The sequence below is a fragment of the Rhodococcus sp. 14-2470-1a genome (genome assembly GCF_002259425.1).
In the GTDB taxonomy this organism is placed as follows: Bacteria; Actinomycetota; Actinomycetes; order Mycobacteriales; family Mycobacteriaceae; genus Rhodococcoides; species Rhodococcoides fascians_E.
This window is the reverse complement of sequence record NZ_NPFZ01000025.1, coordinates 111,471-159,234: the sequence shown is the minus strand read 5'-3', so window position 1 is coordinate 159,234 and position 47,764 is coordinate 111,471. Positions and strand designations below refer to the sequence as shown.

The window sequence follows — 47,764 nt, the reverse complement described above, 5'->3', positions numbered from 1 at the left end:
GAGACCACCAGCTTCGTTGGAGACCCGCCCTCGTTGGCGGTGCCACACGGGTGATGAATTTTTGTGAGCGTCACTGCTGAATTTCGATGAGCGCCGTCAACAAGGAGGTCTCCGGGACGGAACGTGCCCCGGACATGCCAGGGATCTTCTGCGCTGTCTTCGTCGCGAATTGCTGAAATCGCAGAAAGCCATGGACTGCCGACAACTAGGAACACTCGTTGTCCCACTTCGCGCTTCATCATCTGTCCAGCCTGCCAGCTCACCTGCGATCTGGCACAGGGTTCGTTTGTACATCTAAACTCGAATGATGAACCAACGGGACGAGGAAGGCTCGTGCACCGATCGGGACAGTCCTGCCCGCAAGCAACTCTCTGTCGACGAAATTCTCGCGCGGCAGGATGAATTCGAGGACCTGTTCATGACCTTCTGGGACCGCAACCCGACGCGGACGCTCTGACACTGCCCGCGTCGTACCGAAGAACACTGGCTCAATCGACGGCCAGCTATTCGGTGCCATGGTCGAAATTGCGTTGCCTGAGCCGGTAAAAGTCATCGCAGTTCATCGATGGTCTTTCACTGGATCGGTGGACTTTCGTTGTGATATTGCGTGTGAACAGTCGAAGGATGGGTGAGCACCCGATGAAGCGCACTCGAGACGAGTCCGTTCTCGAATGCGTCCAGCAAAGCGCCCTCGCTGAAGCGATCCGCTCGGATCATTACGGTGAGGTACTTCAGGGCATCGTCGGGTGTCGCCGAATGAATCTCGCGGACGTTCCCCTCCTGAACAGCTTCTTTCCCACGCCAACCGGGCCAGTCGAACTGGATGACGAGGTTCTTGGCGTACATGAACTCGAGAAACTCCTGAACAAGAGATCCGTAGTCCACGTAGCCGACGTGAGTACTGCCGTCTGCAAGCGGCTCTGGCAGTACCCACGATCCAATCGCGTCGGGGTTGGCGTCGAGTCGGTCTGCAAGACTGCGCAGGGCAGACCAGTCCTCTTCCGCGAGCTCAGCCAAGGGATCGTGTTCGGTCATTCCATGCCTTCCGTTCATCGCTTGCGTTGGGACGAATCCCTGCTCAATGGAAATGACTTCACAATCACTTTCTCTGTGAACGTGTACGTGGTTTTACGACGAGAACTCGGTCCCGAGCGACCAGAGGTCGATCGCTCGGCCCGCTGGGATGCTCGGCAATCCAGATGAGCTTGTGGACACCCAGCGATGGGAACCACTGCCGCCGCCAATGGCCGCGCACCAACCATTGGTGATCAAGTACGCGTTGCCCGACGTTCGTTTCCGAGAGGCCTGCTCTCGGCGAGATCGTCAGTACTTGAACCTCATCGCGATATTGAGCGCCATGAATGGGCTCCGGCGACGTAGTCGACGGTTCCGCAACGACCGCGTTTCTATCGATCATCTGTTGTTCGCGAAGAAGGTGGACGAAGGCGAGAAACACCGGCACGACGGATGACTCGGGGTCGTTGGTATTCGTGACAACGGGCGGTAGGTCGCTGCGATCTGCGCTGAGGTGCAGCGTCGCCGTTGCGGACTTGATCGCGTTGGGTTTCTTGCTGCCCAGGATCTTCTGAGCGAGATACCGCGCAGAGGTCAGCGCAATGTCGATATTCTCCCCGTGGCTCGCCCAACTCAACAGAAACTCCGGTTTGTCCTCGTCGTTCCATACGAGCGCCACGCCGTCTTGGGACGGGAGATCCGCAACTGCAACGGGTGCGCCGTACATGTCGTTTTCCGAGGCGGCTTCGAGCAGGCTCGCGGTCTCCGACGGCATGCTGTAGAAACGCCTGGTTCTCGCAACTTTCCGAATGATGTGAGCGGCCTCCACACAACCGCGCACCTCTCCGATTCCGAGCGCCAAGCCAGCAATGAAGTCATCCAGCGCAGAGCCGCGTGAGTAGATTCCATGTGCCTTGGCAGCCTGGGTGAGCAGTGGCGGCACGAGCCCAGTAGCGCGGAAGACATCGGCTTCCAGCCTCAGGTCGATAACAGGCCCGAGTATGTCGACCACGTGCCCGGCGCGGATCGCCAGGCCGTCGATGACCCGTGGCATTTTACGGGCGGTCAATGCCAGAGGGCCGAGGTGCGCGAGCTCCGGCAGCTCAGTCGCTTTGCCAGTCTTCAATTCCAAGGCACGGATGAGGCGGGTGTCGACGGTATGTTCGATGCCACGGTGAGCGGCGAATGCCAATTGGATGCGAATGATGTTCTTGCCCCGACGAAGACGGTCGAGGATAGTGCTGTCGCCGATGAGCCAGTTCAGTTTTTCGGGCGTGAATCGGATGCCGGGTACGGACATTGCTCCCCGGCACATCGCTGCGAAGTGAGCCTCATCCTTTGTGAGGCCGCCACGCAACCAAGCAATCCGGTCGTCGTCGGTGAAGCCGTACTTCTCCCAGCTGTCGTCAGGGCGGAGGATCGCTCTCTTCCTCCGCATCCCAAGCAAGGCATCAGGATGTAGTGAAGCCGGGAGATCACATCGGGCTTCGGTTCTGCTGTCGCTCAATGGTCCTCGCTGTACTCGATATCTGTCCACAAGTTGAGCATTGCGTCGATCTGGGGCTGGCGAAAGTACACCCGTTTGTAGTCGACGTAGTCGTTCACCGATGCAAGCGCGGCCTTGAGGTCGGCAAGCGTGTGCTCTTAATCGGAAAGCTTCGTGTGGATGTAGTAGTAGTACGTCCGCGTGAGTCGCCCGAGGTCTTCGGTTGAAGCTGTGAACAATTCGCCCTGGCTCGGTGAGCTTGGAAGTCGCGCGCATCTGGCCGCTTTTGGTTCCGTTGATGACGATGACGTGGGACCCCTCCGGGTACGTCCCTTCGCTCACGTATGTGGGATCAGGATCCTGGTCCCACCAGAACATCTTGATATCGAACCAGTACTGTTCTTCCTCCTCCAGACAGTCGTACTGCTCGGCCAGTTCTTCTTGCTTGTGCAATGCTTCCTCGGACGGGTCACCGGCTAGACCGATCGGAGCTATATACAGCGACGTTGCTCGCGGCCAGGGTGTTCCGATCTTTTCAGGATTTTCGTCATCGTCTGTCTCCAAGTCGCCTTCTGGTTCCTCGTTGCTGTTGTCGTCGACCTTGTACTGCTTGATGAACTCTTCCAACTGTTGATGGTCAGTGGGCTGCCCGCACGGGTTTTCCAGTCGATGAGAGCGGCGCGTGCCTCCTGCGTTAAGTAACAGCTTCGTCATCAGTCGCGCGCGGGCGTTCGACTTCAGGTATTCTTACGTCGGGTTAGTTGAGTACCCCAATGAAGAAATATCCCGACTTTGCCATTCGGTTTTAGCTGTCGATTAAGTCAAACACGAGTCTGACTTCCTGACCTGCCTCGCTAACTTGGAGTCGACCTGCGAAGAGTTCTTGTAGGACTAAGTCGCGAAGATCCGCCAACAGTGCGGACTCGGCTGTCAGAGAATGTACGTACTCGGTAATTCCCTGTGCAAGTTGACTGAACGACCTTGCTTGATCGAGGCCCGGCCAGGGAACTCTAAAGTGCTCCAGATCATCCCATTTAGCTCGCGGCATGCGAGTGCCTTCGCTTGTTGAGGTTGCATGCGCAATGACGAGATCATTAGATAGAGCAGCGAGTGCAAAACCTGCGAGGTCGTGATCCCGCGGACGAAGCACCAGTATGTCTGTAGAGCAGACTCCTTCAGCGCTTGTAGTCGCGACTTTATGAAAGTAAGGTCGCAACTTTCCGAACAAAATGTCGTTGGCACGAAATCCTAATTTCATGCTCGTTACTGACGAAGCCAATCCGGTTCTTGGAAGCCAAACGAGCCGACGAGGAAGGTGTTCCAGTCCAATATATAGAGATTCTTTTTTGAGATCGCGTGGATTCACCGCTTCTCGTATGTTCAATACGAGATCTCCCAGCGGCACTGTTGTATTATCCGTTTGCCCTGTGCACGTACGCTCGAATTCGAGCCGAATAAGCGAATCTGCTTTTTCCAAGAGGCTTGCGTTCAATTCGATTTTTTTGTCAAGCTGGCCAAGTATTGCTGCGATTGACTGTTGTTCAGTTAGTGGAGGACATGGAACCTTTAGATTCTTGAGATCAGATCCGCGAATACCGGCGGCCGCGACTTGTTGGATGATTGTTTCGATTGCCCTCCGACCGACAAGAGACCGGAAGTAGTAGAAATAGTACAGCGGTGATGCGATTTCTGAATTCAGACGTACTCGGATTAGGTGGCTCTCCCAAGTACGTTCGTACGTAGCTGGCCCGACAATGGCGCATCTCCCTGCACCTTCGAACGACAGTGATTGACGCGCGAATAACAGGTCGCCGACCGCAAGGAGCGAGGTCGACTTCTCGGCCGGCGTTAATGGGGCCAGTTCGTAGTCGTCCTCCGTGATTCTATCGTTGGAGAAGAATTCCCCCATGTTGACCATCGGTATACCGGACCCTCGAAGTCTGGAGGGATAGCTGACACCGTTCTTAAGGGGAGCGGCAAAAAGCTCCTCAAATCGCACCATGGAATTGGTCATTGGATGCGTTCCAATTGAATACGAACGAGATCTTGCAACCGGTTTGATTCCTCAAACTGCAGGTAGAGCTGATTCCGCAATATTTCTATTTTGTCTGAAAAAGGTTGCCCATCTGTTTCTATCGCGGCCGCACCTACATACCGCCCAGGGGTCAACGCATAGTCGGCAGACTTGATTTCTTCAAGCGAGGCCGAATAGCAGAATCCAGCGCGGTCAGTGTACTCACTATCGGCGGCAGACTCCGTCCCTCTCCATGCCTGAAAGGTGGTCGCAATCGTAGCGATATCCTCATTAGTCAACGCGCGCTCAGCGCGGTCGACCATGTACCCCATGTTCCGGGCGTCAATGAACAACACCTCGCCCTGTCGGTCAACGGAACCCTTGGGCCCGGCGGTCTTGTCTTTCGCGAAGAACCAGACACACACCGGAATTCCGGTACTGCGGAACAGCTGTGTCGGCAGAGCGATCATGCATGACACGAGATCCGCCTCGATTAGCTGTGCACGAATGTCTCCCTCTCCACCCGAGTTGGAGGACATCGAACCGTTTGCCATGACAACACCGGCGCTACCGCGTTCGGCGAGCTTCGAGATGATGTGCTGGATCCACGCATAGTTCGCATTGCCGGCAGGCGGTACGCCGAACTTCCAACGCTTGTCGTCCTCGCGCCTCGACCAGTCCTTGATGTTGAACGGCGGATTCGCAAGAACGAAGTCGGCCTTCAAATCCGGATGCTTGTCGTGCGCGAATGTGTCTTCCCAACGATCGCCGAGGTTGCCGGTGACACCGTGGATAGCGAGGTTCATCTTCGCCATCTGCCACGTGCGCTGGTTGGCTTCCTGCCCGTAGACCGCAGCGTCCGCGGTGTTGCCACCGTGATTCTCGATGAACTTCTCGGTCTGCACGAACATGCCGCCCGAACCGCAGCACGGGTCGTACACACGGCCGCTGTATGGCTCAAGGACCTCAACTAAGACGCGGACGACCCCTGCCGGCGTGTAGAACTCGCCGCCACGCTTACCTTCGGCACGTGCGAACTTCTCCAGGAAGTACTCGTACACCTCGCCGAGGAGGTCGCGTGCCTTCGTCGAACCGTGCCCAGTGAAGCGGGTATCAGTGAGCAGATCGATCAGTTCGCCCAGGCGGCGTTGATCGATGCTGTCGTTGTTGAACACGACAGGCAGGGTTCCGGTCAGTGTGGAGTTGGACGCCATGATGGACACCATCGCCGCGTTGATCAGCTCGCCAGTAGTCCTGCCAGTGGCCTTGACAGTCTCCTGAATGCCCTTGGCGTTCTCCGCAAGGTACTGCCAGCGGGCCGTCTCGGGAACCCAAAAGACGCTGTTGCCGAGGTATTCGTCCTCGTCGTCGATCAGGTCACCGATCTGGTCCTCGGTCATCCCATCGGCAACGAGCTCGGCACGGATCTGCTCACGACGTTCGTCGAAGGCGTCGGACACGTACTTGAGGAACACCAACCCGAGGATGACGTCCTTGTACTGCGACGCGTCCATCGAGCCGCGGAGTTTGTCCGCCGCCTTCCAGAGAGTGTCTTTGAGTTCCTTCATCGTCGACGGCGTGGTGACTGCCGCCGCCCGTTTCCTAGGAGGCATTGCGTGCCGGCCTTTCTTGTAGAAGCTCTGGAGCATCCCCAACGGCGAGGACACCATGCGCCAGGCCGTCGACGAGAGTGCTCGTTAATTGTTCTATTCGGGTCAGTAATTGCATGGCGGTGGCGCGCTGCCTGCGAAGCGCGTCGACAGCATCCATCGTCACCGTGGCTCGGTTCGGTGGGACGCGAGGAACTTCCCAACGTTTCCACGTCGCACTCGATCTGATCGCACCGGACGGGCGCGCATCGATGCCCGATGCATTCAGGTGACCCGCGATGACGTCGGGAATCAGACCTGACGAGACGGCGTCGGCGATCCTGATTATTCGCGCTGGAAAGACGACCACCGACGAACCTGCGTGATCGACCATCGCGTTGAAGCGGGCACCCGAACAAAACACGATGTCACCGGGCTCGGTGTATCGGGCGTGGGGATAGCCGGTGGTGAAGACCAAGCGATCGATGCCGCGTCGGCCGACTGGAATCTCACCGAGCACCTCTGCGATGCCGAGGACCTGAACTGCCCCATCGGTGACGATGTGTTCGGGGTCGATACGGTGTCCGCTGAGCACTTTGACCTCGCGCGAGGCCGCTAGCTGGCCGAGCGTAGGCAACAGGGAACCGTCTGCATCTCGATATTCGACTTGAATGCGCGGTTCGTGGCGGAGTTCGCGCTGAGTCCGCTCGATGGCGTCGGACTGCTGGAGAATGTCGGCAGCCAGTTCGGCACCGAAGCGTCGTGTGCGTGGTTGTTTGATTCTCGCGGGCGTAAGCCCGTGTTTGTCCGCAGCCAACAGAACCGACGTCTTGGTCAGCACACCGAACTGAAACGCATGGGCCCGAATGCTGTTCCAATCACCCATCGCAGCAACAACATCGGACACCAGGCCCTCGGATGCGGCAGCATCGAGTTCACGCGACCCCATATCCACGACAACCGACCAACGATCGATGGGCCTGACAGCGTCGGACGCTGGTCCGAGAACCCACAGTGCCAACGAAGTTCCGGGCCGGGACGGGAGCAGACCTTCGGGAAGGCGTATTGCTGCCCGCACACGGTCGGACCGAAGGATGTCCGATCGCAATCGGCCGGCGTCGGGATCGGATTGCGCGTCGAGCAGTGCCGACGCCGGCGCGAGAACGATCGCCAGATGATCGTCGGACATCTGCACTGCGATGTCGTCGATCTGGGACAGGATCTGCGCATCGGTGTGATCGCCGGCCGACGATGATGGATACTGCGCGACGAAGCATGAGGGGCCCGATAGTTCGAACCCTGGCGCGAAACCACTGTTCGGTGGAGTCCGTCGTGACCATCCGTGCACGGTGAGTCGTCGCCGAGCGAGACGCGCCGAACGCGAGCCTGTTTCGTTGTGAACGGATGTCGGTTCCGCGTATTCGGGCAGAGCCGACCGGAGTGCAACCATGAGGTCACTGGGTCCTTCACCAGGATCGACGTACACATGATGATCGGAGTCGGTGAGCGCGGAAACGATCGAAGCGCAGAGCGAGAGGCATTGCGGAGCAACGGTGTAGGGCGCAGGCTCGGTCCGAGCCCGACGCGCCAACAGTGCCTCGAACGCACGTTTCGGGCCGTATGCAGCGTCGACCATCTGGTCGGTGTACTGGGCGAACGTACCGAGACGATCCCCCAGGGCCTCCAACTCGGAGTACAGGTAAGCGTCGTCAGGGTCTTGTTCGTCCGCCTCGTCCAGAAGCTCAGCAGGCTCGTACTCGCTCAACTGGGCTCCGAGGTGCCACTTGAGGCACAGCAGCGCGCTGATTCCGTCGAACACAACGTCGGCATCTACCGCGCCGCCGAGATCGAGAGCGGCGTGCAGAGCCAGGCTCTCTTCCAGCGCCTCGTTGTTCCCCAGGTCGCGCGCCTTGATCCAACGGACTATCTCGTTGCCGTCGTACATGCGGTGAGGCGCCAAGTTCCGAATCGGGGCCGGGAATGGCCGGTCTTCCCCGGAATAACGGCGCGCCCACATCGATACGACCGGGCGTTGGACCTGGGCCAACGTCGCTATATCGCTCATCCCAAGAAGTGTGACCACATGATCAGCCATCGTGTCGCACCTCCTGGGTATGGTTGCTAGCGGACCAGTCGGGCCGTTCCCTTAAGTTACCGGACTGTCTCTTGGCTGTGGCATTGTTTTTTGATAACCCGGGTTATCAAGCTTCTACTCGCTCGTTGTAGGACGTCGGTTCAAGCTGTGTATACACCACAGCCAACCGAGGAGGCCCCGATGCTCGCTGTCCTGCATGTTCGCCAGAACGCTTTCGAACCCGATGCGGAAACGGAAGTCGCCTTGGCGTGGTCGACCGAGGAAAACGATTCGTGGTCAGAGGTATTCACGTCGGCAGGTGACAGGTACTCGGCGGCACTCGATGCATTCGAGTACTTCCTCTCCCTCGGTCGTGGCCCGAGCATTCTGTACGTCTCCGACCGCGCGTTCAGGCGAGAACTACAGGCTGCGGCTGCGTCGTTCCCAGATCTCACCTTCGTGGACACAGCGCGGGGGCGGTTGGTGGACGTGGTTTCCGTTGCAGTCGGCGCTCTCGACGACTATCACCGCTTCGCCCACAAGCGCGCGTGGAAAGCAGAACTGGAGCGCCGGGCAGCACTTCCCGAACTGGTTGTCGCAACCGATGCTTCCAAGGGCACCGGACGGCGGGGAGTCGGTGTCGCATGCGTCAGCGCAGAGGGCGGCTTCGCGAGCAAGGCCTACTCGGAGGTCGAGACTGTCCTTGCAGGGGAGCTTCTTGCGATTGCCCTGGCCGTCAAGACCTTTCCAGAGCGTCGACTGCATGTACTGACCGACAGCAAGCCGGCGCTTGCAAGCCTGACCATGCCCAGGGCCAAGTTGCTCGACAAGCGGACCAGCCAGATCGTCGAAATCGTCGACGTGATCGAGCGCAGAACCGCGGGACGCGACGTTCGGTACAGCTGGGTTCGTAGTCACGCGGGACACGAACTGAACGAGATCGCCGATCGTCTCGCCGTCGCTGCCCGCCGCAACAAGGAAGCCAGGGTCAGTGCGAGCGTCACGGATCAGATCAACCGAAACATTATGGGACAGATGAAGATCGCTGTCCAAGCTGCGTAGAATGGATGGAACAGTGGTGTCAAAGAAGAAACCTTCGCTCAGGTTCAATTGCTACCTGATCCGTGACGGGCTCAGCGACGTTGAAAGCGCGTTGCAAACCAAGTACCGCGCGGGTGCAACTGCCGCGCTGGATCGAATCGAAGGGTCCTCGTCGGCTCCTCCTGGCGCGGTCTCCTTCCTGGGCCAACCGACGGAGAAGACCCCCCGATGGGCGACGGACCTCGACGCGCAGTTCCCGGGGCTGGCGACGGTGACCAACCGATCCAACAGGCTGGTTGTTATCCTCCCGGTCAGCAACCGTAAGTTTGCGCTGTGTTTCGGTCAGGGGGCAGGTGTCCTGGAGTGGGATGCGATCGAGAGCAACTTCGGTCTGCGGGTCGCAGCACGCGCCCTCGGTCCGGACCATCTCACCGGATTGAGCAGCCGTAGGATCGACGCAACTGCCCGTAGCCAGTCGGTGCAGGTACCCGGTGGTTCGACGCTGAACGACCTCGGTGTTGTACTCGACGGCGAGTTCGTTCGTCGATTGTCGGGCAGAGCTGATGGAGCGCTGTTGGAGCTGGATGGTTCGGTTGTCGCCGGAGACTCGATCGCATTCAAAACGGATATCGATCTGCACAAGGTTCAATCCGTGCTGGGTGGGATGTTGGACATCGTCGCAGACACCGAACCGACACCTGCGTTCGAGTTCGTCGACTCGTTGGAGCCTCTACGTAAAGGCGAGCAACTCAGTAAACAGCTCGACGAGCGCCTTGCCGCCGAGATACTCGGTGGTAGCACCGACTCCTCAGACTCGGACGTGCACCTGCTCGAGTTCGCGCCACCGGATGACGTGTCGCTCGATTTTGTCGAAGAGATACGTGTCGTAGGTGGTAAGCGAGAAGCGGTAATGACGACGTTTTCCATCGACGAGCTTCGTAGAAAGATAGCCGAAGTCGGTGTTCGACGCGGATCCAGCTTTCTGCAGTCGGTCAAGCTGCTTGCGATCGGCCCGGACAGCGATCCAGTAAGCGGTCTCCTCCCCCTAAGGAATTGGTTGGTCTTCGAGGCGGGCACCAGCGATGCGCGTTTCATTCTCACCCTCGGCCGGTGGTTCAAACTCGAAGAATCCTATTCGGAGAGCCTGAATCGGGACCTGCTGACGATCGAGAACGTGACGGCAGCGATCGACCTCCCGCACACCTGGTCGTCGGAACACGAGGGCCCGTACAACGCCCGGGCGGGTGCAGGATCACCCGATCTGATCGTGATGGACATGGTCGAGATCAAGACCGCAGACCGCGGGAAGTTCGAAGCGTGCGATCTGCTGTCGCGAGACGGACGGCTGATCTGCGTCAAGCGCTACAACGGAAGTCAGACACTGAGCCATCTGTTCTCGCAAGGATCGGTGGCGGCAACATTGCTGGCAGCGGATGAAACGGCAAAGTCGGACTTTGTCGCAAAGGTTCGCGCACGCGAACCGTCGTTCGAGGCAGTGGCTCTCAAGGCGCCGCGTCGGGTGACGTACGCGATTTCGATCGCCGACCACTACGACCTTCCACTCGGATTACCAACCTTCAGCAAGGTCAACCTGCGCGACTTTGCCGGACGGCTCCGCCAGATGCGGGTGGAGCCGTCGATCGCAAAGATCTCTGTCCGCTGAGTGCGTCCGATTTGCTGCCAAAGGGTGGGACATCATCACGCGGAACACTGAATCATGCAATACAACAACAGGTTCAGCATCTTCTGAACCCAAGTTCTCCAGATTCGCCCGCCTCGGTCGAATCCATCGCACACAACCCGAAAGGTTTCATCATGCTCACAAGGCCCCGCCTCACCGCCGCGGTCCTCGCAGCAACAGCGTTCGTCGGCAACGGAATTGCCTCCGCGGCTCCCGCCACATCGTTCGGCAACGGAACGTGGGCTGTCGGCAGCGACATCGCCCCCGGCACCTACGTTTCGTCGGGATCGCTCGACGAGTACGGATGCTACTGGGAGCGCGCGTCGAGCTTCGATGGTGACTTCGACTCGATCATCACCAACGATTTCATCAGCCCCGAGTCCGGGCAGGCTGTCGTGACCATCAAATCAACTGATGTCGCCTTCATCTCGGAGTACTGCGGGACATGGACATTGAAGGCACCGGCACTGATGCCCGTTCCTGCGCCCGCCCCGGTCCCGGTCCCCGTGCCGCTGCCGTGGACTGGTTCGGCGGGTCTGTAAATACTGCGGCAGAACGTCCTCGAGGGGTGGGCGTTCTGCCGGTCCAGCTCGGTCGAGTTGTCGGGACCTCCCGTTATATTTCGGGAGGGGTAGTTCGTTCAACTGATAGGGGTGGGGTCGGATGTCGAAGAACACGCCACGAGAGTGGTCGTACTGGACGGTCAACAAGCTGCAGATTCTGGGCGACTACATGCCAGCGTTCAACAGGGCCGCGAGTAGCTCGCGTGAACGCCTCTACATCGATTTGATGGCAGGTCAAGCGGCGAACGTGGAGCGCTACACCGGAAAGGAGATCCTAGGGTCGCCGAGGCGGGCACTCGAGTCGAGTCCGAGCTTCACCCGGCATGTGTTCTGCGAGCTTCCGAAGAATGCCGCCGGGCTCGACATCGATCTACGTTCACGCTATCCAAGTGCCGAATTCGAGGTCATGCCCGGCGATTGCAATCAAACGATCGACGCTGTTCTCGCGGGCTTGAAACCGTACTCGTGGGCGCCGACCTTTGTTTTCGCAGATCAGCAGGCGGCAGAAATCGAGTGGCTGACAATCGAGAAGGTATCCCGCTTCAAGCCGGAACGCGCCAAAAGCAAGGCCGAGATCTGGATGTTGGTGTCGCCTGCAATGGTCATCAAAGGTGCCACCGGTAGCGGTCTTTTCGAACTGGAACTTCCGGAGCCAGCACTCAGCGGCGAGGTCTTGTGGCAACCCGAGCCTCACTGGGATCCGTCGACGCGTCCGTGGTGGTGACTAACCAGCGCGACGTGGCATCTCGTCCCAGAGGCGGCCGTCGAGCTCGCGTCCGAGTCGCTTCGGGGTCCGGCCGCCCCACTGCTTGAAGAAGAAGGGAACTCCCGCTTGGCGACAGTCGTCCCGCAGACCCCGTGCCCAGTTGATGTCCATGACACGGTAGTTCGGTCCGGATTCTCCGCCGGCGATAACCCAGCCGATGTCGCGTAGGTCGATCCCGTCAAGCGGACCTATCAACGGCTCGCAGGAAAGGAACCGCACTGCTGCGGGTACGGTTCGCAGATGGTCGACGCGTTCCAGGGCCGACGCGTCTTCTACCGATACACCCATCCACACGTTCGACGGCCACTCCAACTTGTCCGCCATGCGCGACAATCGAAGTGAGCGCTTGGTCAGGATCTGATAGGTGTGCTGCGGAGTCTCCCGCATGACGTCGAACACGTCGCGGACGAACGCGATGGGTACCTTCGCATGGAACAAGTCGCTCATCGAGTTGACGAAAACGACGCGGGGCGCGCGCCACCGACGAGGCTGATCCAACGCCCGCGGGTGTGTAGTGACTCCGAATCCAGGGCCGGAGGTGCGTGGATCGCCGTCGTTCTGGTACTTCTCGGCACCCATGGCCTTGAGCCGCTTCGACAGCGTCAGCGCATAACAGTTGTCACAACCAGTGGAAACGCGATCACAGCCGGTCACAGGATTCCACGTCGCTTCTGTCCACTCGATAGAAGACTTGTCTGCCACAACCCCACCTTTGTCGAACGTATGTACGAGTGAACCACAGAACCGAGTTTCTGCACCAGTTACTGGACCGGATCTTACGGCGAGCGCCGAACCAGTCGGGTTTCACTCGAGGAGTACTTTCCCGTGAGTTCGCACTTGTGCAGACGACACGCCGGTGAGGACCTGCATAAGTGCGAAGTCGACGGGTTCAGAACACCCAGTTCTGCAGGACGACGCAGGTGACGGTGCCGCCGAGGATGCTGAGGGCGATGTTGCGGCGCCAGAGGTGCAGGCCGATGGTGACGGTGACGCCGGCGAGGGGTGGGATGCCGTGGGCGGCGCCGGTGAGGTCGATGGAGGACAGGGCGTAGACAGCGAGAATGGCGACGGCGCCGAGGGGCATCCACTTACCGAGTGAGTCGAGGAGGGCGGATTCTCGCAGGGACGATCGGACGAGGAACGGAATTGCTCTCAGCGAGAATGTGATTCCGACGGCGACGGCCAGGGCTGCGGCGATGTACCAGTAGTCAACCACGCCGGTGCCTGATGATCAGGGCTGCGGTGAACACGCACATTGCCACGACCAGCATGGATCCAGGTGCGAGCACCCACCCGATAATCCCGGCGCCGACGGCCAACATCAGCGTCACCCGGTCGGGATTTTCGCGGTAGACGTCGAGGAACAGCACGACGAACAGTGCGGTGAGAACGAAGTCGAGTCCTTCGAGTCCGGCGAGCAGGGAGCTGCCCACACCGGCGCCGACGAGGGATCCGACCATCCACGACGAGTGCAGGCCGAACTGGGTCCACAGGATCTGTCGGCCTCGTAGTCGGGCGGATGCGAGGGCGAAGGCTTCGTCGCAGAGCGCGAAGATGCTGTACAGCTTGGCCATTCGGCCGTCGACGCGTTGCAGGGGAAAGGTGAGACCGTAGAACAGGTGCCGTGAGTTGACCAGCAGTGTGGTGATGGCGATCGCGGCGAGGGGCGCGGATGCGGCCAGGAGCCCGACCAGAATGAATTCGACGGAGCCGGCGAAGAGGACGCCGGAGATGATGGGCGCGAGCCACCACGGGAGATCGTGTGCGGTGACGATCACCCCGAAACCGATTCCCAGAACGAACAATCCGAGCCATACGACGCCCGCTGATCGGGTGGCGTCGCGGAACGGGGAGCGTAGCTGGGTGGGGGCGAGCGTGGTCATGCGGCAATGATAGGAAATCCGTCGCGCGATTTTGTTGCCGCTTCTTGTGTAAAGCCCGAGATTCGCGCAATATCAGAGACGTGGATGCCATCGATGAGCACATTTTGTTGCTGCTGCAGGAGAACGGCCGGTTGACCAATCAGGAGTTGGCTGCGCAGGTGGGGCTCACGCCTGCGCCGTGCCTGAGGCGCGTCCGCAAGTTGGAGGAGGACGGCGTCATCACCGGTTACTCCGCGATAGTCGACCGAACACGCATGGGGCGGGGGTTCGAAGTCATCATTCATGCCGACCTCGTCGCGAAGGACTTCCGGACGGTGGCCGCGTTCGAGGAACGCATGGCCGGGATGTCGGAGGTCGCGGAGTTGCGCAGGATGTTCGGCATCCCCGACTATTTCATTCGTGTTCGTGTGGCGGACCTTGCAGCGTTCGAAAAATGGCTCACGACACAACTTATGGGTGATCCGGCCATCGCGCGGGTGGACTCGCGCATCACCATGAAAATTCTCAAGACCGATGCTCCGTGAGTCTCGCTGACTTACCATCGTTCTCGTGAGAAAGCTGATTGCGTTGTGTGCGATCGTCGTTGCCGCACTGCTCGTCGGGAACGTTCCCGCGCACGCGCAACCACGTCCGTTGAGGGTGGCGATCGTCGGCGATTCCTTCAGCGCGGGCGTCGGCGCGAGCAGCGGCTACGGCGGCTACGCCACTCTGCTCGGGGCCAGGGGTTGCTGGGATCTGAATCTGGTGGCGCGGTCCGGCAGTGGGTACGCGGCAAGCACCGACCCGTTCGTCAGTGTCCCGCGGGTAGCGGCCGTCGCGACGTCGCTTCCGGACGTGATCATCGTGCAGGGCAGCGGAAATGACCGCGGCGACGGCAGGTTGTTCGCGGCGGCCACCGGCCTGTATCTCACTTACCGCGTGGTGGCGCCGCAAGCGCGGATCATCGTCGTCGGGCCGACCGGTGCCCCCAATGCCAAACACGGCAACATCGACGAGATCCGACGCCACCTCCGCGATGCGGCCGGGGTGGCAGGCGTGACGTTCCTGGATCCGAAGGCGGAGCGATGGTTGAACCCGGCCACCGACTACGCGCCCGACGGAATTCACCCGAACGACGGTGGTCACGCTCGATTGGCGGGCCGACTGTTCTCCGCGCTGTCCGGCCTCGGCGTCGGCGGTAGTTGCGGGTGATCGGTACGGCCGAGGTGTAGATCGCGCAGCCACACCAGCAGCGACAGACCGGCGAACACCACTCCGGTGACGCAGACTCCGGTCCAGCCGTAGTGCTTCCAGGCGAGCGTGCCGACGGCGGACCCCACCGAAGCTCCGACGAAGTACGTCGTCATGTAGATCGAGTTGATGCGCGCCCGTGCTTCGGGTTCCAAGGCGTAGACGACGTTCTGATTGCTGACGTGCACGCCTTGCAGTGCCAAATCGACCAGGACGAAGGCAAGCACGAACACGAGCCAGACGTGGCTTCCGATCATGAACAGCGGCCACACGGCGATCAGCAGTACGACGCCGATTCCGGTTCCCCACTGAACCAGTCCGCGGTCGGCCAGACGGCCGGCGACCGACGCCATCAGCGTACCGGCCACGCCGGCGAGCCCGATCAGCCCGATCTGAGCTGCGGAGAAGCCGAATTCGGTGGTGAGCAGCAACGTCATCGTGGCGAACACTGCGCTGACCGACGCGAAGGACAAGGCACCGAGGGCGGATCGAACACGTAACCGGGGGTACCGACGGACGAGCACGCCCATCGACGCCAGCGCGGGCAGGTAGGACACACCTGCTGTCCCCGAGTGTCGCGGCAGTACCCGCCACAAACCCGCTGCCGCGATCAACATCAGGACCGAGGCCAGCCGGTACACCCCCTGCCATCCGGTCACGTCGGACAGTAGGCCGGAGATGCTGCGGGCCAGCAGAATTCCCGTCAGCAAACCGCCCATGACGATTCCGACGACTCGGCCCGACTCCGACGGGTCGGCCATCGAGGCTGCGAACGGAACGATGACCTGCGCGGCAACGGAGAACAATCCGGCCATGGCGGTCCCGACGAGCAACCACGAGAGTCCGGGCGAGAAGCCGGCGAGCGCCTGCCCGACGGCAGCCAGCACCATCAGTCCGACGCTGAGCTTCCGTCGATCGACCACATCGCCGAGCGGAACGAGGAAGAGCAGACCGAGTGCGTAGGAGATCTGCGCGACGGTGACCGACACAGCGGCCGCGGACTGCGAGACTCCGAAGTGTTCGGCGATGAGGTCGAGCAGTGGCTGGTTGAGGTAGTTGCCGCCGGCGCTCAGTCCCGTTGCCACCGCCATGAGGGCGACGACGGGAGTCCCGATCCCGGTTTTGTTCGACGTTGTCGTGTTCACGGGTACAGCCTTCTCCTGATCGATCATGCTGTCCAATAGATCGATCAGCGCCATCGATCGCGTCAAGCGATAGATTGAGTGAGTGGAACTCCGTCATATCCAATACGCCGTCGCGGTGGCCGAGGAACAGCACTTCAGCCGAGCTGCCGCCCGCCTGCACGTCGCGCAATCCGCTCTGAGCAGTCAGATCCGCGACCTCGAGCGAGAGCTCGGCGTCGAGCTGTTCACTCGCACCAGCCGTAGCGTCACCGTCACCAAGGCGGGCCAGATCTTCCTCGAACGCGCCTACGGCGTGCTGGGTGCGGTGGCGCGCCTCGTCTCGGACGTCTCGCCGTCGAACACCGAAGTTCGACGCCTCCGCGTCGGGATGATCGTTCCTTTGACCCGGGTGGATGTGGTCGCGGCCGTCGCCGCGTTGGGAATCTCGCATCCCAACACGACGGTGTCGCTGTTGCCGAGGGGCAGCGCGGATACCGTCGCAGGTGTCGCCGACGGTTCCCTCGACCTGGGGATCATCGGCCTCGCGCCGGGCCGGACGCACGTCGGTCTGACGTCGACTGCGCTGTGGACGGAGAAGCTGTCGTTGTTCGTCTCCCCCCGTCACGAGTGGGCAGGCAGGGTGACGGTGCGCCTGGCCGAACTGGGCGGAGTGCCGATGATCGACCGGCCCGCGGGGAGCGAAGCCCGCATGCAGACCGATCACGCGTTCACGCAGTCGTCCGTCGAGCGGGGCCCGGTCATCGAAGCGGACTCGGCGGAACTCGTCACCGGGCTGGCGGAGGCGCAGCTGGGTGTCACACTGTTGCCGTCGTCACTGGCCGAGTTGTTTCCTCGGCTTCATCGGATCGACGTGGTCGACGCACCGACGCGCACCGTCTCGGTGATCACCCACCCCGAGCACATCACCTCGGTGACAACAGCGTTCACCGAGATCCTGCTGAATCAGGCGTCCTGAGTCCGGATCCGGGGGTAAGTGCCGTCGCCCAGGTTCGGGTCCGGCAGAACACCGTCGGGATCGATGAGCGCGACGTCCCGCCCGTCGAGCGCGATGCGTCGCATACCCTCGAGAGTCATTCGTCGGCCGACGTCGGAGAACCGGTTCACCCGGGAGACGTCGAAAACGATTGTGCCCGACGATGTGTCGTGGGACAAGGCGTCGAGCAGCATCTCCGCGCCACCGAACTGTACGACGCCCTGCAGCTCGACGGTCGACTCGCCGTCCTCGTCGCGGATGCTCCGCAGGACCGACGAACCGTAGGGCTCGACGTCCATCAGATGCATGCCCATGTCGTTGGACAGCCGCTCGAAGACCTTCACGCCGCGGACGCTGTTGCCGTGCGAGTCGAGTTTCGGTGACAGGACGCCGATACCCACCTGGCCCGGCAGCGAACCCAGAAGACCGCCCGCCACACCACTTTTCGCGGGAATACCCACCGACGTCAACCAGTGGCCGGCGGCGTCGTACATGCCCGCCCCTGCCATGACCGACAGGGTCTGCCGGGCGACCGCCCGGCTGACGACCTGTTCGCCGGACGTCGGGTGAACCCCGCCGGACGCCAGCGTGGCTCCCATCAGCGAGAGGTCTCGGACCGTGACGTTGATGGAGCACTGCGTCGTGTAGCCCTCGACGACTGCATGGGCCTCGTCGGGCAGAATGCCGTAGTTGCGCAGCATGTGTGCGATGGCGAGGTTTCTGTCCGCAGTGTCCAGCTCGGACCGGCAGACGGACTCGTCGACGGACAGCTGCCGTCCGGCGAGGGTCGAGAAGAAACTCAGTGCGCGAGAGTTTCTTTCGTCGACCGACGAACCCAGCAGAGAATGTGTGGCGATGGCTCCTGCGTTGATCATCGGATTCTTCGGCCGGCGAGTGTCACCTTCGAGGGACAGCTCGTTGAACGCCTCGCCCGACGGCTCCACCCCGACCGTGTCGAGCACGGCGTCGAAGCCCCGGTCGGTCAGCGCGGCCGCGTACGCGAACGGCTTGGAAATCGACTGGATCGAGAACTCGGTCTCGTCGTCGCCGACGGAATGAGTCCGTCCGTCGACCGTCGTCACCGCAATCCCGAACACGTCGGGGTTCGCATGCGCGAGATCGGGAATGTAGTCCGCGACCTCGCCGTCCGTATTGCTCGACAGGCTGTCCAGTACTTCCCGCAGGTAATCGGGAACAGGTGACTTCACGGTACGAAATGTACCTGGTTCAGATCGACCCCAGATCCGCGCCGATCCAGTGCTCGGTGCTCAGGGAGAACCGAACCTGGTCTCCGTGATCGGACGCGGCGAACTGGAGGTATCCCTCCACCTTGTCGGGCGCGAGGTAACGCTCGGCCATCTCGCGAAGCTGTTCGAGGGTGCCGGGCTCCTCCCGAAGCACAGGCCCGTCGACCGCGACGTACTTGATGCTGGGTTCGACCTGCTCGACCATCAAGCTGAATCGCCCTGCAGCACGGATCAACTCGGCCTTCTTGGAAGTCTTCCCGGTGAGCACCCAGGCTTCGCCGCCGGGGGTGTACTGGTACCAGATGGGTACGGTCAGTGGACCTCGATCGTTGCCGGCGAAGACCGACAGGGCCGCGATGTGCGGCTCGGACAGAAACTCTTCTCGTTCCGATTTCGACAGTGGCATGCGCTCAGTTTAGGTCCGTCACTCCAGCTCGTCGAAGGGTTTCGCATACCGAAAGCTCCCGTTCACCGGGCCTGCACCGAGCTGGAGGGCCTGGAAGAAGTGGCCCCACGCGGGGTCGGGCGGTTCGACGCCGACATCGAAGCCCGCGCGAAACCCGAACCGGCTGTAGTAACCGGGGTCGCCCAGCAGAGCCAGCACCGGGATGTCGAGTGCCTCCGACGCGCCGATCAGCGCGTACATCAACGCTTTCCCGACGCCGGTGCCCTGGAACTCCGGGAGCACGGCGAGCGGTCCGATCCCGACCCCGAAGTCGACGCCGCGGCTACCGATGACGTACCCCACGATTGTCCCGTCCACGACCGCGACCAGCGACAACTCGGGGACGAACCCGTCGGCGAACAGCTTCTCGGTCAACCCGACTTCGACAGGTTCGGCGTCGTCCTGGCGGAATGCTGCCCGCACGACGCCGAGCACGGCCGGGCGGTCGGCTGGACGTTCGCGTCGAATCATCACCGCCCGAGTATGGCTGCCGTTCATCGGTGTTCCGATTGCTCAGCGGGGAATCGGCTTGAGCACGATGTCGGTCGGATGAGCGTCGGCCGGTGTGTCGACTGCATTGCGGACTGCCTGTGCGACGGTGGATGCCCGCAGGAACTGCGACGGCTCGTAGTGATCCCCTTCGTGTTCGACGATCGCCCTCTGCATGTCCGTGTCGATGCGTCCGGGGTGAATCGACGTGACCCGAAGCGTCGGCTCCTCCGCGCGCAACGCGTCGCCGAATGCCCTCAACGCGAACTTCGACGCGGCGTACGCGCCCCACCCCGGATTGACGCGCAGACCCGCCCCGGAATTGATCAGCACCACGTGGCCGCCCGCCCGTCGCAAAGCCGGCAGAAGAGCCTTCGTCAGGGACACGACCGCGAGAACATTCGACTCGTACTGGGCGCGCCAATCCGCAATCGAGGACTCGGCAACCGTCCCCAGCGCCGCAACGCCTGCATTGTGCACCAGCACATCGAGAGACTCGATGCCCTCCGCCGCCCTGGCCACAGCGTCGTGATCGAGAAGATCCACCGGCCACGGCGTCGAACCCGGCAGTTCCGACGCAATCGACGCCAGCGAGTCCGCCGACCGTCCGCCCAGTCGAACCTCGTGATCCGACGCCAATACCCGGGCAATCTCCGCCCCGAGTCCCCGGCTCGCACCCGTCACCAGCGCAGTGGAAGTCATGCTTCCACCTTAGATCCGTGCACTGTGCCGGACCGAACGTGACGTTCGGTCACTTGGAGTGACCGAACGGTTCATTCGGTCCGACGGATCGGGCTCAGTCGAATGTCATGCCCGCTTCGGCGGCCATGGACATGGTGGTGCTGCCGCCGTCGAGGGATTCGCGGATGATGTCGGCGTGGCCGGCGTGCTGGGCGATTTCGCGCAGGATGTGCAGCAGGGTGAACCGTGCCGATTGCCATGCGCGTTCGGGAGCCCAGGGTGCCGTCGGGAGTGGGATTTGGGCGTCGAGGTCCATGGTGGCGAGTGCTGTTTCGGTGTCGGCGGCGACGCGGGCGAGGTCGTCGATCAGTCCGGCAACGGTCTCGTCGGGGCCCATGACGTATTCGGTGCCCATGCGGGACATGTCGAATTCTGCGTTCTCGTCCATGTCGGCGATGGTTTTCATCCAGCCGCGCTCGTTGCTGACGACGTGGTGGAGCAGGCCGCCGAGGGTCAGTTCGCTGACGGTGGTTCGGGTGCGGGCCTGGTCGTCGGTGATGCCGGTGACGGTGTACAGGAAGTTCTTGCGCTGATCGGCGAGCATTCGCGCAATGTCGGCTTTTTCACCGGTGAGAGTCATGGTGTTCCCTTTCGTTGCTGGTGAGAACGACAGTAGAGACGATTGCGGACAGTTACGGTCCTGAAAAGAACTCGAGTCTCGATGGGCGGAAAGTACGGAAGGGTCGCAAACTAGAGGGATGGGCGACCGTGGATTCACTTCGACACAGTTGGCCGCGCGGGCTGCCTACCTTCTGCGCGGCAACGACCTGGGCACCATGACGAGCGCCGCCCCGAAGCTGTATCCGCACATGTGGAGCTGGGACGCGGCGTTCGTGTCGGTCGGGTTGGCGCCGCTGAGCGTGGAACGCGCGGTCGTCGAGTTGGACACGTTGTTGTCGGCGCAGTGGAAGAACGGGATGATTCCGCACATCGTGTTCGCCAACGGTGTCGACGGGTACTTCCCCGGTCCGGCGAGGTGGGAGACGTCGGAACTGGCGGTGCACGCTCCGTTGGGGCCCCAGACGTCGGGCATCACCCAGCCACCCGTCCACGCGATCGCGGTGCAGAGAATTCTCGATCATTCCCGTCGTCACGGCCGCACCACCCGAGCGGTCGCGGAGGAGTTCCTCGACCGCCGGTGGGACAACCTGGTGCGGTGGCATCGCTGGTTGGCCGAGGCGCGCGACATCGCGGACAACGGCCGCGTCACCCTGTTTCACGGCTGGGAATCCGGGATGGACAACTCTCCGCGGTGGGACGCGTCGTACCGGGGTGTCGTGCCCGGGGAGATGCCGCCGTACGTGCGCAAGGACGACACGGTCGTGACCGACGCGTCGCAGCGGCCGAGCAATATCGAGTACGACCGCTACATCTGGCTCGTCGAAGAGATGAAGCAGGCGGGGTACGACGACGCTGCGCTCAAGGAGAAGATGAGCTTCGCGGTCGAGGACGTGTTCGTCAGCGCGATCTTCGCCATGGCGTGTGATGTGTTGGCGACCATCGGCGAGGAGCATTCGAAACCGAATTCCGATGTGCGCGAGTTGCGTGGATGGGCCGAGAAGTTTCGCACAGGCGTCATCGCCACGACGGACAGCCGGTCGGGTGCGGCACGAGATTACGATCTGCGGGCTCGGCGCTGGATCACCACCGACACCATCGCGATGTTCGCGCCGCTGTTGTGCGGTGGACTACCGCGTGAGCAGGAGCGGACGCTACTGCGGCTGTTCGAGGGAACACGTTTCTGTGGGCACCCCGACCTTCGCTACGCGGTACCGCCGTCGACGTCGCCGGTGTCGCGAGATTTCCGCCCGCGCGAATACTGGCGCGGTCCGGTGTGGCCCGTCATGACGTGGTTGTTCTCGTGGGCGTTCTCGCGCCGGGGTTGGGCGGAGCGTTCACTGGACCTGCGTGAGGAAGGCTTGCGGCAGGCCAGCGACGGTACGTTCGCCGAGTACTACGAGCCGTTCACGGGTGAGCCACTCGGCAGCATGCAGCAATCCTGGACTGCTGCAGCAGTTCTCGACTGGCTCGGCTGACTCACATGGGGGTTACCAGCGCGCCAACGGACGGATGTCGTCTCCGGAGTAGTGATTGATGTCCGTCGGTGCATCGATGCCGGGGATTCGGCCGCTGTCGGTGTACTGCCAGAACAACCAGTTCGTCCACCCGCCGGGGAGTGGTCCGAGGGTGTCGTTGTAGTCCGCGATCCACAGTGGGTAGTGGTTGAACTCGTGGGTGTCCGCCATCGCGGTGCGCCAGAAGTTCGGATAGGTGTAGATGATCGGCTGACGTCCGGTGAGCAGGTGCACCGTGTTCAGGTACCGGTGGGTCCAGTCGATGAGGTGCTCGGGCGGCAGTCCGTGCGAGTGTTCGAGGTCCAGCACCGGAGGCAGGTCGCCTGGCCCGTTGATTCCGAGCACCACCGTCGAGTAGTAAGCGGCCTGCGTTTCCGGTGAAAGCCGTACGTCCGCATAGTGATACGCGCCGCGGGCCACTCCGGCTGCTCGCATGACGAGGCAGTCCTGCACGAAGTACGGGTTGATGTAGTCGAGCCCTTCGGTTGCCTTCACCATCGCGAAGTCGTGGCCGGACTTTCGCACGCTGTGCCAGTCGATCTTGGTGCCGTCGATGTGTTGCCACGAGGAGACGTCCGGCCCCTGCGCGCCCAGTGTCTGCGGGTTGGCCGACGCCACTGCGGGCATGCCGCAGATCAGTGCGCCGGCGATGACGAGAGATTTCAACGCACGGGTCATGCTCACAGCTTTCGTAGAATATGGATTTTGCACGTGAAAAGGCGTCAGCCGGCCAGCGCGCGCTCCAGGGTCGGCCAGGATGCACGGAGAGCGTCCTGCCAGTACAGCCACGAGTGCGTTCCTGGATGTCCCAGGTCGAACTGCGCTGGAATACCCAGTTCGCCGAGCCGCTGCTGCAGCCGTTCGGCGCACCCGTTGGCGACGGCTTCGATCACCCCGCCCAGCAGAATCTGCTCCTGCAGTGGGGGTGAACCGACCGGGCGTACGGCGTTCGGCATCTCGTGCGGGCCGGGAAGACCGGTTGCGTTGGAGACGAACAGTTCCAGACCGCGCAGCCCCTCGGCGTTGACGTACGGGTCGTGCTCGACCCAGCGAGGATCACCGTCGGGACCCCACATGTTGTCGGTGTCGCCCTTGCCGCGTACGGCGATGAGAGTGCGAATGAAATTGCGTGCTACTGGATCCGACGTCTGCGCACACCCGCTGTACGACGCCACCCCGCGGTAGAGGCCGGGTGCCTGGATCGCGAGATCGAGGACGCTACCGGCGGACATGGACAAGCCGCCGATCGCGTTGACGCCGTTGGCCCCGAGTGCGTCGTCGAGGACGGGAGGCAGTTCCTCGGTCAGGAAGGTCTGCCACTTGTTCCGCCCGAGTCCGGGGTCGTCGTGCTCCCAGTCGGTGTAGTAGCTGAGGTAACCGCCGACGGGGATGACGACGTTGACGTTCTTGTCCGCGAAGAACTCCGGCATGTCGGTCTGCTTCAGCCAGTTCGCGCCGTCCTCGCCGCCGCCGGCTCCGTTGAGCATGTACAGCGTCGGCCGCGGTGCCGAGGTGTCCGCGGGTCGGAGGACCTGCAGTGGGATCACGCGATCCATCGACGGTGAGTAGACGTGCACGTCCCACCGTCGATCGCTGATTTTGTCGATGTGGTCGACGGAGCTCACCGCCCCGGGCGTCTCCGGTTGGGCGACGGCGACCGAGGTCGGTCCCAGCAGGAGTGCGGCGGCGGTGACCACGAGGGCCCGACGGAGAGACACCCTCACGCGCCGACCTCGAGGTGCCGTGCCACGAGCGGACCGACAGCGCGTAGCGCCGACGGCGACGTCATCTGCCAATGCGTGTGCGACACCGAGAAGTTCGAGATATCGCCGGTCACGTACGGGTGCCACGTCGCGAGTCCGTGCAGTTCCTCGTGCCCGGCGCTGACGAACAGGACGTCACCGTCGTAGACGCCGGGGGTGTGCCCGACGGCCAACTCGTGGTTGTGTCGTGCGGCAGCGATCAGCCGTTCCACCTCGTGCGTCTCGATGATGCCCGATCCCGCGACGAGCGACGGGAGCGAATCGAGGCGGATGCGCTGCCCCCCGTCCGGTCCGAATCCGTCGATACCGGGCATGGTGATTCCGACGGCGTCGAGCAGGTCCGCGGCGGGAAGCTCTGTCTCCCAGACGTCCTGGTTCTGTACTGCATGGCTGTCCAGCAGCACCAGGGATCCGACGGTTTTGCCCTGGGCCCGGAGGCGGACGGCCATGGCGTGGGCGATCGTTCCGCCGAGTGACCATCCGAGCAGGTGGTAGGGGCCGTCCGGGAGGATCTTCTCGATCTCGTCGATGTAGCGCTGTGCGAGGGCGTCCAGGCTGTCCGGCAGGTCGGACGGCGCTGGGGTCTGGATGCCGTAGATCGGCCGGTCGGTGTACTTGTCGAGTCCGTTGTAGCACCAGGACAGTCCGACGATCGGGTGGATGCAGAACAGTGGTACCCCGTCGCCTGTGGTGCGGATCGGGAACACCACGTCGAACGACGAGCTGCCGTCGGATCCGGAGTCCAGGAGTGTCGCAATCGATTCCGGCGTGGGTTCGGCGAGCAGTGCCTGCAGGGACAGAGCCGTGCCGGTCGATGCCCTCAGCTTGCTGAGCACACGCATCGCCGTGAGCGAGGACCCGCCTCGGTCGAAGAAGTCGTCTGTCACCGAGATGTCGTTCACTGCCAGTACCTCCGAGAATGCTTCTGTGACGAGCCGTTCGGTCGCCGTGGACGGGAGTCTGTTCGGGCCGGTGTCGCGGCCGAAGTCGGGTGGTGGAAGCGCACCGGCGTCGAGCTTTCCGGTCGGTGTGCGGGGGACGGTCGTCAGATATGTGACGGACGCCGGAATCATGTATCCGGGAAGCCGTTTCCGTAGGTAGCTCCGAAGTGCGTCACCCTGCACCGCGTCACCCTGCACCGCGTCTCGGTCGCCGAGGACGTAGGACACGAGCACCGTCTCGCCCGACGGCATGCCGTGGCCGACGGTCACCGCGAAGTCGACGCCGGGGTGAGTCGACAGTGCGGCGTCGATCTCACCGAGCTCGATGCGGAACCCGCGGATCTTGATCTGTGTGTCGCTGCGCCCGCTGTACCGGAGCCGACCGTCGGGTGTGCGGCGGACGATGTCCCCGGTCCGGTACATGCGGCCGCCGCTGATCGGATCTGCGAGGAATCGTGTCGACGTCAGCCCTGGCCGGCCGTGATAGCCACGTGCGACGGCGGGGCCGCCGACGTACAGTTCGCCGGGCACGCCGTCGGGCACCGGGTGGAGGCGTCCGTCGAGAACGTGAGCGACGAGGCCGGCGACGGGCCTGCCGATGTCGATGGGAGCGTCGGCGGTGATCTCGCCGAGTGTCGATATGTCCGTGGCTTCCGTGGGTCCGTAGCCGTTCACCATGATTCGGCCCGGCGCCCACCGCGCGATCAGTTCGGGGCTGCACGCCTCGCCGCCGACGCAGACGACCTGCACGGTGTCCAGGCCGCTCGGATCGAGCGTGGACAGAGTGGAGGGGGTCGTCAGCGTGTGGGTGACGGACTCGTCGCGCAGGAACGCGGCCAGTTCGTCGCCGCCCAGTATCTCCGGTGGGGACACCACCAGTGTTGCGGCTGCGGACAGGGCGGACACCATTTCCCCGACAGCCATGTCGAAACTCGGTGAGGTGTTGTGCAGGAACCGCGACGACTGTTCGATGCGGTGCACCTCGCGCCTGGACTCGGCGAGGTTCGCGAGTCCCCGGTGCGAGACGACGACGCCCTTGGGCAGGCCGGTGGAACCGGAGGTGTAGATCATGTACGCCGCACTGTCGAGTCCGGCGACGCCGTTCAGCTCTTCCGCTGCGACGGCGTGACGCGGTGCCCGCTCCACTTCGCTGCGGATCTCCGGGTCGTCGAGTTCGAGCCAGGTGATGTCGCCCGGCAGCGCACTGCGGTGCGAGGTGAGCGTGATGCCCATGACTGCACCGGAATCGGAGACCATGTGCTGCAGTCGATCCTGCGGATATGCGGGGTCGACGGGCACGTAGGCGGCGCCGGTCTTCGTCACGGCCCACACGGTCAGAACCGAATCCACCGAGCGGGGAAGCCCGATCGCGACGACGGTCTCGGGGCCGATTCCGTATCCGAGCAGCACCCGAGCCAATCGGGTCGACGCGTCGTCGGCCTCGCGGTAGGTGTGGTCCTCCCCGTTCCAGCGGATCGCGACCCCGTCGGGATTCTGCGCGACGGCCTGTCCGATCAACTGAGTGAGGGTACGGGGGCTGACCGCGTCCGGGCCGCGGACTGGCTCGCGTTCGAACGGTGCGAGGATGTCGATGTCGCCGACGACCTGCGCCGGGTTCTCCACTGCTGCCGTCAGAATCCGCGTGAACCGATCCACGAAGCCGTCGATGGTGGCGGCGTCGAACAGGTCGGTGCTGTAGCGCAGGGAACCGCCGAGGCCATCTGCTGTTTCCCGCAGCGTCAGAGCGAGATCGAATCGCGTGACGCCGGATTCGTACGGAAATTCCGAGACCGTGAGGCCGGGCAGTTCGAGCGTCGACGGACGATCCGGTTCGAACGCCAGCAGCGCCTGGAACAGCGGGGAGTGGGATGTCGCGCGTGTCGGCCGCAGTGTTTCCACGACCTGCTCGAACGGGACGTCGGCATTCTCCAGGGCTTCGAGGTTGGTGCTGCGCACCCTGTCGAGGAGATCGGCGAAGCTTTCCCCCGGCCGAATCTCGTTGCGCAGAACGACGGTTCCGACGAACATGCCGACGACGTCGTCGAGGCTACCTGCGCTTCGACCCGCCACGGTGGTGCCGATCGGGATGTCGGTGGTACCGGACAACCGGGCCAGCAGGACTGCGTAAGCGGCGCCGGCGACCATGAACACCGAGGCACTGTGGCGATGGGCAAGCGACCTGATCGCCGACGCGACGGCCGGGTCGATGTCGAACGCCACCTCGGCCCCGCGTTGCGACGAGACAGCAGGCCGCGGCCGGTCCGTGGGCAGATCCAGCACGTCGGGAAGGCCGTCCAGCCGGGTACGCCAGTAGTCGAGCTGCGTGGACAGGACGGACTCGGAATCGTCCGCGGAACCCAGAACGTTCGATTGCCACAGCGCGAAGTCCGCGTACTGCACCGGCAGCGGTTCCCACGGCGCCGGCGCGCCGTGTGTGCGGGCCGCGTACGCGGTGACGACGTCGCGGGCGAGCGGGCCCATGGACAGCCCGTCCGCAGCGATGTGGTGAACGACGAGAAGCAGTACGTACTCGGTCGGGGATGTGCGAAGAACACTGCCGCGCAGCGGTACTGCTGCTGTCACGTCGAATCCGCGATTGAGGACCGCTGCAGCCGAGGCCAGAACGGCCGATTCGTCGATGTCCTGCGGAGCGAGATCGAGTTCGACGTCGTCGGCCGGAAGGATCACCTGATGTGGGACGCCGGAGACGGGGTAGACGGTCCGAAGCGACTCGTGCCGATCGAGTACGTCACGCACGGCTGCGGCCAAGGCATCCGCATCGAGGTCTCCGCTCAATCTCACGGCGAACGCGATGTTGTAGGCCGCCGAAGCCGGTTCGGCCTGGTTCAACAACCACATTCGGCGTTGCGCCGCGGACAGCGGGATCACCTCGGGCCGCGGTCCTGGACGCAGCGCAGGCAGCGCCGACGATTCCGAGGCGTCGACGACCACGGCCAGCTGCGCAGGCGTCGGAGCCTCGAACAGCGCGCGCACCGGCAGTGCCCGGCCAACCCGCTCGTTGACGTGCGCCATGACCCGAGTGGCGACGAGCGAATTGCCTCCGAGGTCGAAGAAGTCGTCGTCGACACCGACGCGTGCGGCGCCGAACACCGCCCCGAACACCTCGGACACCACCGTTTCCGTGGGCGTTCGAGGAGCGAGAAACTCACGGGTCGCGAACACCGGTGCCGGCAGTGCGGTCCGGTCGGTCTTGCCCGTCGGCGTGCGCGGCACCCGGTCGATGATCGTGACGGCCTGCGGCACCATGTGAGCCGGCAGCGACCGCCGAGCGTGCTCGATGATCTCGGATGGCTCTGTATGTCCTCCGGACACTGCGCCGGAGACGACGACGTAGCTCACCACGCTGTCGGCGTGCACGATCGACACCGACTGTTCGACGCCGGGGTGGCGGGTCAGGACGGCGTCGACCTCACCGAGTTCGATGCGGAATCCGCGGATCTTGACCTGGTGGTCGATGCGCCCGTGGTACTCGAGGGCGTCTCCGACGCGCCGCACCCGATCGCCGGTGCGGTACAGCCGATGCCCGCGCGGGTCGAACGGGTTGGCGACGAAGGACGCAGCCGTCGTCGCCGGGTGTGCGTGGTATCCGCGGGCGAGTGCGCCGCCGCCGAGGTAGAGCTCGCCGACGACTCCCGTCGGTACCGGGTGCAGGCGCGCGTCGAGCACGTACGCGTCGATTCCTCGGGTGGGTGCTCCGATTCGGATCGGCGCACCGACTGTCATCGGATCGGACATCGTCGCGACGACGGTGCTTTCCGTCGGTCCGTACGCGTTGAACAACGAGACCCGATCGGCCCAGGTGGAGATCAGATCGGGACCGCAAGCTTCCCCGCCGACGACGAGGATACGCAGGTCCGGTACCGACGCCGGGTCGATCGTTGCGGCAGCGGCGGGCGTCAGGAAGGCGTGGGTGACGCCGTCGAGAGCCGCTGCGAGCTCGGCGCCACCGTAGATCTGGGGATCGGCGATGTGCATCGTGCTGCCGCTGCCGATCGCGAGGAGTAGTTCGAGGATCGACGCGTCGAAGCTGGGTGACGCGAAATGCAGTGTTCGACTGGTTCTGTGGAGACCGAGGCGCTCGACCAATTCTGCGCCGAGGTCGGCGAACCCGGCGTGGGTGACCGACACACCTTTCGGTGTTCCGGTGGACCCGGAGGTGTAGATGACGTAGGCCGGATGGTGGGGGCTCAGTGCGGCGTTGCGTTCGCGGTCGGTGATCGGAAACGCCGAACCGAGCGTCGGGTCGAGTTCGTCGGGATGAATCCAGTCGACACCGACCGACTCAGAACCGAAGCTTCCGTATGTTTCCGAAATACCGTTGATGTCCGAAATACCGAGGCGCGCACCGGAATCGGTGATGATGTGCAGAATTCGGTCGTGCGGGTAGCGCGGGTCGACGGGCACGAACGCGGCGCCGGTCTTGGCCACCGCCCACAGCATCGTCATCGCGGTGATTCCGCGCGGCAGCGCGATCGCCACCGCGGTCTCGGGGCCCGCTCCGCGCGCGATGAGCTGACGGGCGATGCGGGTCGAGGCGTCGTCGAGCGCCGGATAGTCGATGGAGACGGAGCCGGAGACCACCGCGGTACCGCCGGCGGACGAGACGACGGCTGCGGACAGTGCGTCGGGCAGGGTGCGGTGTCGCAGTGACGGCGTACCGCGAAGCGGATCGACGGACACCAGGTCGATGTCTCCGACGATCGTTCGAGGATCGGCGACCACCGCGTCGAGGATCGTCCGGAACAGCTCGGCGAAGGACCGAGCGGTACCGGCGTCGAAGAGATCCGTTGCGTAGGTCAGGGTTCCCGTCAGATCTTCCGACTCGAACGCCAGCTGCAGATCGAACTTCGCCACGGCGCCCACCGGAGCGAGAGGTGCGACCGTCAGCTCGGGCAGCTCGACCGTCGGTACCGGATCCTCCAGCGACAGCATCACCTGGAACAGCGGATGATGCGCGGTGGACCGGACGGGGGTGAGCTCCTCGACGACACGATCGAAGGGGATGTCGGCGTTGCCGTAGGCGGCCAGATCCCGGTCGCGTACCGACGCGAGCAGATCGGTGAACGGTGCGGCCGGATCCACGTCCGACCTCAGAGTCAGCGTGCCGACGAACATTCCGACGAGATCGTCCAGAGCGCGTTCTCCACGGCCTGCCACCGGTGTTCCGACGGTGATGTCGGACGTCCCGGACACTCTCGCGAGCATGATCGCCAACGCTGCATGGAGAACCATGAACTCGGTCGCACCGGAGTGCCGGGCAAGCTCGGTCAGTGCGCGTCGGGTGTCGGGGGCCACCGCGAACGTGACCGTCTCGCCTCGATGCGACGCGGTCGGCGGGCGAGGCCGATCGATCGGTAGCGGCAGGTGATCGGCGACACCTGCGAGTTCCCCTCGCCAGAAGGACAATTGACGCGAAGCAACGGAATCCGGATCCTGCTCGGAACCGAGCGACTCGATCTTCCACAGCGCGTAATCGGTGTACTGAACCTCGAGGGCCGGCCACTTAGGTGTTGAACTTCGGGGTGTCGAACTTCGGGGTGCAGTTGTTGCGGCACGTGCGGTGTACGCGATCATCACGTCACGTGCCAGGGGCCGCATGGACCATCCGTCGGCCGCGATGTGATGGGTGACGACGACGAGCACGTGATCGTCTGCGGCGAGACGCAGAATCGCCGCGCGCACGGGTGGTCGTTCGGTGACGTCGAAACCGCGGACCGCGAGCCCGGCCACGGCGCCCGGCAACCCGGCCTCGGTCGTGGTCGTGATGCTCACATCGAGAAAATCCGAGTCGACGACGACCTGACGTGGGCCGTCCGTCGCCGTGGTCTTCCCGGGCTCGGAGTCGGGGTAGAACGTTCGGAGCGCTTCGTGACGATCGACGACATCGAACACCGACTCGACGAGCGCCTCGGCGTCGAGCACACCGGTCAGCCGGACGGCGCCGGCGATATTGTACGCACCGGACACCGGGTCGAACCGATTGAGCAGCCACATCCGGTGCTGATTGGGGGCGAGTGGAACGTGCGCCGGCCGATCCTGACGGACGAGCGCGGGACCACCACCGCCGTTGCGAGAGGGGCGGTTCAGCCGTGTCGTCAGGCCGCGCACGGTCGGTTCCTCGAACAGGTCCCGGACACCGAGATCGCCCTGCAGTTCCGCGTTCATGCGCGCTACCACCTGCGTGGCCGTCAGCGAGTTGCCGCCGAGTTCGAACCAGCTCGCCGTCACACCGACACCGTCGACTCCCAGCACGTCGGCGAAGATCTGCGCGACGGCCGTCTCGTCTGCACCGTCGGGTGCGACGTGCTCGGCCTGGCCGACGGATGGCTCGGGCAAGGCACTTCGATCGAGTTTTCCGTTGCGGCCCAGTGGCAGACGAGCCAGTGGCACGTACACCGTGGGAACCATGAACGCGGGTAGTTCGCCGTCGGCGTGTGCCCGGACGGCATCGGTCTCGGCGTCACCGCAGACGTAGGCGACCAGCTTCTCCGAGGTCCCCTCGCCGTGGACGGTGACCACGGCAGCCGTGACACCTTCGGCGCGCAACAGGGCTTCCTCGATCTCACCGAGCTCGAGGCGCTGACCGCGAAGCTTGACCTGGAAGTCGTTGCGGCCCAAATAGTGCAGCTCACCGTCGAGGGTCCAGCGGACGAGGTCGCCCGTCCGGTACAACCGGCCGTCGCCGTGCGGGTCGGCGACGAACCGTTCGGAGGTGAGGGCTGCTCTGCCGGTGTAGCCGCGTGCCAGTTGCACACCGGAGAGGTAGAGCTCACCGACAGCTCCGATCGGGACGATCCGCAGCGCGTGGTCCAACACTCGGACTCCGGTGTTCCAGACCGGAACCCCGATGGGTACCGGCCCGGTCTCCGCGGCGTCGGTGCGGTGGTAGGTGACGTCGACGGCGGCCTCGGTGGGACCGTAGAGATTGTGCAGTTCGGCGGTCAGAGTGCTGTGGGAACGCTGCACGGTTCGGCGGCTCAACGCTTCACCGCTGGCGAAGATCCGGCGCAGTGAACCGGTGTCCTCGTGATCGCCGTGGTCGAGGTACAGGTCGAGCATCGACGGCACGAAATGGGCGGTGGTGACCGACTCGTCTCGTACGAGGCGCGAGAGGTACTTAGGGTCGCGATGGCCACCGGGTTCGGCGATGACCGTCCTCGCCCCGGTGATGTGGGGCCAGAACAGTTCCCACACCGACACGTCGAACGTGGCCGGGGTCTTGTGCAGGACGGCGTCGGACGTGTCCAACGGATAGGTGTCCTGCATCCACAGCAACCGATTGACGATGGCCGCGTGCGAGACCGCGACGCCCTTGGGTCGTCCGGTCGAGCCGGAGGTGAACAGGACGTACGCGGTGTTGCCCGGGCGAACCGGTGTGGGGCGCTCGTGCTGGGCGATGGGACCGGTGGCGAACGCCGACAGATCCAGGGTGCGCGGGTCTGCACAGGGCACCGATGTCTCGATATCGGTGCCGAGAATCAGTGCAGGAGAAGCAGTATCGATCATGTAGGCGACACGCGACGCGGGCAAGGTGTCGTCGAGCGGCAGATACGCCGCACCGGCATGCACGACGGCATGGATCGCCACGAGCTGGTCCATCGACCTCGGTAGAGACACCGCGACCACGGACTCGGCGCCGATTCCGCACCGGATCAAGTAGCGCGCGAGGCAGTGCACGCGGGCGGCGAAGTTGTCGTACGTCAACGAGTGGCCGTCGTACACCACGCACGTGGACGAGCCGTACACCGTCGAGGACCGCCCGAGCAGATCCACGAGAGTGTCGGTGCCGCAGTCGACCTCGGTCGCCACCCAGTCCGACGTGACGGCCTGACGCTCCAGTTCGCCGAGCACGTCGATGTCGAGAACGCGCCCCTCGGGCCGCTCGGCCATGGCCCGGATGGCCCGCTGGAGACGGTCGGCGAACGTCGCCACCTGACCGCGGGAGAAGGCGTCGGGCGAGAAGCGCAACGTCATCGTCGGAGTCGGCTCGAGCACGGTCACCAGAGTGAGCGGATAGTGCGTGGAATCGGAGACGTCGATACCGCGGACCGCCATGCCCGCGATGTCGGTCGCGGCGTCGAGTGCGCTGTGATCGACGGGGTAGGACTCGAACACCACGAGGGTGTCGAAGTCCGCGCTCCGCCCGGCCGCCGCGTGGATCTCGGCGAGTCCGACGTGGTGGACGTCCAACAGTTCCACCTGCTCGCGCTGCACCCGCTCGGTCAGCGATTCGACGGTGTCCTGCACGTCGATCGAGACGCGGAGCGGCAGTGTGTTGATGAACAGCCCCAGCATCTCGGTGGCACCGAGGAGATCACCTGGCCTGCCGGACACGGTGGCACCGAACACGACGTCGTCGCGCGAGAGGACGGTGGACAGCACGATCGACCACGCGGCCTGCACCACGGTGTTGACGGTGACGTTCGACGCACGTGCGATCGACGCCAGGACGGAGCCGTCGATGCGAACGTCGACGTCCTCCGGCAACCGACCGCTGGGAACGTGTGGGCCCGCGAGCAACGTCGGGCCGTCGACGCCTGCGAGGTGCGCGGCCCAGCGGTCGACATCCGAGTCGGAGCGACGAGCACTCGACCACGCCAGGAAGTCCCGGTACCGACGGACCGGAATCCCGATCTGCGTGTCGGCTGCGTAGAGGACCAGGAGCTCCTTGATCAAGATCGGCATGGACCAGCCGTCGAACAGGATGTGATGGTTGGTGACCACCAAGCGCGTGCCTGCGGGCCCGTGCACCAGGGCGAACCGGATGAGCGGTGCGTCACCGAGGTGGAAGCGACGGCCGCGCTCCGCCGCGATGGTCGCAGCGACATCGTCCGTCCGCACTTCCTGCCACGGGACGGCCACGTCGTCGACCACCAGCTGGACGGGGAGCCCCGCAGCGTCGTGCACGAACGCGGTGCGCAGGTTCTCGTGACGATCCAGCAGGCGCTGCGCGGCACGACGCAGACGGTCTCCGTCGACGACGCCGTCCAGATCGAAGACGATCTGCGCGGTGTACGGATCCACCCCGTCGCGCATCAGATCGGCGTGGAACATCAGTCCCCGCTGCAACGGGGTGAGCGGCCACACGTCGGAGACGTTCCCGAATTCGCTGTGCCACAGATTCAGTCGAGCCTGGTCGACGGTCACCAGTGGAACGTCGCTCGGCGTCAACTCCCCCACGCCCTCGGCCCGGCCGTGCTCTGCGAGCTCGGTGATGGCATCGGACCACAGATCGGTGAGACGGCGGACATCCGCGGCGTCGAGCACACCCGTCGGGAATCCGATGCGGACGATCAACGAGCCGCCGCGTACCAGTGCGTTGATGTCCAGCTCGTACGCGGTACGCAGGGCAGACCCGCTCCCGACGTCGTTGCCGACGGTCAGGTCCGGTGTCCACGGTTGATCCGGCGTTCCCCCCGGCACCTTGCCCAGATAATTGAAGCTGATCCGCGGCGCGGGCGAATCGGCGAATTCATCACGCGCCGAAAGGAGCCCGAACATCTGCGGTTCGGTGGGAATGCTCCGCAGCTGTTCCTTGACCGCCTTGACGACCGAAGCGGCATCGGGACCGGACGGCGCGTCGATACGCACCGGGTGCGTGGAGGTGAACCACCCGACGGTCCTGGTGAGATCCGCACCGGCAATCGAATCGGTGTCGCGGCCATGGCTTTCGATCGAGACCAGGTGCGACGCCTGGCCCCTCCACGTCCGAAGGGCCACCGCCAGGGAGGCGAGCAGTGCGTCCTCGGGACCCATCCGATAGCGGTTCGGCAGTTGTTCCAACAGCGCCTGAGTGATGTCGGACGACACGGCCAGTTGGGCGACCTGGGTCGTGGCCCCGGTGTCCCGTGCGTCCAGTGGACGTGACCCGAGCAGGGCGTTGTCACCGCTCAACAGTGCGCGCCACGCGTCGGCCCCGTGCGACGGGAGGTCGTCGACAGCATGAGCCCACCGGCGGAACGAGGTCTCCACCGGCTGGAGGGTCGGTCCGGACTCGCGCAGCGCGTAGGCCGTGACGAGATCCGGGAGCAGAATCCGCCACGACACACCGTCGACGACCAGGTGATGGGCGACCAGCACGATCCGCGGGCAGTCGGGGTCGGTGACGTGAACCACCTGGAGCATCACTGCATCCCGCGGCCGCAGCCGCGCACCGGCGCGAGCAATGATGCCCTCGAGATCGGTCCCTGATTCGCCCCCCGAATCGCCGCCCGAATCCACAGTCGAGCACTCCGTCGACACCAAGGCCGCAGCATCCACGGATCCGGTGGGCCCGACTACGAGACCGTCGTCGACGAGCCGTGCCCGCAGCGCATCGTGGTGATCGATCAGCACGGTCAGCGCGGCCACCAGATCCTCGGTGTTCAGATCGGACGGCGCGACCAGCACGAGAGCTTGATGAAAGTTGTCGAGGTCCGTCGGCTGCTCGGCCCGCGCCAGGACGCTCGCGGCGATGGGCAGCAGCGGCAGGTCACCGACCCCGCCGCCGGGCAGTTCCTCGAGCCGGACTCGGTCGGCGTCGCTGACTGCGGCGTCGGCGAGGCCGGCGACCGTGCGACGCTCGAAGACGTCCCGCGGTGTGAACACCACCCCGGACGCCTTGGCGCGCGAAACAAGTTGAATGGCAACGATACTGTCGCCGCCGAGAGCGAAGAACGAGTCGTCGACGCCGACGGAGTCCTTGCCGAGCACCTCCGCCATCGCGTCGGCGATGATCTGTTGGACAGGATCGCTCGCGGCGCGGAACGGCGCGGCTTCGACGTGGGCGAGCGGATCCGGCAGAGCAGATCGATCTACCTTGCCCGACGGTGTGATCGGAACCGAGTCGATCTCGACCAGAAGGGAGGGAACCGACTGCCGGGGAAGGAATTCCGATGCCAATGCGATGAGGGCGTCGCGATCGAACTCGTGACCGGCCTTGGTCTTGACGTAGGCGACGAGGGTGGATCGGTCGCCGCGTTGGGACACCGTCGAGACGACGAAGTCCACGGACTGATGCCAGGACAGAACGGCGTCGACTTCGCCGAGTTCGATACGCAGGCCGTGAAGCTGCACCTGGAAGTCGCTGCGGCCGAGGAACTCCAGATCCACACCCGCTGTGTTCGATACACGCCACCGAACCACGTCTCCGGTGCGGTACAGGCGCTGACCCGAGCCGTACGGATCCGCGACGAAGCGGGTCGACGTCAACCCCTCACGGTTGTGGTAGCCGCGGGCCAGACCTGGTCCGCCGACGTAGAGTTCACCACTCGAGCCGACCGGTACGGGTCGAAGCCACCGATCGAGCACCACGGCGGTCGCACCCTGCAAGGGCCGCCCGATGGTGATCGCCCGCGGATCCTTCTGGGGTTCGGTCATCGTGATCACGATGGTCGATTCGGTAGGGCCGTAGCTGTTCCGCAGCTCTGCTCGCGACCGCATCCTGTCCACCAGGTCCGGGGGGCAGACGTCACCGCCGACGACGACGGACGTCAACGACTCGACCTTCTCCACCTCGACGGTGGACAGCAATGCAGGAGCAGTGACGATGTGTGTGACGGCGTGCTGCGTGAGCAGCTCCGTCAGTTCGCTGCCGCCGTGAACATCCGCAGGCGCGACGACCATCGTGGCACCGGCCCCGAACGCGGCGAGCATCTCGAACACCGAGGCGTCGAAACTGGCCGACGAGAACCGCAGGACGCGGGAGTCCGTCGTCAGGGCGAGTTCCGGGCGCTGAGCGGCGGTGAACACGGACAGACCGCGGTGGCCGACGAGCACGCCTTTCGGTGTCCCCGTCGATCCCGACGTGTAGATCATGTAGGCCGTGTGGTCGAGACCGAGTCGAGACCGCCTGTCCGCGTCGGAGATCGGTGCGTCGGAGCGTGTCCCGAGCTCGCTGGTGAAGCCCGGGTCGTCCATCCCGAGCCAGTGCACGGCGTCGGGAAGAGAGTCCGCCAACGCTGTGGTGCTGAGGCCCACCAGGACACCGGAATCGGTGACCATGTGGCCGATCCGCTCGGGCGGATACGTCGGATCGATCGGCACGAAGGCCGCACCCGACTTCGCGGCGGCCCAGAACGCGACCACCGAGTCGATGGAACGCGGAAGCGCGACGGCCACCACCGAGTCCGGACCCGCGCCGCGGGCGATCAGCGCCCGGGCGATGGTGTTGCTGCGCCGATCGAGTTCGGTGTAGGAGAGTTCGGTGGTGCCGTCGACGAGAGCGATTCCGTCCGGGTTCCGTGCCACACCGGCCGCGAGGATGTCCGGAAGCAGCATCGGTGGTGCATCCGGTCCGCCGCGCGCGGGGACCACGGCGTCGATCTCCGCGTCATCGAGGAGGTCGAGATCGGTGACTGCGAAGTCCGGATCGCTGTGGAGGAACTGCGCGAGAAGCCGGACGAAGCGGCGGTACAGGTCCTCGGTCGCCTCGGCGCTGTAGACGTTGGGGTTGGCCTCGAAGTCGATACGGGAGCCACCGCCGTCGACAGGTGGGTAGATGTTGACCGACAGATCCTCGACCGGGCCCGTGGACAGGACGTTGAAGTATCCCGTTTCGCGCCCGAATTGCACCTGACGTTCGTACGCCATGATGTTGATGGCGGTACCGAAGAACCCGCGATGCTCCTGGCTGGCACCGGCGTCGCGTCGAATGTCCTCGGCGCGGTAACGCTGATGCCGCAGAGCACCGGTCAGTTCCAGCTGCACAGCGTCGACGAGGCTCGCGACGGTCGTTCCCGGCACGATGCGCACACGGATCGGGAGGACGTTGGACACCATGCCGCCGGAGCGTCGCAGCACCGCCGTCGTGCGTCCGGCAACGGGCAGCGACAGAACGATGTCGTCGTTGCCGGTCAGACGGGACAGGAACGCAGCGACCGCGGACACGGCCAACGGTGCGAACGCCGATCCGAGCCTGTCCGCGGCGCGGGTGAGTGCCTTCTCGAGAGTCTCCGGTAGCGGCTCCCCGCAGATCCGCGACCGCGGTGCCGGTGGGGCGACGATGCCCGACGGCGACACCGGAGCCGGCAGCGCGCTCGTCTTCTCCCGCCAGTACTCGCGGTCCTTGTCGAAGCGCGACGAAGAGCGGTAGTCGTCCTCGGCTGCGTAGACGTCCTCGAGTGCGCCCGCCTTCGAGAACGAAGGCGACTCACCGGCCTGAACCGCCGTGTAGATCTCCGCGGCACGGTTCATCAGCCGGACCGCGCCGTACCCGTCGAGAGCGATGTGATGGACGTGCGAGTACCAGAACGTTCGATCGGCGCCGACGCGCAGCGTCGCAGCTCGGATCAGCGGGCCCTCGATGATGTCGATGGGTCGGGAGTAGGCGGCCTGCATCCAGTCGATCGCCGCGGCCTCGGGGTCGGGTTCCTGAGTTAAATCGAGATCCGTCGACTCGTGTCGGGTCGACTTGTCGATGTACTGGTGTGGTTCACCGTCGATTTCCACCAGGCGTAGCGAGCCCGCACCGAGCTCGGCCGCAGCCTGCTCCACCGCCCCACGCATCAAGTCGCCGTCGAGTTCGCCGTGGACGTCGATGTAGTTCGCGATGGTGATCGGAACGTCCGGCATCAAGTGCTGGGCGAACCACAGCCCGCGTTGTGCAGCAGTGAGCGGGAACGGCGCGGACGTCACAGTGTGCCCGGTGTCGGTCCTGCTCAGCGCAACTGAATCAGCCGAATCCACAGTAGTGCTCTCTCGGTCGAAGGAGCGTGGTTGGCGGAGGCTCGGAACCGGACGTGGCGTGCGCTGCCCCGAAACGCCGCTCGCTCTGTGACGAAGGTCCCACCCGCTAGGTCTGAGAATTCGAGGTTTACACAACCGTTACCCAAGGTCAACCGAACCTCGCCCCTGGCCGGGACTGTGAAGAGAATTCACAGATGCAGTCAATTATTTGAATGAGACCTAACAATGCGGAAGGCGCGCACAGCCCTGTGGGCTGTGCGCGCCTTCCGCGAATCGTGCTGTACGAGTTCCAGGTAGCTAGACCTTCCAGACCGCCACCATCGAGGGGCGGGGCTGGGAATCGCCACCGTCGGGCCAGTGCGACATGGGGTTGTCAGCAGACGCCTCGTCGAACTCACCCGGGTGCTGCACGGCGACGACGACGCGCTCGTCCTGGATGATCGGACCACAGGTCTCACCGCCCGCAGGGACCGTCAGGAACTGCCGGGTCTCGCCGCGGCGATCGCCGTCGAGGACCACCGCGAACAGGCCGTCGTTGGATTCGAGAGCGTTGCCGTCCGTCGAGACCCACAGGTTGCCCTTGGAGTCGAACGCGAGGTTGTCCGGGCAGGAGATCGGGCTGACCTGGCTCTTGTCGAAACCGCCGAAGTAGGTGTCCGCCTCGTTCGGGTCTCCCGCGACGATGAGCAGATTCCACACGAAGGTGGTGCCTGCGTGGTCGTCTTCCAGTTCGAGGACCTGACCGTTCTTGTTCTTGTTGCGCGGGTTCGCTTCGTCGGCAGCGGCTTTGCCCTCGGTGCCGCGGTTGGTGTTGTTGGTCAGCGCCACGTACACCTTGCCGGTGACCGGGTTGGGCTCGAAGTCCTCCGGGCGGTCCATCTTCGTGGCCCCGACCTTGTCGCCTGCCTGGCGGGTGAAGATCGCGACCTCCTCGGCGGACATGCCGTCGACGAGGGACTCTCCTCGTCCGTCCTCACCGGTGCGAAGCAGCGGAATCCACTCACCCTTGCCGGCGAACTTGCCCGACGGCGGAAGGGTTCCGCTGCCGTCGATGGCGTCGGGTGCATCGCCCGTGAGCACGGCGACGTACAGCGTGCCCGCGTCGAGGATGGTTCGATTGTGCCTCATGGCGGCCTGCCCGTTGCCGGACATCATCTTTCGACTGGACACGAACTTGTACATGTAGTCGAATCGCTCGTCGTCACCGCTGTAGGCGACGACCGTGCCGTCGTCGGTGACGTAGATCGTCGCGGCCTCGTGCTTGAAACGGCCCAGAGCGGTGTGCTTGATCGGAGTGGAGTTCGGATCCCACGGATCGACCTCGACGACGTAGCCGAATCGGTTGACCTCGTTGGGTTCCTGCGCGATGTCGAATCGCTTGTCGAAGCGCTCCCACTTGCGATCGCTCGCGGCTCCTTCGATGCCGTAGCGCGCGAGACGCTCGGCGACGACGGGATCGGTGACCGACTCCGCGTTGCCGAAGTACTGGTTGATGTTCTCTTCACCCGAGAGCACCGTCCCCCACGGCGTCAGGCCACCGGCACAGTTGTTGAACGTGCCGAACGCCTTGGTTCCGGTCGGGTCGACGGAGGTCTTGAGGAAATCGCTGCCCGCGGCGGGGCCGGTGATGACGAATTCGGTGGTACCGGTGATACGACGGTTGTACTGGCTGAACGCCGGAGTCAGCTTGCCCGAACCGGACTCACCGTTCACCTGCAGGACCGAAAGGCCATGTGCGGCAAGCGCGATGTCGAACTGCTCGCGCGTCGGGTTCTCCTCGTCGTATCCCTTGAACAGAAACGGCTCGGTGGTGTACTCGTGGTTGACCACCAGCAAGTACGCGTTCGGGGTTCCCTCGATGGGTAGCAGACCCGCGAAGTCGTTGTTGAAACCGAACTGCATGGCCTGTGCGGCTGCGGTCTGGTTGTCGAAGTCGAACTCCGGCGCACCCTCGAGCACAGGGTCGCCCCACCGAATGATGATGCCCTGCTCGTACCCCTCGGGGACGACGACGGCGTCTTCGGTGTTGGGTGCGACAGCGGTGAAGTCGACGCCGTCGACGGGCGGGGTGTCCGTCGCCCCGGCAGAACCGGTAGCTGCAGGCTCGTCCGTGCTGCAGGCAGCGAGAACACCACCGGCACCGACCGCGACGACGGCCATCGCGCCGCCGCGCAGCACTCCACGCCTCGACATCGCCGTCTTGACGATGTCGCCGAAGTACTGGCCCTTCGACGTGTTCGGGACCTCGTGGAAGCACGCGTCTCCGCACTTGTACTTGCACGTCAGGTTCGATCGCGAGGAACTGCCGTCATGAACCGAGAGAATTGGGAGAAGCTTCATGAACGGGGAGAGTGTCAGTCAAAAGCGAAGGTAAAGGAACGTGATGGTGAAGTCACGACCAACGAGCCTTACCTAACTTCCATTCGCATAGGGCTACAGAACCTGGGACAGGAACTGCTTGAGACGATCGGTGTGCGGATCGTCGAACAGCTGATCAGGAGTTCCGGTTTCGACGGCACTGCCGTGGTCCATGAACAGAACCTTGTTGGACACCGAACGGGCGAAGCCCATCTCGTGCGTCACGACGACCATGGTCATGCCGCCGGAAGCGAGGTCGGACATCAGGGCGAGGACGCCCTTGACCAGCTCCGGGTCCAATGCGGAGGTCGCCTCGTCGAAGAACATGACCTCCGGCTTCATGGCCAGAGCTCGGGCGATCGCCACACGCTGCTGCTGGCCTCCGGAAAGGTTGCCGGGGCGCGAATCGGCCTTCGCGGACAGTCCGACGAGCTCGAGCTGTTCGAGCGCCGCGGCCCGTGCCGCGTCCTTCGACAGGCCTTTCAGCTTGCGGGGCGCGAGTGCGATGTTCTCGGCAACGGTCTTGTGCGGGAACAGGTTGAAGTGCTGGAAGACCATGCCGATCCGTTGACGGAGATCGTCCGGATTGTCCTTCAGTACCGACTTGCCGGCGAGCAGGATGTCGCCCTGGTCCGGCTCGTGCAGACGGTTGAGTGCACGCAGCAGCGTGGACTTTCCGGAACCGGACGGGCCGATGACCGTCGTGGTCTTGCCTGCGTCGACATGGATGTTGACTCCGCGCAGCACCTTGTTGGTACCGAACGCGAGGTGAATATCGGTGCCGGTCAATGAAACCGAAGACATGACTACCTCTCCACCGCGATGATCTTTTCCACCGGATCCAACGTTCCCGATGTGTCGGCCTTGCCCGATCGCAGCCGCTTGTCGATGAAGTTGACCAGGTGGGTCAGCGGAATCGTCAGGAACAGATAGAACACGCCTGCCGCGAGCAACGGTGACAGGTTGCCGGTCTGCGCGGCGGTGTCCTGACCGACTCGGAACAACTCACGTTGCGACGCGAGCAAGCCGAGGAAGTAGATCAGCGAACTGTCCTTGATCAGCGAGATGAACTGATTGACGATCGCGGGCAGGACGCGGCGGATGCCTTGGGGAACCACGACGAGCGTCATCGATTTCCGGTAGCTGAAGCCCAGAGCCCGTGACGCCTCGAGCTGACCGGAATCGACGCTCTGAATGCCGGAGCGGAAGATCTCGCCGAAGTACGCCGCCGCCATGAGCGACAGCGCCAGGATGCCGAGCGGAAACGGGCTGCGGCTGCCGGTGTACTCGGTCAGCGTCGGCCCGAATCCGAGGCCGATGAGAAGAATGACGACCGCCGCGGGCAAGCCACGGAAGATGTCCGTGTACACCCGCGCCGGCCACCGGAGCCAGCGGGTGCGGGAGATACCCGCCACCGCCAGCCCGAGCCCGATCACCGTACCGATGACCCCCGACGACGCCGCCAAGATGAGGGTGTTCGGCAATCCGACGGTGATCAGTTTGGGAACGGTGTCCCAGATGAGTTCCCAGTCGAAGAACGTGTCGTACAGATTCGACAGTGTGCTCATGTTCTAGTTCGCCGGAGGGGTGGATGCCTTGCTGCCCGGCTTCCAGTCCGCCGGAACCTCGCGGTCCGGGTACCACTCCTTCTCGAGGGTGCTCCAGGTACCGTCCGCCACCACAGCGTCGAGGCCTGAGTTCAGCGCGTCGATGAGAGGCTGGTTGTCCTTCGCGACAGCGAACGCCGTGAAGTTGGTGGTGTTGATCGTCTTCTCCAGGATGGCGACGCCGTCCTCGGCCTTCACCTGGCCCGAAGCCTGCTGCGACGGAGCGACCCACGCGTCGATCTGGCCGGACTTCACGTTCGCGTACGCAGTGTTGTAGTCCGGGAAGCGAACCGGCTCGATGCCGAGGGTGTTGGTGACGTAGTCGTCCTGAACCGTGCCCTGCACGACACCGATGCGCTGCTGGTCGTCCAGCTCGGCGATGGTCTTGACCGCGTAGTCGTTCTTCGCGACGAGCGCCATTTCACCGAAGTCGTAACCGTTGGTGAACCCGACGGTGTTGCGGCGGGCGTCCGTCGTCGAGATCGACGAGGATCCGGCGTCGTACACCTTGTTGTTGACCGCTGCGAGCAGCGAGGAGAACTCGGTGGCGGAGAACTCGACGGTCAGGTCGAGCTTCGCAGCAACGGCCTTCAGCAGCTCGTTGTCGAAGCCGGTGAAGTTGCCTGCCTCGTCGATGAAGATGTTCGGCGGGGCGTCGGACAGCGTGCCGACGTACAGCGTTCCCGGCTTGATGAGGCCGAGGTTCGCGGTGTCGATCTGATCGAGCGGTGTCACGTCCTCGGTGGTGTACTTGTCGAGGGACTGCTGGTCGGAACCGGCGAGTGCGTTCTCCCCTGTCCCGCCCGAGCTGTTGTCGCCCCCGCAGGCTGCCGCCCCGAGCGTGAGTGCGAGCGCCGCAGCGACAGCCGCGATGGCGCGGCCTCGTAAACGTCGACTGGTCAAGAGAGAACTCCTCGGTGCATGGTTTCGATGACCACTGAGGCTAACGTGCCTGAGCTGGTGATCGGTACCCGGATTGCGAACGTGTTAACCAACTCGCATCGTCGGCGTTGTATTCCGCCCGTCGCCATGACATTCGTCATCGTCGATCCGTGACGTTGTAACAAGAACCGGTGACCGCGCGCACTGCCCCGACGCGAGCAGGTCCGGAAGGCTTCGGAGTCATGAGGAAGTTGACGCCGTTGCGGCCGTGGCAGGTACTGAACAGGTACCTGTACGAGCTCGACCTCGCCGGGACTCGGTTCACGGTCGAGGTCGACATCGCCGACGGCGATACGGCTCAGCTCTACGCGGACGGGCGGCTCGTATCGACGCAGGACTTGCCCGCGTCGTTCGCTGTCGCCGACGGCCGAATCGACGTCGCCGCGTCGCTCTACGGTGTCACCCGGGTCCATTTCTCGAGACGCGACGGCGTCGGGCGCAGGCTCACGCCGGTGCGAGGGACGCTCGAAGACCGTCGGCGACGCCTGGGCGAGCACCACCCGGTTGTCAGCAGGGTCATCGGGTGGGTGGCGATCGCTCTTCTGATCGTCAACTTGGTTCTGGCGGTTCCGTTCGCGCTGGAGATCGCGACCGGAATCCCGGCGGTGGCCGAACGCTTCGGAACGTTCGTCTCGCCGATTCAATTGCCGGTGTGGGCGAACACGGCCCTGGTGTTCGCCGGGATCGTCGCCGCGATGGAACGTGCATTGACGTTGCGGCACAACAAGATTCTCGACATGGAAACGATATGGACATCGATGTGAACGAAGGAAACGGAGAAGACATGACTGCACCCGACCTGATCTCGATCGAGGATTTCTTCGGCGCGCCCGAGCGCACCGGGGCGTCGATCTCCCCCGACGGCAGCAGGATCGCCTACCTCGCGCCGTGGCGTAACCGTTTGAACGTGTGGATCCAAGACCTCGAGGAAGGCTCCGAAGAGCGCTGTGTCACCGCCGACGATGTCCGTAGTGTGCTCGACTATCGGTGGACGGATGATCCTCGCTGGCTTCTGTACCTTCAGGATTCCGGTGGAGACGAGAACCACCACGTCTTTCGCGTCGACCTGCACGACCCGCAGGCCGACGCCGTCGACCTGACCCCGTTCCCTGGATCGCGGGTTTACTCGTTGGAACAGTCCCGCGACAAGGACGGCGTGTTCACCTTCGCCATGAACGCGCGGAGCCTCGCCGAGTTCGATCTGTACGAATTGGTGATCGCCACAGGAGAATTGACGGTCATCGGCGAGAGCCCCGGACCAGGGACGGGCTGGAGTGCAGGCGTCGGAGGCGATCTCCTCCTGGCCGAGTTCACCGACGAGGGTCACATGAAGATTTCCCGTCGGCGCACGGGATCCGACGACGTCACCCACGTGACGACGTTCGACGGTTCCGATTATCCGTACGGCGTGACCCTGACGCACCCGACCGCCGACGGCACGGGATTGTTGGTCGACTCCGTCACGAACAGTGATCTGACGGTGCTTGCGCGCGTCGACCTGGAGACGGGTGAGGAGACCGTCGTCGACAGTCATCCGAGCATGGAGCTGGATGCGTCTCGGCGTGCTGTCGAACAGAGTGGCTCGCCCCTGATCCTCGACAGGTCGACGGGTGAGCTCATCGGCGTGCGGTACCTCGGCGAGCGCCAGGTAATTCACGCAGTGGATGCGGGTTTCGCCGAGGTCCTGAAGAACGTGGAGGCCTTGTCCGACGGTGACGTGGGAGCCCTGTCCTCCGATGACTCCGGCAACAAATGGGTAGTCAGTTTCACGCACGACCGTGACCCCAACGTCACGTACTTCTACGACCACGAGTCGGGTGAGAGCCGGATGCTGTTTCGGCCGTATCCGCACCTCGACCCGCGTGACATGGCGGTCATGACACCGGTGACGATCGAGGCCCGCGACGGATTGCCGCTGCCGTCGTACCTGACGCTCCCTGTGGGTGTCGAACCGGCCAACTTGCCGATGGTCGTTCTCGTGCACGGTGGACCGTGGTACCGGGACGCGTGGAGGTACACGCCGGGTGTGCAGTTTCTCGCCAATCGCGGATATGCCGTGCTGCAGATCAACTTTCGTGGATCGACGGGATTCGGCAAGGCCCACACTCAGGCCGCGATCGGTGAATTCGCGGGCAAGATGCACACCGATCTCGTCGACGGCGTGGAATGGGCTGTGGCCCAGGGTTACGCCGATCGTGACCGCGTCGCCATCATGGGCGGGTCCTACGGCGGGTACGCGGCCCTCGTGGGCGCCACGTTCACGCCGGAGGTGTTCGCGGCATCGATCGACTACGTCGGGGTCTCCGACCTCGCCAATTTCATGCGTACACAACCGGCGTTCGCGCGGCCGGGCCTGGTCAACAACTGGTACCGGTACGTGGGCGACCCCGCGATCCCGGAACAGGAAGCGGACATGCTTGCTCGGTCACCGATTTCTCGGCTCGACGACGTCACCCGCCCGCTCATGATCGCCCAGGGCGCCAACGACGCCCGCGTGGTCAAGGCCGAATCGGACAACGTCGTCGAGCGGCTTCGAGCGAGGGGCGTCGAGGTCGACTACCTGGTCTTCGACGACGAAGGGCACGGCTTCGTCAATCCGGAGAACAACATCACGTTCTACCGTGCGGTCGAGAAGTTCCTCGCCGAACACCTAGGCGGTCGGGCGAAGTAGCCGACGGGCCCGGAGAACGGTGTCGTGAGTGTGATGCGCCCCCGCGGGCGGCGCAGTCGACCGAGGTCGCGTCTCGTCGACCTCGATCGTCCACGACTCGTCCAGGAGCTCAGCGATGCCGTGTGGTTCGAAGAAGTCCGACGGCTTGATCCCGTTCCACTCCTGGTCGGCACCCACGTCGTGATTCACGACGAGGAGAGTCCCGCCCGGCGCGACGGCGTCGGCGATCGCGCGAGCCGCGGCGGGATTCGCCTTGGGGATCGCGAAGTATTGCAATGTCACCAGGTCGAATGCCGCGGCCGCCGGTGCCTCGGCCACGTAGTCCGCGTGGACGAAGGTGATGTCCCCGGTGCCCTCCGCGCGCTCGGCGGCGCGAGCGAGAGCAACGGAGGAGATGTCCGACGCCGTGACGGTCCATCCTTTCGACGCCAGCCATCTCGCATCGTCGCCCTGCCCGCAGCCGATGTCCAGCGCACGCCCGGGCTTCAGATCCGCGACCTGCTGCACGAGAACCGGATTGGGATTGCCGCTCCAACCTGAGCCGCTGCCCGAGTGCATGTCGTCCCAGAACTTCTCGTCCATGATCATCGGCCGGTCACCTCGAATCCATGACGAGCACTGCCGAGCACGATCTCGCAGACCTCCGCCTCGGAACTTGCCGAGAACACATCCATTTCCGTCATGAGACCAACATGCCCCACCTGCGGGCGTTCGGCAATTAGCTTTGCCGAAATGGCAAAATTGTCGATGAAGGGCTCTAGCCGTCGTTCGCGGATTTCCGCCAGGCGATGGCCTCTTTCAGCTCGGTCAGGTCGTAGTCGGGACCACTGGTTCCGACGGTGAACAACGTGGCCCCGGCGTCGACGAAGCCCTGAGCCTTGTCCGCGCCCGGCCAGGCGACGGACCTGGCGATCGAGCTGACGTCGCGCCCGACGGTGTCGCCGTGCTCGGCGAGGATCCCGGACTTGCGCTTCAACTCGTCGAGATCGGCGAAGCTGTGCCAGATGTGTGCGTACTGAGCGACGAGCTTGAGGGTCTTCTTCTCACCGCCGCCGCCGATGAGGATGGGGATGTCGCGCGTCGGCGCCGGGTTGCCGGCCTTCAAACGATCGACGATGCGCGGCAGGTACTCGGCGAGGAGCTTCAGCCGTGAACCCGGTGTGCCGAACTCGTAACCGAAGTTGTCGTAGTCCTTCTGATTCCACCCGGCACCGATGCCGAGGACAAGCCGACCTCCACTGATGTGGTCGACGGTGCGAGCCATGTCGGCGAGCAGATCCGGGTTGCGGTAGCCGCCGCCGGTGACGAGGGCGCCGATCTCCACGTTCGACGTCTGCTCG

General features: G+C 63.9%; 32 protein-coding genes and 2 pseudogenes (1 of these 34 running past the window's edge). 11 read left to right on the top strand and 23 right to left on the bottom strand.

The genetic code is table 11. The features are described from left to right. A pseudogene (locus tag CH292_RS29180) lies at positions 1–242 on the bottom strand (hypothetical protein); the annotation flags it as partial. A gap of 65 nt (positions 243–307) precedes the next feature. Here CH292_RS29180 and CH292_RS28920 point away from each other — a divergent pair. Next, complete coding sequence (locus CH292_RS28920) at positions 308–457, top strand: hypothetical protein (RefSeq protein WP_179277973.1); 150 nt, start codon at positions 308–310, stop codon at positions 455–457. 116 nt (positions 458–573) lie between these two features. On the opposite strand, the gene CH292_RS14175 is transcribed toward CH292_RS28920, so the two are convergent. The 5 genes from CH292_RS14175 to CH292_RS14155 form a co-directional block, all read right to left on the bottom strand. Further along, the gene (locus tag CH292_RS14175) at positions 574–1,035 is read right to left on the bottom strand and encodes a DUF6508 domain-containing protein (RefSeq protein WP_094655052.1); all 462 of its coding nucleotides are present in this window, start codon (positions 1,033–1,035) and stop codon (positions 574–576) included. Between the two features lie 64 nt (positions 1,036–1,099). Next, on the bottom strand, positions 1,100–3,127 hold the full coding sequence (locus tag CH292_RS28625) for a hypothetical protein (protein ID WP_143545761.1): 2,028 nt from the start codon (positions 3,125–3,127) through the stop codon (positions 1,100–1,102). Between the two features lie 178 nt (positions 3,128–3,305). Beyond that, positions 3,306–4,514, bottom strand: a complete 1,209-nt coding sequence (locus tag CH292_RS14165) for a restriction endonuclease subunit S (protein WP_094655050.1) — start codon at positions 4,512–4,514, stop codon at positions 3,306–3,308. Next, the gene (locus tag CH292_RS14160; protein ID WP_218830178.1) at positions 4,511–6,127 is read right to left on the bottom strand and encodes a class I SAM-dependent DNA methyltransferase; all 1,617 of its coding nucleotides are present in this window, start codon (positions 6,125–6,127) and stop codon (positions 4,511–4,513) included. The genes CH292_RS14165 and CH292_RS14160 overlap by 4 nt, the downstream gene beginning before the upstream one ends. Beyond that, positions 6,117–8,168 carry a hypothetical protein gene (locus CH292_RS14155; RefSeq protein WP_143545760.1) on the bottom strand — a complete coding sequence of 684 codons (2,052 nt, stop codon included), beginning with the start codon at positions 8,166–8,168 and terminating at the stop codon, positions 6,117–6,119. Before CH292_RS14155 ends, CH292_RS14160 begins: the two co-directional genes overlap by 11 nt. 210 nt (positions 8,169–8,378) lie before the next feature. Between CH292_RS14155 and CH292_RS14150 the strand changes: the two genes are divergently transcribed. From CH292_RS14150 to tcmP, 4 genes are all read left to right on the top strand, one after another. Continuing rightward, on the top strand, positions 8,379–9,239 hold the full coding sequence (locus CH292_RS14150; protein ID WP_094655047.1) for a ribonuclease H family protein: 861 nt from the start codon (positions 8,379–8,381) through the stop codon (positions 9,237–9,239). Positions 9,240–9,255: 16 nt separating this feature from the next. After that, entirely contained in the window at positions 9,256–10,881 is a 1,626-nt protein-coding gene (locus tag CH292_RS14145; protein WP_179277972.1) for a DUF6119 family protein, read from the top strand. A gap of 152 nt (positions 10,882–11,033) precedes the next feature. Beyond that, a complete protein-coding gene (locus CH292_RS14140; RefSeq protein WP_179277971.1) occupies positions 11,034–11,441 on the top strand; it encodes a hypothetical protein in 408 nt (135 codons plus the stop codon). A gap of 121 nt (positions 11,442–11,562) precedes the next feature. Continuing rightward, the gene (tcmP, locus tag CH292_RS14135) at positions 11,563–12,186 is read left to right on the top strand and encodes a three-Cys-motif partner protein TcmP (RefSeq protein WP_094655045.1); all 624 of its coding nucleotides are present in this window, start codon (positions 11,563–11,565) and stop codon (positions 12,184–12,186) included. Here tcmP and CH292_RS14130 read toward each other — a convergent pair whose 3' ends face one another. The 3 genes from CH292_RS14130 to CH292_RS14120 form a co-directional block, all read right to left on the bottom strand. Continuing rightward, positions 12,187–12,930 carry a DUF5131 family protein gene (locus tag CH292_RS14130; protein ID WP_094655044.1) on the bottom strand — a complete coding sequence of 248 codons (744 nt, stop codon included), beginning with the start codon at positions 12,928–12,930 and terminating at the stop codon, positions 12,187–12,189. A gap of 187 nt (positions 12,931–13,117) precedes the next feature. Continuing rightward, positions 13,118–13,444, bottom strand: a complete 327-nt coding sequence (locus CH292_RS14125; protein ID WP_037109883.1) for a branched-chain amino acid transporter permease — start codon at positions 13,442–13,444, stop codon at positions 13,118–13,120. After that, on the bottom strand, positions 13,437–14,111 hold the full coding sequence (locus CH292_RS14120; protein ID WP_037183537.1) for an AzlC family ABC transporter permease: 675 nt from the start codon (positions 14,109–14,111) through the stop codon (positions 13,437–13,439). Before CH292_RS14120 ends, CH292_RS14125 begins: the two co-directional genes overlap by 8 nt. 80 nt (positions 14,112–14,191) lie before the next feature. Here CH292_RS14120 and CH292_RS14115 point away from each other — a divergent pair, with 80 nt between their 5' ends. Both CH292_RS14115 and CH292_RS14110 read left to right on the top strand, forming a co-directional pair. After that, positions 14,192–14,635, top strand: coding sequence for an Lrp/AsnC family transcriptional regulator (locus CH292_RS14115; RefSeq protein ID WP_020112207.1), 444 nt, complete (start codon positions 14,192–14,194; stop codon positions 14,633–14,635). Positions 14,636–14,660: 25 nt separating this feature from the next. After that, a complete protein-coding gene (locus CH292_RS14110; protein ID WP_094655043.1) occupies positions 14,661–15,302 on the top strand; it encodes an SGNH/GDSL hydrolase family protein in 642 nt (213 codons plus the stop codon). Here CH292_RS14110 and CH292_RS14105 read toward each other — a convergent pair. Further along, complete coding sequence (locus tag CH292_RS14105) at positions 15,233–16,513, bottom strand: MFS transporter (RefSeq protein ID WP_179277976.1); 1,281 nt, start codon at positions 16,511–16,513, stop codon at positions 15,233–15,235. The genes CH292_RS14110 and CH292_RS14105 overlap by 70 nt on opposite strands. A 55-nt stretch (positions 16,514–16,568) precedes the next feature. Between CH292_RS14105 and CH292_RS14100 the strand changes: the two genes are divergently transcribed. Next, on the top strand, positions 16,569–17,441 hold the full coding sequence (locus CH292_RS14100) for a LysR family transcriptional regulator (protein ID WP_094655041.1): 873 nt from the start codon (positions 16,569–16,571) through the stop codon (positions 17,439–17,441). On the opposite strand, the gene CH292_RS14095 is transcribed toward CH292_RS14100, so the two are convergent. The 5 genes from CH292_RS14095 to CH292_RS14075 all read right to left on the bottom strand — a co-directional run bounded on the left by CH292_RS14095 (position 17,429) and on the right by CH292_RS14075 (position 20,961). Further along, complete coding sequence (locus tag CH292_RS14095) at positions 17,429–18,667, bottom strand: glutaminase (RefSeq protein ID WP_094655040.1); 1,239 nt, start codon at positions 18,665–18,667, stop codon at positions 17,429–17,431. The two genes, CH292_RS14100 and CH292_RS14095, sit on opposite strands and share 13 nt — an antisense overlap. A gap of 19 nt (positions 18,668–18,686) precedes the next feature. Further along, complete coding sequence (locus tag CH292_RS14090) at positions 18,687–19,112, bottom strand: pyridoxamine 5'-phosphate oxidase family protein (RefSeq protein ID WP_037183541.1); 426 nt, start codon at positions 19,110–19,112, stop codon at positions 18,687–18,689. 18 nt (positions 19,113–19,130) lie between these two features. Then, positions 19,131–19,622, bottom strand: a complete 492-nt coding sequence (locus tag CH292_RS14085) for a GNAT family N-acetyltransferase (RefSeq protein WP_094655039.1) — start codon at positions 19,620–19,622, stop codon at positions 19,131–19,133. A 42-nt stretch (positions 19,623–19,664) separates the two neighbouring features. Next, on the bottom strand, positions 19,665–20,342 hold the full coding sequence (locus CH292_RS14080) for an SDR family oxidoreductase (protein ID WP_094627643.1): 678 nt from the start codon (positions 20,340–20,342) through the stop codon (positions 19,665–19,667). Between the two features lie 94 nt (positions 20,343–20,436). Continuing rightward, positions 20,437–20,961, bottom strand: a complete 525-nt coding sequence (locus CH292_RS14075; protein WP_033189477.1) for a DinB family protein — start codon at positions 20,959–20,961, stop codon at positions 20,437–20,439. A gap of 118 nt (positions 20,962–21,079) precedes the next feature. On the opposite strand from CH292_RS14075, the gene CH292_RS14070 reads away from it, so the two are divergent. Then, positions 21,080–22,417 (top strand): amylo-alpha-1,6-glucosidase, encoded by a 1,338-nt coding sequence (locus tag CH292_RS14070; protein ID WP_019665105.1) that lies wholly within the window; start codon positions 21,080–21,082, stop codon positions 22,415–22,417. A 12-nt stretch (positions 22,418–22,429) separates the two neighbouring features. Here CH292_RS14070 and CH292_RS14065 read toward each other — a convergent pair whose 3' ends face one another. The 6 genes and pseudogenes from CH292_RS14065 to CH292_RS29365 form a co-directional block, all read right to left on the bottom strand. Beyond that, complete coding sequence (locus CH292_RS14065) at positions 22,430–23,134, bottom strand: glycoside hydrolase family 25 protein (RefSeq protein ID WP_037183547.1); 705 nt, start codon at positions 23,132–23,134, stop codon at positions 22,430–22,432. Positions 23,135–23,178: 44 nt separating this feature from the next. Continuing rightward, positions 23,179–24,153: an alpha/beta hydrolase family protein gene (locus tag CH292_RS14060; RefSeq protein WP_033189479.1), complete on the bottom strand. Its 975-nt coding sequence runs from the start codon at positions 24,151–24,153 to the stop codon at positions 23,179–23,181. Positions 24,154–24,176: 23 nt separating this feature from the next. Then, positions 24,177–38,846: a non-ribosomal peptide synthetase gene (locus CH292_RS14055; RefSeq protein ID WP_094655038.1), complete on the bottom strand. Its 14,670-nt coding sequence runs from the start codon at positions 38,844–38,846 to the stop codon at positions 24,177–24,179. Between the two features lie 297 nt (positions 38,847–39,143). Next, a complete protein-coding gene (locus CH292_RS14050; RefSeq protein WP_094655037.1) occupies positions 39,144–41,186 on the bottom strand; it encodes a PhoX family phosphatase in 2,043 nt (680 codons plus the stop codon). 93 nt (positions 41,187–41,279) lie between these two features. After that, on the bottom strand, positions 41,280–42,008 hold the full coding sequence (locus CH292_RS14045) for an amino acid ABC transporter ATP-binding protein (RefSeq protein ID WP_037183875.1): 729 nt from the start codon (positions 42,006–42,008) through the stop codon (positions 41,280–41,282). A gap of 2 nt (positions 42,009–42,010) precedes the next feature. Further along, positions 42,011–43,714: pseudogene (locus tag CH292_RS29365) on the bottom strand (ABC transporter substrate-binding protein/permease). A 221-nt stretch (positions 43,715–43,935) separates the two neighbouring features. On the opposite strand from CH292_RS29365, the gene CH292_RS14030 reads away from it, so the two are divergent. Both CH292_RS14030 and CH292_RS14025 read left to right on the top strand, forming a co-directional pair. Next, on the top strand, positions 43,936–44,517 hold the full coding sequence (locus CH292_RS14030; protein WP_143545759.1) for a hypothetical protein: 582 nt from the start codon (positions 43,936–43,938) through the stop codon (positions 44,515–44,517). Positions 44,518–44,537: 20 nt separating this feature from the next. After that, positions 44,538–46,424, top strand: coding sequence for a S9 family peptidase (locus tag CH292_RS14025; RefSeq protein ID WP_256978130.1), 1,887 nt, complete (start codon positions 44,538–44,540; stop codon positions 46,422–46,424). Here CH292_RS14025 and CH292_RS14020 read toward each other — a convergent pair. Together CH292_RS14020 and CH292_RS14015 are read right to left on the bottom strand one after the other, a co-directional pair. After that, positions 46,404–47,012 (bottom strand): bifunctional 2-polyprenyl-6-hydroxyphenol methylase/3-demethylubiquinol 3-O-methyltransferase UbiG, encoded by a 609-nt coding sequence (locus CH292_RS14020; RefSeq protein ID WP_094655034.1) that lies wholly within the window; start codon positions 47,010–47,012, stop codon positions 46,404–46,406. The genes CH292_RS14025 and CH292_RS14020 overlap by 21 nt on opposite strands. Positions 47,013–47,181: 169 nt before the next feature. Beyond that, a protein-coding gene (locus CH292_RS14015; protein ID WP_020110461.1) for an LLM class F420-dependent oxidoreductase crosses the window boundary here: on the bottom strand, positions 47,182–47,764 show its 3' portion. Its footprint extends 188 nt past the window's final position; 583 of the gene's 771 nt are visible here — the last part of the coding sequence; its start codon lies off the right edge, out of view — the gene reads right to left on this strand; it ends in the stop codon at positions 47,182–47,184.

What these genes read in the sequence shown, in the direction of transcription:
- CH292_RS14080 (WP_094627643.1), bottom strand. Translation starts at nt 20,342, where the DNA reads ATGACTTCCACTGCGCTGGTGACGGGTGCGAGCCGGGGACTCGGGGCG.
- tcmP (WP_094655045.1), top strand. Translation starts at nt 11,563, where the DNA reads ATGTCGAAGAACACGCCACGAGAGTGGTCGTACTGGACGGTCAACAAG.
- CH292_RS14050 (WP_094655037.1), bottom strand. Translation starts at nt 41,186, where the DNA reads ATGAAGCTTCTCCCAATTCTCTCGGTTCATGACGGCAGTTCCTCGCGA.
- CH292_RS14075 (WP_033189477.1), bottom strand. Translation starts at nt 20,961, where the DNA reads ATGACTCTCACCGGTGAAAAAGCCGACATTGCGCGAATGCTCGCCGAT.
- CH292_RS14085 (WP_094655039.1), bottom strand. Translation starts at nt 19,622, where the DNA reads ATGATTCGACGCGAACGTCCAGCCGACCGCCCGGCCGTGCTCGGCGTC.
- CH292_RS14065 (WP_037183547.1), bottom strand. Translation starts at nt 23,134, where the DNA reads ATGACCCGTGCGTTGAAATCTCTCGTCATCGCCGGCGCACTGATCTGC.
- CH292_RS14070 (WP_019665105.1), top strand. Translation starts at nt 21,080, where the DNA reads ATGGGCGACCGTGGATTCACTTCGACACAGTTGGCCGCGCGGGCTGCC.
- CH292_RS14090 (WP_037183541.1), bottom strand. Translation starts at nt 19,112, where the DNA reads ATGCCACTGTCGAAATCGGAACGAGAAGAGTTTCTGTCCGAGCCGCAC.
- CH292_RS14030 (WP_143545759.1), top strand. Translation starts at nt 43,936, where the DNA reads ATGAGGAAGTTGACGCCGTTGCGGCCGTGGCAGGTACTGAACAGGTAC.
- CH292_RS14165 (WP_094655050.1), bottom strand. Translation starts at nt 4,514, where the DNA reads ATGACCAATTCCATGGTGCGATTTGAGGAGCTTTTTGCCGCTCCCCTT.
- CH292_RS14140 (WP_179277971.1), top strand. Translation starts at nt 11,034, where the DNA reads ATGCTCACAAGGCCCCGCCTCACCGCCGCGGTCCTCGCAGCAACAGCG.
- CH292_RS14025 (WP_256978130.1), top strand. Translation starts at nt 44,538, where the DNA reads ATGACTGCACCCGACCTGATCTCGATCGAGGATTTCTTCGGCGCGCCC.
- CH292_RS28920 (WP_179277973.1), top strand. Translation starts at nt 308, where the DNA reads ATGAACCAACGGGACGAGGAAGGCTCGTGCACCGATCGGGACAGTCCT.
- CH292_RS14175 (WP_094655052.1), bottom strand. Translation starts at nt 1,035, where the DNA reads ATGACCGAACACGATCCCTTGGCTGAGCTCGCGGAAGAGGACTGGTCT.
- CH292_RS14105 (WP_179277976.1), bottom strand. Translation starts at nt 16,513, where the DNA reads ATGATCGATCAGGAGAAGGCTGTACCCGTGAACACGACAACGTCGAAC.
- CH292_RS14150 (WP_094655047.1), top strand. Translation starts at nt 8,379, where the DNA reads ATGCTCGCTGTCCTGCATGTTCGCCAGAACGCTTTCGAACCCGATGCG.
- CH292_RS14160 (WP_218830178.1), bottom strand. Translation starts at nt 6,127, where the DNA reads ATGCCTCCTAGGAAACGGGCGGCGGCAGTCACCACGCCGTCGACGATG.
- CH292_RS14045 (WP_037183875.1), bottom strand. Translation starts at nt 42,008, where the DNA reads ATGTCTTCGGTTTCATTGACCGGCACCGATATTCACCTCGCGTTCGGT.
- CH292_RS14020 (WP_094655034.1), bottom strand. Translation starts at nt 47,012, where the DNA reads ATGATCATGGACGAGAAGTTCTGGGACGACATGCACTCGGGCAGCGGC.
- CH292_RS14120 (WP_037183537.1), bottom strand. Translation starts at nt 14,111, where the DNA reads ATGACCACGCTCGCCCCCACCCAGCTACGCTCCCCGTTCCGCGACGCC.
- CH292_RS14155 (WP_143545760.1), bottom strand. Translation starts at nt 8,168, where the DNA reads ATGAGCGATATAGCGACGTTGGCCCAGGTCCAACGCCCGGTCGTATCG.